Genomic DNA, 49570 nt, shown 5'->3' on the forward strand with positions numbered 1-49570 from the left:
ACGTGATCACGATCGATCCGGTCCGCCGAGAATTTGAACAAGACGTCGCTGCATTTTTGGCGACGCTAAAAGGAGCGAAAAATGACGAATAAAATCAAAACAGCTATCGTAGAAGTTTTAACGAATAGTCAAAAGAAAAGTTTATCAATGGAAGAGTTAGCTCAAGCCCTCGACATGCAAAAAAGTGGCGACTACAAAGCGCTCGTCCAGACAGTCGCGGTGATGGAGCGTGAAAAAATGGTGGCGTTCAATCAAAAAGGTAAGATCAAATTACCGCAAGACGCTTTAATGATTGAAGGAACTTTCCGCGGTAATGAGCGAGGCTTTGGTTTTGTAACCATTGACCCGGAAGAACCTGATGTGTATATCGCCAAAGAACATACGCATTATGCTATGAATGGTGACACCGTCGAAATTACGATCTTAAAAAATTCTGATCCATTTTCTGATAAAGGTGCGGAAGGAAAAGTTGTAGCAATCAAAAAACGTAACTTGGATCAAATCGTCGGCGAGTTCACGGCGTTTCCACCAGAAGAAGTCGCCGAGACGGATTTGTATGGCGTCGTGGTGCCAAAAGATAAAAAAGTTGGCCAGTTCAAAGTTTTCATTGCGGCAACCGGTGTGAAACCAGTCGATGGCAGTATTGTGATCGTGGAACTGACCCATTACCCTGAAAAAGATTACGCGAAAAGTTTAGAAGGGATCGTCAAACAAGTTGTCGGTCATAAAAATGATCCGGGAATGGATATCTTGTCAGTGATCGTAGCGCAAGGAATCCCGACGCAGTTTCCAGAAGCTGTTTTAAAAGCGGCCGACGCTGTACCAGATGAGATCAGTGAAAAAGAATTGATCGGTCGCCGCGATCTGCGAGATCAAGTGATCGTTACGATCGATGGAGCGGATGCTAAAGATTTAGACGATGCCGTGACAGTGGAAAAATTGCCTAATGGAAATTATTTTTTAGGTGTGCATATCGCAGATGTCTCGCATTATGTGACGGAAGATAGTCCATTAGATCGCGAAGCTTTTGAACGGGGAACGAGTGTGTACTTGACTGATCGGGTCGTACCGATGATCCCGCAACGTTTATCAAATGGTATTTGTTCACTGAATCCTCACGTTCCTCGGTTGACACTGAGCTGTGAAATGGAGATCGATCCAAGTGGTACGATCGTTTCCCATGAGATTTTTCCCAGCGTGATCCAAACGACAGAGCGCATGACTTATGCCGCTGTCAATGGGATCTTAGAAGCGGATGATCCTGAATTGATCGAACGTTATGAAGCTATTGTGCCAATGTTTACGTTAATGAAAGAGCTGCATCAAATTTTAGAAGCAAAACGGATTAAACGCGGTGCGATCAACTTTGAAGATCGCGAGGCAAAGATCTTAGTCAATGAGACAGGTAATCCATTGGGAATCGAATTACGGGAACGCGGCGTCGGTGAACGGTTGATCGAATCCTTCATGCTAGCCGCAAATGAAACGGTCGCTGAACATTTCAATCGGTTGAAGTTGCCATTTTTGTATCGGATCCATGAACAACCGAAAGAAGAAAAGATGCAACGCTTCTTTGATTTTGCCGCGGCGTTAGGGATCGTAGTTAAAGGAACGAAAGATTCGATCACACCGAAAACATTGCAGCAAGTGATCGCAACGGTGGAAGAAAAACCAGAAGCGCCGGTCATCAACACGATGTTGCTGCGAAGCATGCAACAAGCAAAATATTCAGCTGAAAATGAAGGGCATTACGGATTAGCCGCTGAGTATTATACGCACTTCACCTCACCAATCCGCCGTTACCCCGATTTGACGGTTCATCGTTTGATCCATACGTATGCGACAGATACGAGTGAAAAAACTAAAGCGAAGTGGGCGGAGAATTTACCGGAGATCGCGTTGCACAGTTCACAGATGGAACGCCGCGCCGTCGATGCTGAACGTGAAGTCGACAGTTTGAAAAAAGCGGAGTACATGGCAGACAAAGTGGGTGAAGAGTTTGACGGGATCATCAGCTCGATCACAAAATTTGGGATTTTTGTCGAATTGGAAAATACAGTGGAAGGTCTGATCCATTTGAATGATCTGAAACAAGATTATTTCCACTTTATTGAAAGTCAATTAGCTTTAGTTGGCGAGCGGACGAAATTAACTTTTAAGATCGGTCAAAAAGTCAAGATCAAAGTCACTAAAGCTGAACCAGAGACTCGTGAGATTGATTTTGAATTGCTATCGGCAGAAGAAGTACCCGCGCTGGAACTTCCCCACAAAAAACAGCGGTCAAAACAAAATCAAAAACGGACTTCCCGTAAGCCAAAAGGAAAAGATAACAAAGAAGGCAGTCAAGGTAAGAAAAAGAAAAAGGGCCGGGCGCCATTTTATAAAAAAGTCGCCAAAAAGAAAAAGGGCGGCAGAAAGAAGGGATAGCAGATGCCAAAAGGAAATGGCAGTCTCGTGGCGCAAAATAAAAAAGCGCGTCATGATTATACGATCACCGATACGATCGAAGCTGGGATCGTGTTAAAAGGTACCGAAATCAAATCGATTCGCAATCGGCGGATCAATTTGAAAGATGGCTTTGCACGGATTCGAAATGGCGAAGCCTACTTATACAATGTGCACATCAGTCCGTACGAGCAAGGAAATTTATTTAACCACGATCCATTGCGAACGCGAAAACTATTGCTGCATAAAAAACAGATCGCCAAATTAAATGGCGAATTGAAAAACGCCGGGACGACCATTGTGCCATTGAAAGTCTATTTAAAAGATGGCTTTGCAAAAGTTTTGTTAGGTGTCGCCAAAGGGAAAAAACAATATGATAAGCGGGAAGATTTGAAGCGCAAAGACATGGATCGTCAGATCAGTCGAACGTTGAAAAGCTTCTCACGTTAGGCAAATATTCTTTTTCGCATATTTTCGTTGAATTTCTTTACAACTGTTTAAAAGTTGAATAGGATTAATTATTATCTATAATGCTCTTCTTGGGCAAATTTCAGCCGGACACCATTTAATCGAGGCTTCAAAAGATCAAGAAAAATGATAATAACTATTCAAATTTTTTTAATGAAAATACTTTGAAATTTCCGATTGATGGTGGTAACATACGGTAGTGTTTTCGGTGTTCAGCTTGAACATACAATCGTTGACAAATGTCATTGGGAAAAGAGGTGAAATGGATTGGAAGAAAAGTCTTGGGTTTTCCACATTGGTCCGATTTGGTTTGATGGTACCGTGACCACGATGATCTTGGTGACTTGTTTGATTGTTTTCTTGCTGGTATTCTTTTTTACGCGTAATTTGAAATTGAAGCCGACCGGAAAGCAAAATGCGATTGAGTGGCTCGTTGATTTCACGACAAATATCGTCGGAGACAACATGCCCCGAAAAGAGGTTTCGAACTTTGGTCTATTGTCCTTCACCTTGTTCCTCTTTATCTTCGTGGCCAACCAGATCGGGCTGGTAACGAAAATCGTCTCGCCTCAAGATATCACGTATTGGAAGAGCCCGACTGCTGATCCGTTCGTGACGATGGGTCTGGCGTTAATGGTGCTGTTGCTCTCGAACTTATTGGGCTCAGAGCGTTTTGGTCTTGCCGGTTATATTAAAAATTCATTTTTAACGCCGCCGATGTTAGTACCAATCAAGATCATGGAAGAATTTACCAACGTCATCACATTAGGTTTGCGGCTTTACGGCAATATTTATGCCGGTGAAGTGTTGCTGACCTTAATTGCAAGTATGGTGACGAGTATGGGGTGGATCGCACTCCCATTTGCGGTTCCGCTAGAAATGATCTGGATCGCATTCTCATTATTTATCGGTAGTATCCAAGCATTTGTCTTTACAACTTTATCGATGGTTTATATGGGCCATAAATTAGAAGTTGAAGAATAAACTCAAACAGAAACTTTTAGGAGGAAAATAATTATGAACTTTATCGGTGCAGGAATCGCAATTCTAGGGGCAGCAATCGGTGCTGGCTATGGTAACGGACGTGTTATCTCACAAACAATCGAATCAATGGCTCGCCAACCTGAAATGGCTGGACAATTACGTTCAACGATGTTCATCGGGGTCGGTTTGATCGAAGCTGTGCCAATCCTAGGTGTCGTATTAGGTATGTTGATGGTCTTCAGATAAAACAGCAACGAGTAAGTCGTTGCTACTTTTTTGCACTACTGGTTTAAATAGTAGAAAAGTTATCACAGAAAGGAAGACCGAGTATGCCGAATCTAGTTATTGCCGCAGCTGTCAACACGACGCTCGGTAATCTTGTAGTTGTCACACTTTCATTTATCATCTTAGTGGCACTACTAAAAAAATTCGCTTGGGGTAGTGTGCAAGACATCCTGAAAAAGCGGGCAGATAAGATCGCCAATGATTTAGATTCTGCAGAACAATCGCGCATCAAGGCAGCTCAATTGGCAAAAGAGCGGGAATCGCAATTGGCGAATTCGCGCAGTGATGCCGCTGAGATCATTAAAAGTGCGAAAGAAAGTGGCGAATTACGACGTCAAAATATCTTACAAGATACAAAAGACGAAGTGAGTCGGATGAAAGACAAAGCGCAAGCGGAGATCTCTGACCAACGAGAAGCCGCAATGACTTCTGTCAAAGACGACGTCGCAGACCTTTCTTTACAAATCGCAACGAAGATCTTAAATAAAGAGCTGACCGATGATACCCATCAAGATTTGATCAATGATTACATTGATAAATTAGGGACGACCAAACATGAAGCTCGATAAATATACTGTGGGCAGACGTTACGGTAAAGCGCTGTTTGAATTGGCGATCGAAAAACAAGCGACCGAGTCTGTTTACAACGATCTAATGGTCATCCGCGAGGTGTTTACTGCCGTGCCGGATCTAGGAAATATTTTGTCTGACGTGCGGTTGCACGCTTCAGAAAAAGAGGCCATCACAAGTAAGCTTACGAGTCAGTTTGATGGCATCGTCAAAAATTTCTTGAACGTCGTGTTCGAGTATAATCGAAGCGATGATTTGCCTTTGATGATCGATGAATATGAACACCGTTATAATGAAGCAAATAAAATCGTGCTAGGTACTGTGAAGACAGCTGTCGCTATCGATCACAAAAAACAAGCGCAGATCGAAGCAAAAGTTGCCGAAGTATTCGGCTATCAAAAAGCTGAACTCACACCAGAAGTTGATCCAAGTATCGTTGGTGGTGTCATTGTTGAAGCCAATCATCAAGTGATTGACGGAAGCCTCGCCAGCCAGTTGAATGGCCTACGAGCAGCATTAAGTAAAAAGTAGAGAAGAAGAGGTGAAATGAATGGCCATCAAAGCAGAAGAAATCAGTGCGTTGATCAAAGAACAAATTGAAAATTACGATAACAAATTAGCAGTCGATGAAGTCGGCACCGTGACCTACGTTGGTGATGGGATCGCTCGGGCGCATGGATTAGACAACGCGATGAGTGGTGAGCTTTTAGAATTTTCAAATGGTTCTTTTGGGATGGCGCAAAACTTAGAAAGCAATGATGTCGGTATCATTGTTCTAGGTGAATTTGAGTCCATTCGTGAAGGAGATAAAGTTAAACGAACTGGGAAGATCATGGAAGTACCAGTTGGGGACAACATGATCGGTCGGGTCGTTAACCCATTAGGCCAACCAGTTGACGGATTAGGTGCGATCCAAACGGATAAAACGCGCCCCGTCGAAGCCCAAGCTCCTGGCGTTATGCAACGGAAATCGGTTTTTGAACCAATGCAAACCGGTCTTAAAGCGATCGATGCTTTAGTTCCAATTGGTCGTGGCCAACGGGAATTGATCATCGGTGACCGTAAGACTGGTAAAACATCGATTGCGATCGATACGATCATCAACCAAAAAGGTCAAGATATGATCTGTATTTATGTTGCGATCGGGCAAAAAGAATCGACCGTTCGTTCACAAGTGGAAACATTACGGAAATACGGTGCGATGGATTACACGATCGTCGTGACCGCGGGTGCTTCTCAACCAGCACCATTATTATATATCGCGCCTTATGCGGGAACTGCGATGGGTGAGGAATATATGTATAACGGCAAACACGTGTTGGTAGTTTTTGATGATCTATCAAAACAAGCCGTGGCTTACCGTGAACTTTCCTTGCTACTTCGTCGTCCGCCAGGTCGTGAAGCGTATCCCGGGGATGTGTTCTATTTGCATTCACGTCTATTAGAACGCGCTGCAAAACTTTCTGACGATCTAGGCGGCGGGTCACTGACCGCGTTGCCATTTGTCGAAACACAAGCCGGTGATATCTCAGCTTATATTCCAACCAACGTGATCTCGATTACGGATGGTCAGATCTTTTTAGAAAGTGATCTGTTTTATGCTGGGACGCGACCAGCCGTAGATGCCGGACTTTCAGTATCGCGGGTTGGTGGTTCTGCGCAAATCAAAGCGATGAAAAAAGTTGCTGGGACACTTCGGTTGGATCTTGCCAGCTATCGTGAATTGGAAGCTTTCACACAGTTTGGTTCTGATCTAGATGCTGCGACACAAGCTAAATTGAATCGTGGTCGTCGGACCGTGGAAGTCTTAAAACAAAAATTGCACCAACCATTACCAGTTGAAAAACAAGTTGTGATCTTGTATGCCTTGACCCATGGATTCTTAGATAGTATCCCAGTCAATCGCATCTTGGATTTTGAAGCCCAATTATTTGAAAACTTTGATACGAATCACGCTGATTTATTGCAAACGATCCGGGAAACGAAAGAGTTACCGGCTGAAGATAAAATAGATGGCGCGATCAAAGACTTCAAAGAAATCTATGAAGCAGCACAACAATCACAACAAAAAGCAGCCGAGTCAGAAAACGCATGATCGAGGTGAACTAAATCGTGGCATCTTTAAATGAAATCAAACAACGGATCGCATCGACCAAAAAGACTAGTCAAATCACCAAAGCAATGCAAATGGTATCTGCGGCGAAGCTGACGAAATCAGAAGCCCATTCGATGCAGTTCCAAGTTTATGCGCAAAAAGTGCGGGAAGTCTTGACGCACTTGACTGCTAGTGAACTTGCAGAATTGGCACAAGCTGATCAACCAGCTAATGGGATCAATTACCACAGCATGTTGCTCAATCGTCCAATCAAAAAAACTGGCTATATCGTCATCACGTCTGATGGCGGCTTAGTCGGCGGCTATAATAGTTCGATTTTGAAACAGACGATGTCGATGCTAAAAGAAGATCATGAGTCAGCCGATGAATATGTCTTACTTGCGATCGGTGCGACCGGCGCTGACTTTTTTAAAAATCGTGGAATGAAATTAGCTTATGAATTACGAAATCTATCAGACCAACCAAGTTTTGATGAAGTTCGTAAAATCGTTTCGATGACGACTAGCATGTATGAAAATGAAGTGTTCGATGAACTGTACGTTTGTTACAATCACCATGTCAACTCATTGTCCAGCCAGTTTCGTGTTGAAAAGATGTTGCCGATTTCGGACTTAGATCCAAGTGAAGCGCAAGAGTACACGGAGGAATATATTTTCGAACCATCAAAAGAAGCTATTTTGGATCAATTATTGCCACAATACGCCGAAAGTTTGATCTACGGTGCAATCGTGGATGCCAAAACGGCGGAACATGCTGCCGGAATGACAGCAATGAAGACAGCGACCGATAATGCTAGCAACATCATCAGTGATTTGACGATCTCTTATAACCGCGCGCGGCAAGCTGAGATCACTCAAGAGATCACTGAGATCGTTGGCGGAGCTGCCGCTTTAGAATAATTTTGAGATTGGAGGAAAAAACATGAGTTCAGGCAAGATTGTTCAAGTAATTGGTCCCGTTGTCGACGTGGAATTTTCTTTAGATCAATCATTACCAGACATCAACAATGCCTTAGTCGTTTACAAAAGCGATGAAGGAAAAAGTAAAGTCGTTTTAGAAGCCGCCTTGGAACTCGGTGACGGTGTCATTCGAACAATCGCGATGGAGTCTACCGATGGACTACAACGGGGAATGGAAGTCGTTGATACTGGAAAATCGATCTCAGTTCCCGTTGGTAAAGAAACGTTAGGACGGGTGTTCAACGTCTTAGGTGAAACGATCGATAAAGAAGCGCCGTTTCCAAAAGATGCGGAAACGAGCGGGATTCATAAAAAAGCGCCAGCCTTTGATGAATTGAGTACCAGTAATGAAATTTTAGAAACAGGGATCAAAGTCATCGACTTACTCGCACCTTATTTAAAAGGTGGGAAAGTCGGACTATTCGGTGGTGCCGGAGTTGGGAAAACCGTTTTGATCCAAGAATTGATTCACAACATTGCCCAAGAACACGGTGGGATTTCTGTTTTTACCGGAGTCGGTGAACGAACCCGTGAAGGAAATGACTTGTATTATGAAATGAAAGAATCTGGCGTTATCGAAAAAACTGCGATGGTGTTTGGTCAGATGAATGAGCCGCCAGGTGCCCGGATGCGGGTGGCCTTGACTGGTTTGACATTAGCCGAATATTTCCGGGATGAAGAAGGACAAGATGTCTTGCTCTTTATCGATAACATCTTCCGTTTCACTCAAGCCGGCTCAGAAGTATCTGCTTTGTTAGGTCGGATGCCATCAGCCGTTGGGTACCAACCAACTTTGGCGACTGAAATGGGGCAATTACAAGAACGGATCACGTCAACGAAAAAAGGTTCGATCACATCGATCCAAGCGATCTATGTACCAGCCGATGACTATACGGATCCGGCGCCAGCCACAGCTTTCGCCCATTTGGATGCAACGACTAACTTGGAACGTAAATTGACTGAGCAAGGGATCTATCCGGCGGTGGACCCATTAGCTTCAACTTCCAGTGCGTTAGCGCCTGAAATCGTAGGTGAAGAGCACTATGAAGTAGCGACTGAAGTCCAACACGTTCTTCAACGTTATCGTGAATTGCAAGATATCATTGCGATCTTAGGGATGGATGAATTATCAGATGATGAAAAAATCGTCGTTTCACGTGCACGTCGAATCCAATTCTTCTTATCTCAGAACTTTAATGTAGCCGAACAATTTACTGGTCAACCTGGCTCTTATGTACCGGTTGAAGAAACAGTCAAAGGCTTCAAAGATATTTTGGAAGGTAAGTACGATGACCTGCCGGAAGAAGCTTTCCGAAGTGTTGGGAAAATCGAAGACGTAGTAGAAAAAGCGAAAACTTTAGGCTACTAGGAAGAGGTGCCCGATGGAAAACGAAAATAAAGACAGTCATGCGATGATGGTCAATGTCGTTACGCCAGGTGGCTTAGTCTACGAACACCATGCAACTGTTGTCGTGGCAAAAACGATCGACGGTGAGATTGGGATTTTGCCCAAGCATGCGCCGATCATTGCCCCACTTGCGATCGATGAGGTGCGTGTCCGCCGAGCCGATGCTGATACGCATGTTGATTGGATCGCCGTTAACGGCGGGATCATGGAAGTTCGAGACAATGTTGTCAGTATCATCGCCGACAGTGCAGAACGTGAACGGGATATCGATGTGTCACGAGCTGAACGGGCGAAACAACGGGCGGAAGAAAAAATCCGCGAAGCCAAAGCGCAACATGATATCGATCAATTGCGTCGAGCAGAGATTTCATTGCACCGCGCTATGAACCGAATCAAGGTTTCAAAACATCGTTAAAAATGTGAAAAGTAGAAACGAAGCTCATTCGTTTCTGCTTTTTTTTTAATCAAATGAGAGTTTGATGATTCCTAATTAGACGCAATATTTTTGTGGTTCTTGAAGAAAAAAGCTAAAGATTGTGTTAATTATTTGTTATTTTTCTAAAAAAAGGTTAAAATGTTTAATATCAAAGTATTTATAAAACAATGAAGTTGACTTTGATAGTGTTTTTTTTAGCCGCTTCCCGAGGATTGTTCGTTCTCCTTTCTGAAAAATTGTGCTATAATTCGATTGTTGATTTTCTGGAAGGAGAAAAGCATGCAAGTTTATGGGATTGATGCGATCATTCGAATCGTATCACATTTGGCTTTTATTTATTTGGCGTTTTGGTCGCTGCGCTCATTGCGAGTAGAAAATATATTCAAAGCATTTCATGAGACGCAAGTTCGACTGGCTATCACGATGTTAGCGATCGTCATCGGCTTTACTTGTAGTACTTTTTTTCTCGAAATCATAATCTTATGCAAAAATATATTTTTTACCTTACAGTAAGACGCGGTACATAAAAAACGAAAAAAGAGACGAAAATGAATGGAATCGGTTAGAGATTTTTTTGGAGGGGACATAATGGAAGAAATCATTGTTCGTGGTGGGAACAAATTACAAGGGACAGTTGAGATCGAAGGCGCAAAAAATGCGGTTTTGCCTATCTTAGCTGCTGCTTTATTAGCAGAAGAAGGAACGACGGAATTGACAAATGTTCCGATTTTATCGGATGTCTATACGATGAATCAAGTGATTCGTGGTTTGAATACGACCGTCGGGTTTGATGAAAAAACTAAATCTGTGCATATCGATGCATCACAACCGTTAGCGATCGAAGCACCTTATGAGTATGTCAGCCAGATGCGGGCATCGATCGTTGTGATGGGACCACTTTTAGCACGGAATGGTCATGCGAAAGTTGCGATGCCAGGTGGTTGCGCGATCGGTAAACGTCCAATCGATCTTCACTTGAAAGGTTTCCAGGCGTTAGGGGCGACGATCAATCAAGCAAGTGGTTATATTGAAGCGTATGCGGATCAATTGATCGGCACGACGATCTATTTAGATTTCCCAAGTGTTGGTGCTACCCAAAATATTATGATGGCCGCAGTCAAAGCAAAAGGTACGACGGTGATCGAAAATGTTGCCCGTGAACCTGAGATCGTTGACTTAGCGAATTTCTTAAACAAGATGGGTGCACAAGTCTTTGGAGCTGGAACAGAAACGATGCGAATCGAAGGCGTGGAGCACTTGCATGCGGTTGAACACGCGATCGTGCAAGACCGGATCGAAGCGGGGACATTCATGATTGCTGCAGCGATGACTGAAGGAAACATCTTGATCGAAGATGCGATTTCAGAACACAACCGACCATTGATCTCTAAACTGATCGAGATGGGTGTTGAGATCCACGAAGAAGCAACTGGTTTACGCGTGATCGGACCAAAACACATCCGACCAACTGACGTGAAGACAATGCCTCATCCTGGTTTTCCAACTGATATGCAAGCGCAAATGACAGCGATCCAAACAGTCGCTGAAGGAACGAGCACGACAGTGGAAACAGTTTTTGAAAATCGATTCCAACATTTAGAAGAGATGCGTCGCATGAATGCTGATGTTACGATCGATAATAATGTGGCACTGATTAAAGGCCATACTAACTTGCAAGGCGCTGAAGTCTATGCGACAGATCTACGGGCTGCTGCAGCTTTAGTGTTGGCTGGTTTACGAGCAGACGGAATTACCCGCGTTCGGAATTTAAAATATTTAGACCGTGGTTATTATCAATTCCACACGAAGTTACAACAACTGGGAGCTGATGTGGATCGCGTTGACAGCGAGACAGGTAAATCAGTGGATGAAGCTGTTGTAACAGCTTAAGGAGTGTCAGTATGAGTACCAGCAGTGTCAGAGAACAAATTTTAAAATCTTTAATTCGACTCGTCATTATTTTACTCGTCGGGATCTTGTTGTTTGTAATCGGCAGCATGATCGGCTACGGTGCAATGGGTGGCGGTAATCCGTTTGAAGTGTTGATGCCGCATGTGTGGCGTCATATCATGGAGTTTGTTCGATAAAAAGTTGCGGCGAGTTTGCCGCAACTTTTTTGCTTAGAAGAGAAATTTTTTGTGTTGTTTGATTTTTAGAAAGAAGGATATTGGGTGAAAAAAATTTTGATCGCACCGGTACGTTTTTATCAGCGTTTTATCTCGCCGTTGTTTCCGCCTAGTTGTCGTTACTATCCGACGTGCTCAGCTTATATGATCACGGCGATCGAAGTTCACGGCGCATTGAAAGGGCTCTTGATGGGGATCGCTCGCATTTTGCGGTGTCAACCGTTTGCAAAAGGCGGTTTGGATTATGTCCCTCAGCACTTTTCATTGAAAAAAAATGTTGTCGATGAGACGCGACCTGATTACCAAGGAGGTAACGCATGATCAAATTGAAAACGACTGAAGCAATCCCGTGGGAACTTTTGCTGTTAGCTGATCCGGAAAGAAAAAAAGTTGCCGCTTACTTACCAACGAGCCAGCTGTTGCTGTTTGAAAAATCTGGTCAAACGGTAGGCGTATTAGTGTACCAAGAGCGAGAAACAGAAATTGAATTAATGAATCTCGCCGTGGCACCAGCTTTTCAACGACAAGGCATCGCAAGTCAGCTGATCGATCACTTTTTACAATTGTGTCGGAATTGTTCGCAAACATTGGTGGTGAAAACAGGCGAGATCCCACCTGGACCGCTAGCATTGTATCAGCAAAAAGGTTTTGTCGTGTGCGAGCGAGTAAAAAATTATTTTGTAGAACAGTACACTGAGCCGATCATGGAAGATGGGCAACGTCTGCGAGACCAACTAATCTTAAAACGAGCAGCTTCGAAATGAAGTTGCTCGTTTTTTTGCTGTGATAAAAGGGAGTTGCGCTTTTTAGCAAGACTTGCTTTTTATTGTTCAATAGATGATTCTTTTTTGAAAAAATGGAAAAGAGTTTCTGCGATAACAACTGCCTTTTTATCTTTTTGTTTTCAGTTGTTAAAATATTCAGAAAATTCTGTTGACAGTTTTTGATTTTTGTTTTATTATTCTTTACATCACTAAGAGAGAACGACTGGGAGGAATCAAAATGAAAAAACGAACATTTGCGGCCGTGGCTGCCGGTCTATTTTTATTTGCTGCGTGTGGCTCACCGACGGCAAAAGGCAATAATAGTGCCAGCAACAATGATAAGGACAGCAAAACGGTCAAGCTAGGCGTCAACATGGAACTTTCTGGAGCAGCTGCAGCTTATGGCGGTGCTGAAAAAGAAGGGATCGACTTAGCAGTTGACCAAATCAATCAAGACGGCGGCGTGTTAGGTAAAAAAATCCAAGTCGTTAGCAAAGATAATAAATCAGACAACAATGAAGCAGCGTCAGTTGCAGCCAACTTGACGACAAAAGATCAAGTCGCAGCGATCGTCGGACCGGCAACGTCGGGCGCGACTAAAGCGGTCTTGCCAAATATCACGAAAGCGCAAGTTCCAACTGTAACACCTTCTGGGACTGACGATGCGATCACGAAACAAAAAGGCAAAGTGCAGCCTTACATCTTCCGGTCTTGTTTCCAAGATAGTTTCCAAGGTGTCGTGTTGGCGAAATACGCTGAAGACAATATGAAAGCTTCGAAAGCTGTGATCTTAGGAGATAACTCGAGCGATTACGCGATCGGATTAGCAAAAGCGTTCAAGAAGACGTACAAAGGGGAAGTCGTTGATGAAGAAAACTTCACGGCTGGTGATAAAGATTTCCAAGCGACTTTAACGAAAATCAAAAACAAAGATTTCGATGTGTTGTTCATCCCAGGTTACTACACTGAAGCGGGCTTGATCATCAAGCAAGCACGTGAGATGGGAATCGACAAACCGATCATTGGTGCCGATGGTTTCGGTGATGAAAAATTAGTCGATACAGCTGGGGCTAGCAATGTTTCAAATGTCTTTTACACGGGTCACTTTTCAACGAAAGCTCCAGCCACAGACAAAGTTGAACCATTCATCAAAGCGTTTAAAGAAAAATACAATCAAGAACCTTCTTCATTCAACGCGCTAGGTTACGATGCTGTTTATATGATCAAACAAGCGATTGAAGATCAAAAATCAGCAAGTCCCGCAGCGATCACTAAAGGCTTGGCGAACTTGAAAGGTTTCGTCGGGGTAACAGGTGAGATGACGATGGATAAAAATCACAACCCAGAAAAATCAGCGGTTGTCCTTGGCTTGACCGATGGAAAAGAATCTTCTGCTGAAACAGTCAAACCTTAACAAAACCGTTTAAGCGGAAAAAAGAGGGATTGGAACATGACTATTGTCCCAATCTCTTTATTTTTGAAGAAAGATGAGAGAGTGTGATCGAGATGGAAATATTTATTCAACAACTAGTCAACGGGCTATTTCTCGGCAGTATTTATGCTTTGATGGCGCTCGGTTATACGATGGTGTACGGCATCATCAAATTGATCAACTTCGCCCATGGTGACATTTATATGATCGGGTCATTCATCGGCTACTTTTTATTAAATCAGTTTCACATCGGTTTTTTCCCGGCGATGCTCTTATCGATGGTCGGTAGTGCAATCTTGGGAATGCTGATCGAATTTTTAGCGTATCGGCCTTTACGAAATTCCACGCGGATCGCAGCGTTGATCACAGCGATCGGGGTTTCTTATTTACTGCAAAATACGATGATTTATTTCTTTAGTTCTAATACACGACCGTTTCCGCAAGTCATCAAATTAAAAACGTATCACTTAGGCTTTTTGAATATTTCAAATATCCAAATTTTGATTTTAGTCGTGTCATTAGCATTGATGATCTTATTGAATCTGATCGTGCAAAAAACGAAGATCGGAAAAGCGATGCGTGCCGTGAGTGTCGATACGGATGCCGCGCAACTGATGGGGATCAATGTCGATCGGACGATTTCGTTTACATTTGCGATGGGTTCGGCATTAGCCGCTGCTGGTGGGATGATGATCGGCTTGTATTATAACTCTATCGATCCGATGATGGGATACATTCCCGGGATGAAATCATTTATCGCAGCTGTTTTAGGTGGGATCGGTGTGATCCCAGGTGCTGCGATCGGTGGCTTTGTGATCGGCTTGATCGAAACGATCACGACTGCACTTGGCTTTTCGGATTTCAAAGATGCCGTCGTGTACGCCGTTTTGATCTTGATCTTATTGGTCAAACCAGCGGGGATCTTAGGCAAAAATATCAAAGAGAAAGTGTAGGTGGATCAAATGAAAAAGAATTTACGTTACAATTTGATTTGGCTTGCGCTGATCATTTTAGGTTATGCAGTTCTTTATGGTTTGTACTCAGCTGGTCTGGTCAATTTGTTTTTAGATAATATTTTAGTACAGATCGGGATCAATGTGATCTTAGCAGTTGGTTTGAACTTGATCATCGGGATCTCAGGCCAATTTTCATTGGGGCATGCGGGCTTTATGGCGATCGGTGCTTATGCGGCTGCGCTAGTTTCCATGAAGTTACCTACATACGGCGGCTTTTTTATCGGCATGGCGGTAGGCGTCGTCTTAGCCGGGGGCGTGGCCTTTGTCGTTGGGATGCCGACATTGCGGTTGAAAGGTGACTACTTGGCGATTGCGACATTAGGGGTAGCGGAGATCATTCGAATCTTGATCATCAACTTCAAAGGGATCACCAATGGACCATCAGGCTTGTTCGGGATTTTGCCGTTTGTGGATTGGCAAATGGTCTACGGCTTTTTGGCGATCACCACTTTGATCGTCGTTAACTACATCCATTCAGGAGCTGGGCGAGCAACCTTAGCGATTCGCGAAGATGAGATCGCCGCAGAATCAATGGGCGTCAATACGACGAAATATAAAGTCGTGGCCTTCACGTTAGGTGCGATCACAGCTAGCATTGCCGGTTCACTTTACGCGGGTTACTTGCAATCGATCGCACCTAAAGATTTTGCCTTTACGAAATCCGTCGACATTTTGATCATGGTGGTACTAGGCGGGATCGGTAGTGTGACGGGAAGTTTTATCGCGGCGATCTTATTAGGGATCTTAAATATGTATTTACAAGACTTTGGTGCGTTGCGGATGATCATCTATGCGTTAGCTTTGATCATCATCATGATCTTCAAACCAAGTGGCTTATTAGGAACCAAAGAATTTTCAGTGAAAAAAATCTGGCACAAATTTAGCAAAGGAGATGACCAAAATGCCTCTGTTGGAAATTAAAGCCTTAACGAAAAACTTCGGCGGCTTGGCGGCTGTCTCAAATGTCGATATGACGCTAGATCAAGATCAGTTAGTCGGATTGATCGGACCAAACGGCGCAGGGAAAACGACACTGTTTAACTTGATCACCGGTGTCTATGAACCTAGTGAAGGGGATGTGTTATTAGAAGCAGATGGCAAAGTGCAACGCTTGAATGGTGAGAAGCCGTATCACATCGCCGATCTTGGGTTGAGCCGAACTTTCCAAAATATTCGACTGTTCAAAGATCTCAGCGTGTTAGACAATGTGCTGATCGCGATGAACAGTAAAAATAAAGAAGGCTTTGTGGCGAGTGTCTTACGCTTGCCGAAATTTTATCAAAAAGAATCAGAGATGCGGGCAGAGGCGCGACGTTTGCTAGAAATTTTTGACCTGCAAGCTAAAGCCGAAAATTTAGCGCGTAATTTACCTTATGGGGAACAGCGGCGACTAGAGATTGTTCGAGCGCTGGCGACGAAACCTAAAATTTTATTTTTAGATGAGCCGGCAGCTGGGATGAATCCACAAGAAACTGCAGAGTTGACGGAATTGATCCGTAAGATCCAAAAAGAATTTCATATCACGATCTTATTGATCGAACACGATATGAGTTTAGTCATGGAAGTCTGTGAACGGATCTATGTGTTAGAGTACGGTCGGATCTTAGCTGAAGGGACTCCCGCTGAGATCAAATCTAATCCAGAAGTAATCAAAGCGTATCTAGGAGGTGACTTGTAATGTTAACGATCGAAAATCTATCCGTACATTACGGGATGATCCAAGCGGTACGCGATGTAAGTTTTAATGTTAACGAAGGCGAGATCGTGTCATTGATCGGAGCCAATGGTGCGGGGAAGACGACGATCTTGCGAACGATCTCCGGTTTGATCCATCCATCAGAAGGTAAGATCACGTTCGAAGGTCAACCGATCCAAAAAAAAGCGCCACGTAAAATCGTTGAAAACGGCTTGTCACAAGTTCCTGAAGGTCGACATGTATTTCCGGGGCTTTCAGTGCAAGAAAACCTTGAGATGGGCGCTTATTTACGTAAAGATAAAGATCTCTCAAAAGATTATGCGGCGATCTTTGAAAAATTCCCGATCTTAAAAGAACGCCGGAGCCAAGACGCGTCGACTTTATCTGGTGGGGAACAACAAATGCTTGCGATGGGGCGTGCCTTGATGTCAAAACCACGCTTGTTGTTACTAGATGAACCGTCAATGGGACTAGCACCGATCTTTATCAAAGAGATCTTCAACATCATCCAAGAAATCCAGCAACAAGGCACGACCGTCTTATTGATCGAACAAAATGCGAAAATGGCGTTGTCGATCGCTAACCGCGGGTATGTTTTGGAGACCGGCAAAGTTGTCTTAGAAGGTACCGGGGCAGAGCTTTTGGCTAGTGATGAAGTGAAGAAAGCGTATTTGGGAGGTTAAGTTATGAGTGTAAAAGAATTTATGTCCGAAAATCTGATCACGATCGAACCGGAAACAAAGATTTTCGACGCGGTGGATTTGATGAAAAAACATGATATCCATCGTTTGCCAGTTTTAAAGGGTGGCAAGTTAGTTGGGCTGATCACAGAAGGTACGATCCAAGCCGCGCTACCTTCAAAAGCCACTAGTTTGAGTGTGTACGAAGTCAATTATTTATTGAATAAAACGACGGTGGCTGACGTGATGATTCAAGATGTCAAAACGATCCCACCGACTGCCCAATTAGAAGACGCGATCTATTTGATGCGTAAAAATAAAATCGGGGTCTTGCCGATAGTCGCCGGCGACCAACTAGTCGGGATCATCACGAACAATGATATTTTCGATGCCTTTTTACAAATCTCCGGTTATCACGAAGGCGGTACCCGCATTCAAGTGAAGATCGCAAAAGATAAAACGGGTGTCTTAGCCGAACTTGCGGAACTGTTAGCCAAAAATGAATACAGCATTTTGACGGTGATCGTCGACCGAGCTCATGGTGAGACGATCATTGAGATTCAGATCCAATCGCAAGAGCCGGAAAAAATCCGCGCATTAGTCACAGGTGCGGGCTTTACTGTTGCCAGTGCGGAACTGACGAAACCATTTGAGTAATTAAAAAAGATCTTAGCCGCGTTTTGCGACTAAGATCTTTTTTAGTTTGTATTGGATCGGCTAGCTAATTTTGATCTGCAAAAAAACGTTGCGCAATCGTGACACTTTCAAGTGCATCGTGGGCATAAAAATCCGCACCGACAAATTCACGGTAATCTTCATTCAATACGGCACCGCCGACCATAAACGTGACGTTTAATTCAGCGGCTTTACAAGCGGCGATCGTTTTTTTCATGCTCTGGACAGTGGTCGTCATCAAAGCGCTCAAGCCGACTAATTTGATCTGCTGTTGTGTGATCGTGGCAACGACAGTTTCGATTGGCACGTCTTTTCCTAGATCCACTACATCAAAACCATAATTTTCCAGCAGCATCTTGACGATATTTTTGCCGATGTCATGAATGTCACCTTCCACCGTCGCTAGTAAAATTTTGTGACTCGTTGTTTTTGCGGCTGGCTGAGTCGCAAAATAATCTTTTAACACGTCTTGGGCTTGTTTGACGGCATTGGCTGATTGCATTAGCTGCGGTAAAAACAAACGGCCTTGATCAAATTCTTCGCCGACGAGATTTAAGGCGGGGATGAAAAATTGATCAACGATCTCTAGCGGTGTGTTTACTTCCAATAGCTCACGAGTCACCGGCGCAGTCTCATCTTTTCGCCCTTGGATGATCAACGTTTTTAAATCGGTTTCGTCAGACGGCGTCAGAACTTGTGCCGACGCTTTTTTTGTGATCGTGATTGCTTGGTTGTTGGCGATAAAGTTCGTTGCATCGTGATCTTGTCCATTGATCACGCGTAAGGCATGGATCGCATTTGACATGATCGGAGAAGCCGGGTTGATGATCGGTGCGTCTAAACCAGCGCCGACTGCTGCGGCTAAAAAGGTACTGTTTAACAACGCACGATTCGGTAACCCAAAGGAGACATTGCTGACGCCGGCTACGGTTAGTAAACCTAATCGTTTTTTGATCAGTTTCAACGTGTCTAAAGTAACTGCCACTTGGTCTTGCTGAGCCGAAGCCGTTAAGACGAGTGGATCGATCAAAACATCGGCTGGTGGAATTCCAAAGCTTTGTGCTGTTTGTAAAATTGTCGCTGCGACCTCACAACGTGTTTCAGCTGTTTCAGGAATGCCCGTCTCATCTAAAGCTAAGCCCAACACTAAAGCGCCGTATTTTTTGACGAGCGGGAAAATTTTTGCCATCGTCTCAGGTTTTCCGTTGACTGAATTGATCAAGGGCCGACCATTGTAGATCCTTGCGGCAGCTTCGATCGCTTCCGGGCTAGAGCTGTCGATCACAAGCGGTAATGAGGTGATGCTTTGCAATTCAGGAATGAGGTGCGTCAATAGTTGGGCTTCATTTAATTCTGGCAACCCGACATTGACATCTAATAGATCAGCACCGGCAGATTGTTGCGTGATCGCTTCATTTAACACATAAGCAAAATCATTTTGACGTAAGGCTGCTTGCAAACGTTTTTTACCGGTGGGATTGAGCCGTTCACCGATTACAGATAGTTGGTCGTTTAAAATGTGGGTCTGAGTACCGCTAGTGACCGCGGTGACTGTCTGAGGGTTAGTTTTTTTTATGGACGTAGTATCAAGTAAGTGGCGCAGTTCTTTGATAAATGCAGGAGTCGTCCCACAACAACCGCCGATGATGCGAACGCCTTTTTGCAACATTTTTGCGACATTGGCGGCGTATTCCGTTTCGGTGATGCGATAAACTGTCTGACCGTCTACGATTTCTGGTAAGCCAGCATTTGCTTGAACAATCACGGGAATTTGAGCGTAGTCGAGTAAAGTTTCGACATGCGGTAAGAGCTCTGCTGGACCGAGGGAACAATTCAAGCCGACTGCTGCGACGCCTAAACTTTGTAATGTCAAAACGGCGGTCAATGGATCAGTCCCTAAAAAAGTTCGACCATCTGCTTGGAACGTCATCGTGGCAAAAATCGGTAGTTGAGTATTTTCTTTTGCGGCTAAGATTGCGGCTTTTGTCTCCAATAAATCCGACATCGTTTCGATCAAAATCAAATCAGCACCGGCTTGTTCGGCAGCGATCATTTGGATTTTAAACAAGTCGTACGCTTCATCAAAGGTCAATGTGCCAAGCGGAGCTAATAGCTGACCGATCGGACCAATGTCACAAGCGACAAATTTTGGTTGAGCAGCGCGGGCAAGTTGGACGGCTTTTATGATGATTTCTTCGACGTCTTCTGGTTTGATTTTTTTTCCATTTGCTTGAAAAGTATTCGTCGTCACAACATCGCAACCTGCTGCAACGTATTCTGTGTGGATCTGTTGGACGATCTCAGGATGGGAAAGGTTGAAATATTCCGGTAACGCCCCAAGTGGCAGACCGTATTTTTGTAACATCGTTCCCATCGCTCCGTCAAATAATAATGGGTGGTTCTTTAAATGTTCAAGAATCGTCATCTTTTTCCTCCTACTCGATAAGGGCATGTGGTCAAATCGCAATCAACACAGTTCGGGCGTTGCCGACGAGGGCGCGCCATTTTTTCATCCGCAAATAAACCGGTGAAGGCCGTAATAGATTTGCGCGGGATCATCAATAAATTTTCGTTTAACGTGATGCCTAATTGTCTTTCCGCAGCGAGTGCGTGTAGCAATTGCGGTTGAACCGTCAAGGGCAAGTCACCATAACCAGGAGAAAAACGCCGGTTCAAGGTGAGGCCACCTGCTTGTTGTTCGATGTCACACTCCGCTAGATCCGCGATTTTTTCGATATATTCCGTACAACAAGCATCTAAGATCACCGCTCGGGTCAAGTCAGTTGCTTCGTAGCGTCTAATTTGGCGTTCGATGGCAATTCCTAAGGTGACACCCAAGAGGGCGATTTTTTGTGCGTGCTGTAAATGTTTATAAACGGAACGCCCTGGTAACACGACACCAGCTTGTGGCACGACGATCGTATCATTCGTGACTTCAAGTTCAAAAATTTGAAACGTGTACCGCGGTTGGCTGATTTGTTGCACCTCACAGCTTAGTTCTTCGATCAGCTGCCTCATCTCGGGGCGCAATGTTTGTTGGCGCTTATAGCCTAAATAGCGTAAGATCTCCGTTTGATTTAATTTCATCGTAACAACTCCATTGCGGCGCGCGCGATTTCAGGTCGATTCATCGTGTAGACATGAATGCCGTCCACGCCTTGTTTTTTCAAATCTTCCATTTGTGTCAACGCATATTCTAAGCCAGCTTGACGTAAAGATGGCGCGTCGTGTCCATAGCGGTGGATGAGCTTGATCAGTTCAGCGGGCAAGGACGAACCGCACATGAAAATCATTTTTGCGACTTGTTGCTGACTTAAAATCGGCATGATTCCAGCAGAAATCGGAATCGTGACGCCAGCTTGTTGGGCTTGTTCCATCAGTTGATAAAAGACGCGGTTATCAAAAAATAATTGCGAGATCAAAAATTCTGCGCCACTCGTTTGCTTGGCTAATAAATGCTGGCTATTTTCATGACAATCTAGTTGCGAGATGTGACCTTCTGGATAACAAGCAGCCCCCAAACATAAATCCGGTTGCGTTTGGTGCAAATAGCCAATCAAGTCTTTGGCATAATGAAAATCCGGTAAGTCCGCGTCAGTTAAGGGTAAGTCCCCTCGCAAAGCTAAAATATTTTCGATGTTGTGAGCTTTGATAGCTGCTACGATTTGATCGATCTCAGCTTGACTTTTTTTGACACAGGTCAGGTGATGGAGGGATTCGATCTGGTATTTTTCTTTTAATGTCGCGGCGATAGCTAAAGTTTGCTGGTCGGCAATACTTCCACCCGCGCCATATGTCACACTGATGAAATCCGGTTGATAGTCAGTCGTTTGTTCTAAGGTGGCATAAATTTTTTCAATGCTGTCCGTTTTTTTCGGGGGAAAGACTTCAAAGGAAATCACGCAATCTTTTTTTTGGTAAATCGATGATAACTTCATGAATACCTCCTTAAAGCTTTTTGTCGATTCTATCATAAACTAACAAGCTTTCAAGCTAAAGTTGTCTGAATTGACTGATTTTTTTGCTTTTACTAGGTCCTCTTTCAAAAATATGCTAAAATAAACGAGCGGAGGAGAAATCATGGCAAAAAAAAATAAAGATATTGAAGTTCAGATTAATGAAGTAAAAAAACAAGTAGCAGGTCAGACGGTGACAGTCAATCAACTTGTGATCGGTAAAAAAGTGATCGGGGAAGTCATCCCAACCACAAATCAATTCGAAGCGTGGTCAGATGGGGAAAAAATTTCGACGGTTAAAACCTTGGATGCTGGCGTTGAAGCCGTGATCCGAGCGTGGAATTTACACGACTAAAATTTTTTTACAAAAGTACTTGCAATTTATTTTGAAATTCTGTATTATAACTGATGTCGGGTTTTTAAATAATAAAAACTGCCAGACATCATCGTTTGGAGGAGTAGCGAAGTGGCTAAACGCGACGGACTGTAAATCCGTTCCTTCGGGTTCAGTGGTTCGAATCCACTCTCCTCCACCATTGGGGTATAGCCAAGCGGTAAGGCATCAGACTTTGACTCTGACATGCGTTGGTTCGAATCCAGCTACCCCAGTTTTTAAGTCAGACAGCGGTCTGGCTTTTTATTTTGCAATTAAAAAGTAACGTCGCAGCTCGGTTTTGTTTTTAGAGCGGTCGTGCTAGGATCGTAAAAGGCAATGGAGTGACTCGACCATAATTTTTACTGCGGCTTGCCTTATGACTTGCACTTTTTTTGATTTTTGGCTACCTTGGAGTAAAGGAGCTGAAGCTAGATGAAAAAAGTTGAACAAGTCAAGTCTGCGGTAACGGAAGCGGCTGAGCGGATTTATGATCTAGTCAAAGACAATCATTATGATGTCTCCGTCAATGTCATGAATAAAGATCGTAAAAAAGGGATGACAATCCAGCGCAACCGGCCAACGCGCCACACGATCAAATGGCGGGCCAAAAATCATTGATCACAGTGGAACTAGCCGAGGTGTGCTAGTTCTTTTTTATTTTGGCTCGAGAAATGAAAGTCTCATTTTTCCTTGATAGGATCTCCTAAAAAATAAAAAAAATTTTGTTAAACGTGGAAAACGTTTTCGGATTGTGTTATTTTAGAAGTAGCAATTTTTGTTCTAAAAAATAAAAAATGGAGGCGTATTATGAATTTAAAAGTGCCGTTAGTTGGTTTAGTCGCAGTGATGAGTCTCGGCTTAGCACCTCAAGTTTTAGCCGCTGAAGAGAGTCCCCAAGAAGTGACCGAAGCGACTGGAGGGACCGGGTTAGTTCATACTCATCAAGTACCGCTGGAAGAATTTTTATTCCAATCGCGCGCAGACAATCGTAGTGTGCAACAAAACTTTATCAATCAAGTGGCCCCGTCTGCCCAAAGTTTAGCTGGAGCAAATGATATGTATGCTTCAGTGATGATCGCCCAAGCAATCGTTGAAAGTGGCTGGGGCAAGAGTACGTTGTCAGCTGCACCAAACTATAATTTATTCGGGATCAAAGGAAGTTACAATGGTCAATCAGTTACGATGCCTACTCAAGAGTATATCAATGGTCAGTGGATCACAGTCAATGCAAAATTCCGGAAATATCCTTCTTATAAAGAATCGTTGCAAGACAATGTCAACATCATTCGCAATACTTCTTTTTCACCGGGTGTTTATTATTATGCCGGCGCGTGGAAAAGTAATACGAAATCTTATCGGGATGCGACGGCTTATTTGACGGGGCGATATGCGACCGCTCCGAATTATGCGACTGCGTTAAATAATATGATCGAAACGTATAATTTGACTCAATATGATAGCGGCGTGCAGACGGTTCCGATGCACCGCTTGTACAACAAAAATACCGGCGAACATTTTTACACCGGTAGCACAGCTGAAAAAAATGGTTTGATCAATATGGGTTGGACATTTGAAGGCACGGCTTGGCAAGCACCAACTTCTAGTTCAACGAAAGTCTACCGTTTGTATAATCCTTATACCGGAGATCATCACTATACGACAAGTAGTAAAGAACGCAACGGCTTGACTAGCATCGGTTGGAAATATGAAAGCGACTGCTGGTACTCTGGCGGAAATCGCGTCTTGTATCGTTTATACAATCCGAATGCGAAAACAGCTGGAGCTCACCATTACACGTTGAGCAGCAGCGAAAAAGATTCGCTAGTCCGCGCTGGTTGGCGGTACGAAGGGATCGGCTGGAACGGTTATTAAAAATCAGAAAAGCTGAACGAACGAGTTTGTGACGCTAGAATAAAATCAAAAAAATCCTATTTCACTCACGAGTTGAGCGAGCTAGGATTTTTTTTGTTTGGAAAGAATTTATTTTGGGTTGAAAAACTCAGTGGTCGATCTCGATTCCTAAGATCGTCAAGTGACCATTGCCTACTAGTTTGATGACGAGTTTGGCTAAATGATTGGCAGTCATCTCGGTGCCGGAAGTGATCCACCAATGAAGTGTGCCGACAAAGATCGAGGTCATGTATTCAATAATAAAATCCATCGGGACCTCGATCTCATTTTCAGTGATCTTCAAGCGATTGAAAATATGCGCATAACGTTCATCTAAAATATCAGCGATCTGTTTGCGCAACATTTCATTAGCAGAAGAATCCATGACAGTCAGAAAAAATTTACGATTTTGCTGGATGTTGTGATAAATATTTGTGAGGACCAACTCGATCTGTTTGACTTTCAAACGATTGCCTTGCACGATCTGTTCGGGGTCTAACACCGAGGCGAACGCATCAATCGCTTTGTGAAAAATAAAATCATATAAGTCTTGTTTATCTTTGAAGTGCGCGTAAAAAGTCGCTCGGTTGATCATGGCAGTGTCGGCGATCTCTTGGACGGTTACGTTATCATAGCCTTTTTGCTCAACTAAAGACACAAAAGCTTCTACGATCATTTTATGCGTTCGTTTTACTCGCAAATCCGTTTTTTTTTCCATTAACTTTTCCTTCCGATTCGCAACAAAAAGTTTTTGACTGTTGCTTATCTCACGTTTTGTTATGTTTTGCTTGTTGCAAAAAAAGAGTGAAGTTCCTAAAATATACGTGAGTAGTATAACAAACACTTTGTCAGATAATCAACACGTGTTGGAAAAAATAGAAGGTAGGGAAGAAAATGACTTTACGAGCGGGAATCGATGTTGGCTCTACGACCGTCAAATTAGTCGTTTTAGACGAACAAAACAAAAGTTTGTTCGCAAAATACGAGCGCCACTTTTCAGATGTGAAACAAGCCACAGAAAAAATTTTCCGAGAGGCCCAAGCGGTAATCGGCGATCAAACGATGACATTAAATATTACTGGCTCCGGCGGGATGGGGCTAGCCGATGTGTTAGGGATTCCTTTTGTGCAAGAGGTGATCGCGTGTACACGCACCGTTGAAGAGGTGATTCCCCAAACGGATGTCGTGATCGAATTGGGCGGTGAAGATGCAAAGATCACTTTTTTTGAAGGCGCGTTAGAACAACGCATGAACGGAAGTTGTGCTGGTGGGACCGGTGCGTTCATCGACCAAATGGCGGTCTTATTGAAAACCGATGCGAATGGGGTCAACGAATTAGCAAAAGGCTACCAGACGATTTATCCCATCGCTTCTCGGTGCGGTGTCTTTGCTAAAACGGATGTTCAACCGTTGATCAATGAAGGTGCTGCTAAAGAAGATATCGCAGCGAGTATTTTTCAAGCGGTGGTCAATCAAACGATCGCAGGTCTGGCGGCTGGTCGTAAAATCAAAGGGAACATCGCCTTTTTAGGTGGACCATTGTTTTTCATGTCGGAATTGCGGCAACGTTTTATTGAAACATTGGACATTGCGCCAGAAAATGTGATCTTCCCGGAAAATCCTCAACTGTTTGTGGCGATGGGGGCGGCATTTTATTCAGAAGGCGCCACAGAAAATAAATTAAGCGACATGTTAGAACGTTTGTTAACTGCTAAAGAAGGTCATTTGCAACCGACCGATACGTTGACACCTTTATTTAATAGTGAAGCCGAACTAGCGGATTTTAGAATGCGTCACAGTCAAGCACAAGTCAGTACTAAAGAATTGGCGCAACATGAAGGCGCGGCTTTTCTAGGGATTGACGCGGGATCGACGACAACGAAAGTCACGCTGATCGATTCAGACGGTAATTTGTTATTCTCATTTTATGGGAATAACCAAGGTCAACCGTTGGAGACGACGATGACCGTCTTAAAAGATTTGTACCACCAGTTGCCAGCAAATGTTTTTATCGCAAAAGCAGCTGTGACTGGTTACGGGGAACAATTGATCAAAAATGCGTTGAAAGTCGATATCGGAGAAGTTGAAACGATGGCGCACTACAAAGCGGCGGATCACTTTCAACCAGGAGTCGATTTTATTTTAGATATCGGCGGGCAAGATATGAAAGCCATGACGATTAAAGATGGCGCATTGTCTTCGATCCAGTTGAACGAAGCTTGTTCTTCTGGTTGCGGCTCGTTTATTGAAACGTTTGCGAAGTCATTGAATTATAAAGTAGAAGACTTTGCTCAAGCGGCACTCAAATCAAAAGCGCCAGTCGATCTAGGTTCGCGGTGTACGGTCTTCATGAACTCAAAGGTCAAACAAGTCCAAAAAGAAGGCGCCTCGGTGGGGGATATTTCGGCGGGACTGTCTTATTCGGTGATCAAAAATGCCATCTATAAAGTAATCAAAGTTCGTCGTCCAGAAGAACTAGGGGACAAGATCGTTTGTCAAGGCGGGACTTTTTATAATGAAGCCGTGTTGCGAGCCTTTGAACTAGTTACCGGCCGCGAAGTCGTTCGCCCTTCGATTGCTGGTTTGATGGGCGCGTTTGGAGCTGCGTTGATCGCGTTAGAAAATTATGAGATCGGCGAAGAGACGACGCTTTTATCATTGACGGAGTTAGATGAATTTACCGCCGATAAAGAATTCACCCATTGTGGTTTGTGCGAAAACAATTGTATGTTGACGGTCACCGTTTTTTCTGACGGACGTCAATTTATTACCGGAAATCGGTGTGAACGCGGTGCTCGGATCAAAGTCAAAAAAGAAGATCGCAAAGTCAATCTCGTCGATTATAAATATAAGCGCCTCTTTAAATATCGTCCGCTACGGAAAAAAGAAGTGACACGCGGTGAAATTGGTATCCCGCGGGTGCTGAACATGTATGAAAATTATCCGTTGTGGCATACGTTTTTCACTGAGCTAGGTTTTCGAGTAGTCTTGTCGCCGCGCTCCAATAAAGAATTATACGAGCAAGGGATGGAGACGATCCCGAGTGACACAGCTTGTTATCCCGCTAAAATCGCTCATGGTCATATCCAAGCTCTGATCGACAAAGGTGTGCCGCGGATCTTTTATCCCGGTGTGGTCTTTGAACGAGAAGAAACCAAAAATGCGGATAATCATTTTAACTGTCCCATCGTTCAAAGTTATCCCGATGTGATCCGTAATAATGTGGATGACATTCGTGATGGCAAGGTCGATTATCGTAATCCTTATTTGAATTTAGCTAATGAAGCCTCAGTAGCCGAAGTCTTGGCGCGTACTTTTGCTGACCTGGGGATCTCAAAAACGGAAGTTGAGACTGCGCTCCATCATGCATACACGGAGTTGGAAAATTTCAAACATGATATCCAACAAAAAGGGGAAGAGACCCTTGCGATGCTGCAGCAAAAAGGGGAGCGAGGAATCGTTTTGTCTGGACGGCCGTATCATTTAGATCCTGAGATCAATCATGGGATCGCTGAAGTCATCACACAAGAAGGTTTCCACGTGTTAACGGAAGATTCGGTCTCGCATTTAGGAGATGTCGGACACTTACGCGTCGTCAATCAGTGGGTCTACCATTCTCGGTTGTATGCGGCCGCGCGCGTTGTCGCCAAAAGCAAACAGCTGGAACTCGTTCAATTGAATTCATTTGGTTGTGGATTAGATGCGGTGACAACGGATCAAGTAGAAGAGATCATGGATCAATACGGAAAAATCTACACCGTTTTAAAAATTGATGAAGGTTCCAACTTAGGCGCGATCCGGATTCGGTTGCGTTCGCTAAAAGCAGCCGTCAAAGAGCGGGATAAATCTCATTACGAACCGACACTTAAATTTGAAGAACCAGAAAAAATCGTCTTCACGAAAGAGATGAAAAAAAATCACACGCTGCTCTTGCCGATGTTGAGCCCGATCCATCAAAGTGGATTGTTCGATGTCGCGTTAGAAGCTTCAGGTTATAATGTTGTGTGTCTGCCCGCGATGGATCGCGAAGCAGTGAATGTCGGCTTGAAATATGTGAACAATGATGCCTGCTATCCAGCGATCATTTCGATCGGTCAATTAGTCGAAGCATTGGAAAGCGGCAAATATGATTTAGATAATGTCAGTGTTATGATGAGTCAAACGGGCGGTGGTTGTCGAGCGACCAATTATATCCCGCTCTTGCGTAAAGCGTTAAACGATGCCGGCTTTTCGCAAGTACCGGTAGTCTCCGTCTCGTTAGGCAACAAAGGCGTAGAATCTAACCCGGGCTTCAAGTTCACTTTGCCGATGTTGAAACGAATCATCGTCGCAGTCTTGTATGGGGATCTGTTCGAACGAGTCGTGTATCGGACGCGGCCGTATGAAATCACTAAAGGTACGATCGATGCGTTACATGAAAAGTGGCTGCAAAAAGTCGAAGGGAATGTTCGGAGCGGCTCATTGACTCAGTTCAACCGTAATATGAAAAAAATCATCAACGAATTTGATACAGTACCGCTTCAAGCGATCACCAAGCCTAAAGTCGGGGTCGTCGGTGAGATCTTAGTGAAATATTCTCCAACGGCTAACAACGATATCGTTCGATTGTTAGAAGCAGAAGGGGCCGAGGCAGTAGTACCAGATCTGATCGGCTTTATGAATTATTCACTGTATAACCAAATTTGGAAATACGATAATTTGGGAATGCCAAAGAAAAATAAAACGCTCGCTGAACTAGCGATCAAGTTGATTGAAGTCGTGGAAAAACCGATGGACAAAGCATTGCGAGCTTCAAAACGTTTTACTGGTGTCCACTCGATCTATCAGTTGGCAGAAGATGCCAGCAAAGTTTTATCGATTGGGAATCACACAGGGGAAGGTTGGTTTTTGACTGGCGAAATGATCGATCTATTGAAAAGTGGCGTCAACAATATCGTCTGCATGCAGCCGTTTGGTTGTCTGCCGAATCATGTCGTCGGTAAAGGGGTGATCAAAGAGTTGCGGCACCAATTTCCAAAAGCCAATATCGCGGCGATCGATTATGATCCCGGAGTTTCGATCGTAAACCAGCTGAACCGGATTCGTTTGATGATGGCGACGGCCAACAAAATGGTCACAGAAGAAACGGTTCAAGCAGATCAAACGAGATAGACGAAGAAACGATTTATTTTATTAAAATAAGGACTAGGAAGCTTTCTATCAGAAAGTCTCCTAGTCCTTTTGACGTGTGTCTGTTGATTTTTTGTGCGAGCAGCGGTTAAAAAAGGAGTTCGCGTAACCTTTCTAGTTGTGCGCGAGGTATATACCAGTTATAATAAATGCAAGAAATCAAGAGAAGAGGAAAAAAGATGGCCAATCAAGTGCCGGTCTATATTCAGATCCATGACCAATTAAAAAAAGAAATCGAAAAAGGAATCTGGAAAGTCGGTGATCGACTGCCTTCAGAGCGCGAGTTGTCGGTTAAATTTGGTGTCAGTCGGATGACATTGCGCCAAGCGATCCAAACGTTGGCAGATGAAGGGATCTTAGAGCGAAAAGTCGGTTCCGGGACATATGTCGCTAGCGAGAAAGTACAAGAAAAAATGAGCGGCACAACAAGCTTCACCGATATTATGGAAGCCCAAAATCGAGTGCCTTCTAGTAAGACGATTTCATTTTTTCATTCGCCTGCTAGTTCTAGTGAAAGTGAAAACCTTAAACTAGCGGCCGGTGAACAAGTGTTGCGGATGGAACGGATTCGTTACGCCGATGGAATTCCGATCTGTTTTGAAGTGGCTAGTATTCCAGAAAAAATCGTTGCCGGCTTCAGCAAAGAAGAAATCACCGAATCGTTTTATCATACATTGAAACAAAAAGGAATGACCCTTGGACAAGCGAACCAAACAGTGTCGGCGATCTTAGCTTCTGAACAGATCGCGGAGTATTTAGATATCAAACGGGGCGATCCGATTTTACGGTTGCGCCAAATCTCTTGCCTGGAAGATGGCCAGCCTTTTGAATATGTTCGCACGCAATATGTCGGCAGTCGGTTTGAATTTTATTTAGAAAAATAGCAACGAAAAAAGCCCCTTATTCAGGAGCTTCGATCACATGTTCAACGTAACGCGTGTCGCCTTTTTTAAACGTGACTTGGCCGTTTAACAGATCCGTGACCTGGGCTTTAAAGGTCTCGCTTTGGTTTTTATCGATCATACAAATAGCTGTGACTTGATCGGTGTACTGCGTGTCTTGTAGCGCGATCTGACTTGTTTCAATGAACTGCTCTAATTTGCCCCATAGCGGATAGGCTAGAGTGACGGCGATGGCTTGTTGTAAGCGGCCCTCGACGATCCCAGTCTTTTTGACACCGTCCGCTACCGCTCCTGCGTAAGCCCGAATCAAACCGCCAGCGCCTAATTTGATGCCGCCAAAGTAGCGGGTGACGACTGCACAAACGTTGATCAGTTCATTTTTCTTCAAGACTTCTAACATCGGGACACCAGCAGTTCCACTGGGCTCGCCATCGTCACTCGTTCGTTGGATTTCTTGGCGTTCTCCCAGCGTAAAAGCGCTGCAGTTGTGAGTGGCTTTCCAGTGTTCTTTTTTGATCGCTTGGATAAAAGCTTTCGCCTCATCTTCTGTTTCGACGCGTTTTAAATGGCAGATGAAGCGGGACTTTTTGATCTCCGTTTCATGTAGGCTATCTGCTTTGATCGTTCGGTAGGTTGGTAACATATTCTCACCTCCTGTTCAGTATAGAAGAAATCAGCCCCAAGTTTCAACTGCTAGCTGCTAGCTAACTCAAATAAAGCAATCACGATCCAGTGATGAGGTATTAAGAAAGGGGAAGACATGGTGAGACGACAGAAAAAATATGATGGGATCACGCATTATTTAAAAACCAACGGCGGCTCGCAAGTCACGCTGACGTTCACGCAATACGATGAATTATTGTTTCCTCACAGTGGCTTACCTCAGACGGCTCGCAAAGATCCTGACTGGTGGGCAAATGATTATCGACATCCTGAAAAAGGTGCGTATGGTTGGTTGAATGCCGGATATGAAGTCGTCCAAGTCAATTTGGAAAAAGAATATGTCGTCTTCAATCAATTGGTCAAATCCAGTTTGTTCAAAGTCTGATGCAAGTCAGGCTTTTTTTCGTACCTTTACTAGAGGTGAAAAAAATGAGCTATGAAGGGCAGCAGTTATTACAAAGTGAATGGGAACATTTTTATCCCCAAGTGGATTTAACAGGAGCTACTAAGATTCCAGCGATGACTGTTGAAAAAACGACCGTCGTGTGTAATCGGTGTTTGAGTCGGTTCAACCAAACGGAAGTCCAAGTGCCGGCCGGCTTTTTTTATTGTCCAGCCTGTTTGTTTTTAGCACGGGTGACAAGTCAGGCTTTTTTTATCGTTTTGACTCAGTTGAAAAACTTCCGCCACCGCCGTTTCAGTGGTCGGGACGTTTGACCTTTCCTCAACAAGCGGTCGCAGAGGCTTTAGTAAATGAGTCGCAAGCGACTTTAGTCTGGGCGGTGACTGGAGCGGGGAAAACTGAGATGCTTTATCCTTTACTCGTCGCACGCTTAGCTCACGGAGAGAAAATTTTACTTACCGCACCGCGGATCGATGTTTGCAATGAATTGTATCTGCGGCTGATAAATGTTTTTCCTGAAAAGGTGATCAGTTTATATCATGGTAAAAAACGCATCGAAGGGACCGGTCAACTCGTAATCGCGACTGTCCCTCAGACATTGCGCTTCAAAGAACATTTCGCGTTGGTGATTGTTGATGAAGTCGATGCATTTCCTTATGTCAATGATCCGCTCTTACAACGCGCCGTCAAACAAGCGAAAACTAAAACGGGGCGGCTTGTGTATCTCAGTGCAACGCCAGACAAAAAAATGTTGCAAGAGCTCGTCGTCTTACGTTTGCCAGCTCGTTTTCATCGGCGGAAATTACCCGTGCCACAAATCGTACAGCCACTCTTTTTAAAACGCCAGTTGCAACGGGGACGCTTGCCCAAAAAAGTTATCCAGCTTGTTCAGGAATGTTTGACTGAAAATGATGTTTTATTGTTCTGTCCCAGTATTGAATTGCTCCAAGCGCTAGGAAAACAGCTGACACTTTATTTTCCAGAAACGAAAGCTACGACCGTCCACGCTCGTGATGAAGAGCGGATCGAAAAAATCGAAGGCTTACGAGCGCAGAAATTTAATTTGTTGCTGACGACTACAATCTTAGAGCGAGGTGTGACTTTTGAACGGGTGAGCGTAATCGTCTTAGATTGTTCTCACCCCAACTATTCGAAAGCTAGTCTCGTTCAGATCGCAGGTCGAGCGGATCGAAAAAGTTTTCAGCATGCGAAAGTTTATTTTGTGACGGCTGAAATGACTCGCGAAATCAAAAACGCGATCCGTGAGATCAAGGATAATAATCAACTAGCTAGAAAGCGAGGCTTGTTAGATGAGATGTAGTTTGTGTCACCAAGAGCTCAGTATCAACCTTTCAGTGATCGAATTGTTTTTTCCGCCGATCAAATGTTGCCGCACTTGTCGGCAGAAATTTACGCGGATCAAACGGACGCAAGCGTGTCTCGGTTGCGGTCGTGCCCAAGCCCAAACGAAATTGTGTTCCGATTGTCAAAACTGGAAAACACTGTATCCACAATTACTAGCGAACCGAGCGCTTTATTTATACGATGCTGCGTTAAAAGATTGGATGCAGCAATATAAATTTTACGGCGACTATCAGTTACGCTTTACCTTTGCTGCGGAATTGAAACAAGCGCTCGCAGATTATCAGGGGTATCTCATCTGCCCGATTTCGCTAGCAGACGAACGTTTTGCTACGCGAGGCTTTAATCAAGTCACGGAAATGTTAAGGGCAGCCCGTGTTTCTTATAGCGAATTATTGGAACGAAAAACAATTGCTCAACCGCAATCAAAAAAGAACCGTCACGAGCGGCTGTTGTTGCCGCAGCCATTTTCGTTAGCTGTACCATCGGAAAAAATTAAAAATAAAAAAGTTTTATTAGTCGATGATGTCTATACGACCGGACGAACGTTATTTCACGCAGCAGAAATATTTTGGGAAAATGATGCAGAAGTGGTACAAAGCTTGACCTTAGCGCGTTGATGGAAGATTTTTTCGTATTTTGGTGATAGCGATTTACTTTGCAAAATGATTAGAGTTAGCTATAATAGAATTAAGAAGAAGAGAGAAGAGTGGTCCTTCCTCTTATCTTCAGTTGGTAGACGAAAGGGGCAATTTGTATGTTTAGATATAATGTTCGAGGAGAAAATATCGAAGTCACTGATGCGATCCGCGATTATGTCGAGAAAAAAGTGGGGAAATTGGAACGTTATTTTACCGACGTACCTGAAGCGACTGCACACGTTAATTTAAAAGTGTATACTGAAAAAACAGCGAAAGTCGAAGTGACGATTCCACTTCCTTACTTAGTGTTACGGGCAGAAGAGACTTCACCAGATTTGTATGCAAGTATTGATTTGGTCGTTGACAAATTAGAGCGTCAAATCCGTAAATTCAAAACTAAAATCCACCGTAAATCTCGTGAAACCGGGTTAGATAAGATCAGCCCTAACACGTACATTGAAGATGAAGGTGCCGAAGAAGAAGCACCAGAAATGGATATTGTTCGGACAAAACGCCTTTCATTGAAACCAATGGATAGTGAAGAAGCGGTCTTACAAATGAACATGTTGGGCCATAATTTCTTCATCTTTGAAGATGCTGAAACCAATGGTACAAGTATTGTTTACCGTCGTAAAGATGGCAAATACGGTTTGATCGAAACAGATTAATAAAGGTAAGGGCGGACTGAAGTGTTTAGTTTAGTCACCGTGTTTATCTACTAGGAAGTCGGACATTTCAGATGTTCGGCTTTTTTTAACTTATTTTCTTGAGAGCTGACTGAGTTCATTTAGTTTATCTTATAAATTCAGTTGAAGGTTAAAGGTAAGGTGCGGTTCGTTTTTTATTGAGCGAGAAACTTATGTCAGTTAAAAGGATTTTTTTTCGAGTAGTAGATTTTTTTTGTGTTAGAAATCGAATAATTGTCTTTACTTTAAGTAAAAATAATTCTTTTATCTGTAGCAGGCGTTTCTTTTCAAGCTGACAAATGATAGAATAAACTGGTGGGTTTGTATACCAAGAGTACTTGTTGAAGGAGAAATATTATCGCATGGCTAACTTTCTACGGAAGATAATTGAAAATGATAAAAAAGAATTAAAACGATTAAGTAAGATCGCGGATAAAGTTGAGTCACACGCTGACGAGATGGCCGCATTAAGTGATGAGGCATTACGTGCCAAAACAGATGAGTTTCGTGGACGTTATCAAAAAGGTGAGACCTTAGACGCTTTGTTACCAGAAGCTTTCGCAGTTGTTCGGGAAGCGGCTAAACGAGTGTTAGGACTTTACCCTTACCACGTTCAGTTAATGGGTGGGATCGTCTTACATGATGGGAACATTCCAGAGATGAAGACTGGTGAAGGGAAGACGTTGACTGCGACGATGCCAGTTTATTTGAACGCGTTGAGCGGTGAAGGGGTCCACGTAGTTACGGTCAATGAATACCTTTCGACTCGTGACTCCACTGAGATGGGCGAATTGTACAATTTCTTAGGAATGACGGTTGGGTTGAACATCAATTCAAAATCACCAGATGAAAAACGAGAAGCGTACAACTGTGACATCACCTATAGTACGAACAATGAATTAGGGTTTGATTATTTGCGGGACAACATGGTCGTTTATCGCAATCAAATGGTGCAACGGCCGTTGAATTATGCGATCGTCGATGAGGTCGATTCGATCTTGATCGATGAAGCGCGGACACCGCTGATCATTTCAGGTGCAGCAGAAAGTTCGACTGCACTTTATAATCGGACGGATAATTTTGTCAAACGTCTAAAAGAAGAGGACGACTATAAGATCGATATCCAATCTAAGACGATCGGCTTAACTGAACAAGGGATCGAAAAAGCTGAAGAAAACTTTGGTTTAGATAATTTATATGATATTGAAAACACGGCCCTGACCCATCATATGGACCAAGCGTTACGGGCGAATTACATCATGTTGCGTGATATCGATTACGTTGTTCAAGAAGGAAAAGTCTTGATCGTTGACCAATTTACGGGTCGGATCATGGATGGTCGTCGTTATTCAGATGGGTTGCATCAAGCGATCGAAGCCAAAGAAGGCGTTGAGATCGAAGACGAAACGAAAACGATGGCGACTATCACGTTCCAGAACTATTTCCGGATGTACAAAAAACTTTCTGGGATGACCGGGACAGCGAAGACGGAAGAAGAAGAATTCCGCGAGATTTATAACATCGAAGTTATCCAGATCCCAACGAATAAACCAATCATTCGGGAAGACCATCCCGATTTGTTATACCCAACTTTGGAAAGCAAATTCCATGCAGTTGTTGCAGATATTAAAGCGCGCCATGAAAAAGGTCAACCGATCTTAGTCGGGACAGTTGCCGTTGAAACGTCTGAATTATTGTCGAATCTATTAGATAAAGAAAAGATTCCGCATGAAGTGTTGAATGCGAAAAATCACTTTAAAGAAGCAGAGATCATCATGAATGCTGGGCAAAAAGGCGCCGTTACGATCGCGACCAATATGGCCGGTCGGGGGACGGATATCAAGCTTGGTTTAGACGTTCGTGAATTAGGCGGACTAGCCGTGATCGGGACTGAGCGTCACGAATCACGCCGAATCGACAATCAGTTGCGGGGCCGTTCAGGTCGACAAGGTGATCCTGGGGTTTCTCAATTTTATCTTTCATTAGAAGATGACTTAATGAAACGTTTCGGTTCTGAAAAGATCAAAGCGTTCTTAGATCGAATGAAAGTCGAAGATGAAGATGCCGTGATCCAAAGTCGGATGTTGACCAAACAAGTTGAATCCGCGCAAAAACGGGTCGAAGGAAATAACTACGACACTCGGAAAAACGTCTTGCAGTATGATGACGTGATGCGCGAGCAGCGAGAAGTTATTTACAAACAGCGTCAAGACGTGATCATGGAAGAAAAAGATCTGTCACCACAGTTGATGAATATGGTGAAACGCACGATCTCACGGGTCGTCGATGGCCATACCCAATTAGAAAAAGCGGATTGGAATTTAGACGGGATCGTCGATTTTGCGGGGACGACTTTAGTCAATGAAAATTCCATCAGCAAAAAAGATCTGGAAGATAAAACGCCTGAAGAAATGAAAGATTATCTTTACAATCGCGCAAAAGAAGTCTTTGATCAAAAAGCGGAGCAGCTTCACAGTCCAGATCAATTATTGGAATTTGAAAAAGTCGTGATCTTACGCGTTGTTGATACGAAATGGACCGATCACATCGATGCGATGGATCAGTTACGTCAATCAGTTGGGTTGCGAGCTTATGGACAAAACAATCCGTTAGTGGAATACCAAACTGAAGGTTATAAGATGTTTGAGGATATGGTCGGTTCGATCGAATATGAAGTGACTCGTCTCTTCATGAAAGCTGAGATCCGCCAAAATGTTCAACGAGAACAAGTTGGCACGCAACAAGAAGAACATCCGGTCGAAGAAGATCAACCGGCGTCACCACAAACGATGACGACGGAACAAGCGATCGAATACAACAAGCATGTCAAACGCCCGGAAGATAAGATCTTAACGGCTGAGATGGTCAAAGGTGTTGGCCGAAATGATCCTTGCCCATGCGGCAGCGGTAAGAAGTTTAAAAACTGCCACGGCAAAAATTTATAGACTAAAAAAGCTGTGACGCAATTTGGTCACAGCTTTTTTAGCTAATGAAAGATAATCTTGAAAAGTGCCCGCTAGTTTTAGCAGCGTCATTTTTCAGAAATTCAAGAAATGAGGGAATGAGCTTGGAAAATGCTGAGATTCGCAATTTATTAGATGAGATGCAAGCGCAAGTCGCTAGTTTTAGGAGGTCTCTTTGACTTAGATCAGTTGGAAGAAGAGATCGCTGAAGCGGAACATCAAATGTCAGAACCAAATTTTTGGGATGATTCAGAAAAAGCGCAAGCCTTGATCAATCAAACGAATCAAGCCAAAGCAACTTATGATTCATTCAACGCCATCGCAAATGAAGTCGATGAATTGAATGTGATGATGGAGATGCAACAAGAAGAATTTGATCCGGAATTACAAACGGAATTAGAAAAGCGGCTGTTGGCGTTGAAAGATCGAGTCGCAAGTTATGAATTAGCACTTTTGTTAGATGGACCGTATGACCAAAACAATGCGATCTTAGAGATCCATCCGGGAGCGGGCGGGACCGAGTCTCAAGATTGGGGTTCGATGTTGTTGCGAATGTATACGCGCTGGGGTGAGCAACATGGTTTTTCCGTTGAGACACTTGATTACCAAGCCGGTGACGAAGCGGGGATCAAAAGTGTGACGCTTTTGATCAAAGGCCACAACGCATTTGGTTATTTACGTTCAGAAAAAGGTGTCCATCGGTTAGTCCGGATCTCGCCATTTGATTCTGCCAATCGTCGCCACACTTCATTTTGTTCAGTCGATGTGATGCCAGAACTCGATGAGACGATTGAAGTAGACATCAACCCGGACGATTTAAAAGTCGATGTCTATCGGGCTAGCGGGGCAGGCGGCCAGCACATCAATAAAACGTCTTCAGCGGTCCGGATCACGCACTTGCCGACTGGGATCGTCGTAGCCAGTCAAGCGCAACGTTCGCAATTTCAAAACCGCGAGACTGCGATGAGTATGTTAAAAGCGAAACTCTATCAGCGAGAATTAGAGAAAAAAGAACAAGAAGCGGCTAGCTTGCGAGGCGAACAAATGGATATCAGCTGGGGGTCCCAAATTCGTTCTTATGTGTTCCATCCGTATTCAATGGTAAAAGATCACCGAACGAATTATGAGACCGGAAATGTCCAAGCAGTGATGGATGGTGACCTTGACCCATTTATCGATGCGTATTTGAAGTGGCACTTAAGTCAGCAGACAGAACATTGACATTTGAAATCAAATTGTAAAATCTAGCAAGACAGCTGAAATATTGCCATGCTATAATAACAAAGTCAAAAAAGGAGTTGAATAAAAAAACATGATAGAGATGCAGAATGTGGTGAAAAAATATTCGAACGGTACCACGGCTGTCCGCGATCTTTCTGTCACCATCGCTGCAGGGGAATTTGTGTATGTCGTCGGACCATCGGGAAGTGGCAAGTCGACGTTTGTCAAATTGATGTACCGGGAAGAAAAAGCCACGGCAGGAAAAAAACTTGAAGTGGCCAAGCATGATTTGTTAAAAATAAAAAATCGTGATGTTCCGTATTTACGTCGGGATGTCGGCGTGGTCTTCCAAGATTTTAAATTATTGCCGAAAAAGACTGTTTATGAAAATGTCGCGTATGCGATGGAAGTCATTGGGAAAAAGCCGCGGGAGATCCAAAAGCGGGTAATGGAAGTGTTAGATCTTGTGGGATTGAAGCACAAAGTCCGCGTCTTTCCTGATCAATTATCCGGTGGTGAAGAACAGCGGGTCTCGATTGCTCGCGCGATCGTCAACACGCCTAAAGTATTGATCGCTGATGAACCGACAGGAAATCTCGATCCGGATACTTCAATGGAGATCATGAAATTATTAGACCGAATCAACGGTCAAGGAACGACCGTGGTGATGGCGACCCACAACAAAACGATCGTGGATTCAATTCGTCATCGGGTGCTTGAAATCGATAACGGGCTGATCGTTCGAGATGAAGCGGAAGGAGAGTATGAGCTCGATGATTAGAATTTTCTTCCGACATCTATTAGATAGTTTCAAAAGTATGAAACGTAACGGTTGGATGACGCTGGCGTCCATCAGTGCAGTTACGATCACGTTGACTTTGGTGGGGATCTTTTTAGCTGTAATCATGAATGCTACAAAATTTGCTCAAGACGTGGAGAACAATGTCGATGTCAGCGTTTTTGTCGATATCGGGACCAATCAAGCGGACCGAGCAAAATTAGAGACGGAGCTGCAACAGTTACCGCACGTCAAAAAAGTTCGCTACTCTAGTAAGCAAGCACAATTGAAAAAATTGCAAGCAGCGATGGGGGATGCATGGGAGTTATTTGAAGGCGACAACAATCCCCTCTATGATGTGTATATCGTCAGTGCCAAAGATCCTAGTGAGATCAAAAGTGTCTCTAAAAGCGCGAGTCAGCTGAACAATGTTTTTCGCGCGGATTATGGTGGCAAGTCTAGTGATCGAATCTTTAAAGTGGCCAATGTCGTCAAAACTTGGGGCTTAGGCGCTGCCGCACTGTTAGTTTTTGTGGCGATCTTTTTGATCTCCAATACGATTCGGATCACGATTTTTTCGCGCCAACAAGAAATCCAGATCATGCGGTTAGTCGGAGCTAAAAATGGTTATATCCGCTGGCCGTTTTTCTTAGAAGGTGGTTGGATCGGCTTGATCGGTTCGATCATTCCGATTTTGATCTTGACGTATGGTTATGGCAAGATTTTCCAACTAGCCACACCGTATTTAGTTCAATCAAACTTAGCGATGTTAAAACCGAATGATCTGATTTGGAAATTGGACTTGATGATGGCTGTAGGTGGTTATTTGATCGGAGCATTAGGATCGATCATTTCGATGCGGCGCTTCTTGAAAATTTAAAAATAGCAAGATAAGCAAATGGAAATAAGCGTGAACGATTTCGTTGTCGATCCAATAACGAATCGTTTGCGTTTTTTTAGTTGTTTGTGGCGCACGTTTTTTTCTATTTACTTTCTTTTTGGTCTCCGTTATTCTTTGAATGAAGGGGTTGGAAGTATGGCGTTTATTCAAGAGCATTTAGGGACTTTGATCGTGATTATCAATACGATCTTGTCACTGGTGATCGTCTTTCGCGAACGAAAAGACACGGTCCACACGTGGGCTTGGCTATTAGTGTTGACTTTTTTGCCGATCGTAGGCTTTGTGATGTACATTTTTTTGGGCAAAGGGATCACGAAAGAACGGATTTTTGATTTAAAGATGCAAAGCAAATTAGGGTTGAACATTGAGATCGAAGAACAACAACGAGCACTGCAGCGCGGACTTTATCCGCGGCCGCAGACCGGACAAGTCGAGCCGAAACAATTGATCTATATGCTGACGGTTTTTGAAAGTTCGTTGTACACGAGTAATAACGCGCTGACCTTATTTACGGATGGGGGTAAAAAATTTGCTGCTTTGTTAGCGGATATCGCAAACGCTCAAGATCATATCCATTTAGAATATTATATTTATCGCAGTGATGCACTCGGCAAAAAAGTACGGGCGGCATTGGTGGCTGCGGCTAAACGTGGCGTCAAAGTCCGCGTTTTGTTAGATGCGTGGGGCTCAACACAAGTCAACCGCCGCTTTTTTGAACCGCTGATCGCACAAGGCGGTTCGGTGGAATTTTTCTTTCCGCTGTTCGTTCCATATTTGAATCCGCGGATGAATTATCGGAATCACCGCAAGATCGTCGTGATCGATGGTGTGATCGGTTACACGGGCGGTTTTAATGTCGGTGACGAATATTTAGGCGGTGTTGATAAATTTGGTTATTGGCGCGATAATCATTTGCGGATCGAAGGCGATGCAGTCTATTCGTTGCAAAATCGTTTTTTGATGGATTGGAACTCGCAACATAAAAATGAAGTGACTTACCAGCAACGTTATTTTCCAGCTAATGAAAATCCTGGTAAGCGCGCTGTGCAGATCGTGTGTAGCGGACCAGATGATAGTCATGAGCAGATCAAATTGACGTATTTGAAAATGATCAATTTAGCGAAAAAAGAGATCTTGATCCAAACACCGTACTATATTCCCGATGTGTCGATCCACGAAGCCTTGAAGTCTGCTTTACTTTCGGGCGTCAAAGTTCGCTTGCAAATTCCCAATAAACCAGATCACCTGTTAGTCTACTGGGCGACGTATTCTTTTTCAGCTGAACTATTGGAATATGGCGGCATCATTGAAACGTATGAAGCGGGTTTTATCCATGCGAAGACGATGGTGATCGATGGCGGGATCGCGTCTGTCGGTTCGGCTAATATCGACATGCGCTCTTTTCAATTGGATTTTGAAGTCAATACGATCATTTATGACCGTGAGTTTGCGGAACAAATCCGGGCGGCTTTTTTGGAAGATTCGAAACAATCACAGTTGTTGACGCCGGAACTTTATCGCCAGCGAGGCTGGGTGATCAAGTTCAAAGAAGGAATTGCCCGTTTGATTTCACCGCTGTTATAAAAATTTTTACTTTTTTCACTGAGGACTTAATGTTAAAATAAGTTAGCTTTCTGACAAGCACTGAATAAAAGATACTGTGGTACTAGGTTGCCACTAACTGAATCAGATTAAAATGAAACGAGGAAAACGTGCATGAAAAAATGGTTGCTGCCACTTTTAGGTCTAATTTTGTTATTATCTGGCTGTTCAAAGTGGATCGATCGCGGCGAGTCGGTGACGGCCGTGGGATCGTCTGCTTTACAGCCGTTAGTTGAAACGGTCGCAGAAGAATACCAAGGCAAACACCCTGGCAAATTTATCAATGTCCAAGGCGGTGGGAGCGGGACCGGTTTAAGCCAAGTCCAATCAGGGGCTGTTGATATCGGGAACTCTGATTTGTTCGCGGAAGAAAAAAGTGGGATCAAGGCAGAGAAATTAGTCGACCACAAAGTCGCGGTCGTTGGGATTACACCAATCGTCAATAAAAAAGTCGGCGTCAAAGATATCTCACTAGAAAATTTGCGTAAGATCTTTTTAGGCGAGATCAAAAACTGGAAAGAGTTAGGCGGACGCGACCAAGCAATCGTTGTATTGAACCGCGCTGCAGCAAGCGGAACGCGCGCGACTTTTGAAAAATGGGTGATGGATGGCAAAGACGCAATCCGAGCACAAGAACAAGATTCTTCTGGCATGGTGCGTCAAATCGTCACCGATACACCGGGTGCGATCTCTTACACAGCCTTTTCATACGTGACCAAAGACGTGCAGACATTAAAAATCGATGGCGTAGCACCGACTGATGAAAATGTTGCCACTAACACGTGGAAAATTTGGGCGTATGAACATATGTATACTAAAGGCCGACCAAATGAATTAACGAAAGAATTTTTGGATTATATGTTAACGACGGAAGTCCAAGAAAAAATCGTGACTAAACTTGGGTACATCCCCGTTTCTGCGATGAAAGTCGAGCGTGACTGGGAAGGGAATTTAATTAAATAGAATTTTTCCTGTGATCAGTCACAGATTCGGCCGACACATGAACTGATGGAGCAAGGAAAAATTTTCATGAAGAGCGGGCGACCGTTCTTTTTTTATTGAATTTTTAGGGAAACGCCGCACACGCTAACTGGTGGAACGAACCGTAAACGTTCTATTTACACAATCTTTACAAAAGTCATTGAATCGTTACGGGAGGTTAAAATTAAATTGATGTTCAGGCGGTAAAATGAGTCTGGTAGATTAGGAAAACGAGGGGGAGCAAGACCTTGATGAAAACGGAAGATGTAAAGAAAGCTTTAACTACGAAATCAAAACGTGCCCGGATCGAACAACGAGGCAAATTTATCAGTTTCATTTGTATTGCATTGATCGTGTTTGTGGTCGCGGCTATTTTTTATTTTGTCGCCAGCAAAGGATTAGCGACTTTTTTTGTGGATAAAATCAATGTGATGGACTTTTTATTCGGAACGGTTTGGAATCCAAGTGCCACCGGTCCAGATGGCAAACCATTAGTCGGCGCGCTGCCGATGATCTTAGGTTCATTTATCGTCACTTTTTTGTCAGCGATCGTTGCAACACCGTTTGCCATCGGGGCAGCTGTCTTTATGACGGAGATCTCTCCTAATCGCGGACAACGTTTCTTACAGCCGGTGATCGAATTATTAGTTGGGATTCCATCAGTCGTTTACGGGTTTATCGGACTATCAGTGATCGTGCCGATGATCCGCTCGATTTTTGGCGGAACTGGTTTTGGGATCTTAGCGGGAACGTTCGTCTTGTTCGTCATGATTTTACCGACTGTGACGACGATGACTGTCGATGCGTTGAAATCCGTGCCGCGGCATTATCGCGAAGCTTCATTGGCACTAGGTGGGACGCGTTGGCAAACGATTTATAAAGTCGTTTTACGAGCAGCTGTTCCGGGAATTTTGACTGCGGTCGTCTTTGGGATGGCACGCGCGTTCGGGGAAGCGTTGGCGATCCAAATGGTGATCGGGAATGCGGCGCTAATGCCGACGAGTTTAACGACGCCATCCTCGACTTTGACTTCGATCTTAACGATGGGGATCGGGAACACGATCATGGGGACGGTCGAAAATAATGTCTTATGGTCACTGGCCTTGATCTTACTTTTGATGTCTCTAGTCTTTAACATCGTGATCCGTTATATCGGGAAAAAAGGAGAGATGAAATAATGAAAAATGCAAAAAAAGCCGACAAGATCGCAACAGGCGTCTTATACGGCGTTTCAGGTTTGATCGTGTGTATCTTGGCTTTCTTGCTCTTATACATTTTGATTCGCGGCCTGCCGCATGTCTCATGGGAATTTTTGACGCAACCGTCTAAAGCGTATCAAAAAGGCGGCGGGATCGGTATCCAATTATTCAACTCACTGTATCTTTTATTGATTACGATGCTGATCAGTTTTCCCATCTCACTTGGTGCAGGAATTTATTTATCAGAATACGCGACAGACAATTGGGTGACGGGGATCATTCGGACTTCGATCGAGATCTTGAGTTCATTGCCATCAGTAGTCGTCGGGTTGTTTGGTTTCTTAGTTTTTGTGATTCAATTTGGTTATGGTTTTTCGATCTTATCTGGGGCGCTGGCGTTGACATTATTCAACTTGCCGCTTTTGACACGAAATATCGAAGAGTCATTGCGGGCGATCCATTACACGCAACGAGAAGCAGGTCTTGCTTTAGGTTTATCACGTTGGGAAACGGTGACAAAAATCGTCGTGCCCGATGCGTCACCGGGAATTTTGACCGGGATCATTTTAAGTTCGGGTCGGATCTTTGGGGAAGCCGCAGCTTTGATCTATACGGCGGGGCAAAGTGCGCCAGCGTTAGATTTTTCTAATTGGAATCCGTTGAGTGTCTCAAGTCCGATCAGTATTTTTCGCCAAGCTGAAACGTTAGCGGTCCACATTTGGAAGATCAATACAGAAGGCACGATGCCAGATGGTGTCAGTGTCTCAGCTGGTGCCTCTGCGGTCTTGATCTTAGCGGTGTTGTTGTTTAACTTCGGCGCGCGGGCGATCGGCAAACGGCTCCACAAAAAATTGACTTCAGCCTAAGGAGAGTAGCATGAAAGAATACGATGTAGCAGACCAACATATCATCACGATGCCAGGTGAGATCGCTCTCCACACCGAAGACTTGCACGTCTTTTACGGTGATAATGAAGCGATCAAAGGTGTCGATCTGGAATTTGAAAAAAATAAAATCACCGCCTTGATCGGGCCTTCCGGTTGCGGGAAGTCAACGTACTTACGCTCATTGAACCGGATGAATGATGGCATCTCAAGCGCGCGTGTGACCGGTAAGATCATGTACAAAGGCGTGGACATCAATGCTAAAAATATTGACGTTTATGAGATGCGCAAACGAATCGGCATGGTCTTTCAACGGCCGAATCCGTTCAGTAAATCAATTCGGGAAAATATCACTTTTGCGTTAAAGCAACACGGTGAACACGATAAAAAAGTTTTAGACGAAATCGTTGAAACGAGTTTGAAACAAGCTGCACTGTGGGATCAAGTTAAAGATAATCTAGATAAAAGTGCCTTAGCTTTATCTGGTGGTCAGCAACAGCGTTTATGTATCGCGCGGGCAATCGCCATGAAGCCTGATATTTTATTATTAGATGAGCCAGCCAGCGCGCTTGACCCGATCTCAACGGGGACTGTGGAAGAAACGCTTGTGCAATTAAAAGAAGATTACACGATCGTCATCGTGACCCACAACATGCAACAAGCGGCTCGGATCTCGGATTACACCGCCTTTTTCTATTTAGGTTATGCTATCGAGTACGATGAAACGCGGAAGATCTTTACGCGTCCGAAGATCCAATCCACCGAAGATTACGTTTCGGGCCACTTTGGTTAAGAGATGGAGGAAAAACATGGCCGATAAAATCATCACCTCAAAAGATTTACATTTATATTATGGAAAAAAAGAAGCGTTGAAAGGGATCAACTTAGAATTTGAAAAAGGGGAGATTACCGCGATGATCGGTCCTTCCGGTTGTGGGAAATCGACTTTTTTACGCTGTTTGAATCGCATGAATGATCTGATTCCGGATGTCACGATCACCGGTAGCGTCATGTATAAAGATCGTGATATTTATAGTCCGCGCACGGATACGGTGGAATTGCGCAAAGAAATCGGGATGGTCTTTCAGCAACCGAATCCATTTCCGTTTTCGATTTACGAAAATATCATTTATGGGTTAAAATTGAAAGGTGAGAAAGATAAAGCGAAATTAGATCAAGTCGTCGAAGAAAGTTTGAAAGCTGCTTCCGTCTGGAATGATGTCAAAGATAAATTGCATCAAAGTGCGTTGTCATTATCTGGTGGTCAGCAACAACGAGTCTGCATCGCGCGGGTGTTAGCGGTCAATCCTGAGATCATTTTAATGGATGAACCGACCAGTGCATTAGATCCGGTGTCGACAGGGAAGATCGAAAACATGTTGTTGGAGTTAAAAGAGGATTATACGATCATCATCGTGACCCATAACATGTCACAAGCTTCGCGGATCTCTGATAAGACAGCTTTCTTTTTACAAGGGGAATTGATTGAATTTGATAACACGAAAAAAATCTTTTTAGACCCAGCAAGACAAGAAACTGAAGATTATATCTCAGGAAAATTTGGTTAGGAGGTTCCGCATGTTACGGACACAATTTGAAGAAGAGTTGTTAAATCTACACAATCAATTTTATGAAATGGGCATGATGGTCTCCAGCGCGGTCCACAAATCCGTCCGCTCATACATTGACCACGATAAAGTATTAGCTCAAGAAGTGATCGATCACGATGTCGAGATCAATGATATGGAAGTCAAGCTTGAAAAGAAAAGCTTTGAGATGATCGCGCTGCAACAACCGGTCACGACCGATCTGCGGACGATCATCACGATCATGAAAGCCAGCTCGGATTTGGAACGGATGGGGGATCACGCGGTTTCTGTCGCAAAATCCACGATTCGCCTAAAAGGTCTGCCCCGGATCTCAGAAGTTGAAAAAGTGATCTCTGATATGTCAGATTACGTGAAAAAAATGGTGGATAACGTGCTGGTGGCCTACGTTAAAACCGATGAAAAAGATGCGCGCATGATCGCGTTGATGGATGAAGAAGTCAACGATTATTTCCAACAGATTTACGATATGACGACAAATACGATGGAACACGAGCCTGATACGATCATCAGCGGGACTGATTACTTGCACGTTGCTAGTTATTTGGAACGCATTGGCGATTATGTGACGAATATCTGTGAATGGATCGTCTATCTAGCTACCGGTAAGATCACCGAATTAAACAGCAATCGTAATGAAAAATTTTAAGCGTAGCTGGATGTGAAACGAGCCGCTAATACTAAATTCAAAAAGCCGATTGGAATGCTAAACGCAGCTTTCCAATCGGTTTTTTTGCCTGGAGGAGGTAAGCCGGCGAGAAATTTCTTTCCTCTAAGACAGCGCGGACAGCGCGAATTTGCTTGTAATCACAGTCCGTCATTCGTCCTAAAAAAGATACTCCTTTAGTCCTATGACAAAATCATAAAAACATTGCATAATAGTAAATGTAAACAGGAACGATACTCATTGCTAAGGAGGCAATTTCTATGAATGAACGACAACGAATTTTAGAATTAGTGAAAAAAGGTATCCTATCGACCGAAGAAGGTTTGGATCTGTTAGAAAGTATGGCTCAAGCAAAAGATGAAGCCCAATTGAAAAAAGCCGCGGACAAAGTGGATTCATATCATAAAGAACAAGACAAAGCTGCTCATTTAGTTGATGAATGGGAAAATAAAGCAGCTGATGATGAAACAAAGTCTGATCAGCCAACTAAAGAAGATGAGCTAGCCGATTTGGAAAATTATTTTGCGGATTTAGCTTCTGAAGCGAATAAAATCTCCGTTCACATTGACGCGACGAATTTAGCGAAAAAAGAATTGGAAGCTAGTCTAGCGGAAAAAAAGGAAAACTTGATGGAATTGGATACGAAGGAAGAATTGGGAACTTTATCCGAAGAAGACGAAGCGATCCGTTCCAGTGTTGAAGCTGAGATCAAAAGTTTAGAACAACAGATCTTAGAACAAGCTGAAGAAGTGGCAGAACAAGAAGCAAAATTAGCGCAGATCAAACAAGATCAAAAACAAAAACCCGGGCAACGAAATTATTTCGATTTGCCAGATGATTTGAAAGATCAAGCGACTGAAACATTTACTCAAGTCGGAGAAAAGTTGGGCGAAGCAGGTCTGCAACTAGGCCGACTAGCGAAAAAAACTTTCAAGAGTGTGTCTGAAACCGTTGAAAACAATGTGGACTGGAAAGATATCAATTTGAAAGTCCCCGGTGTTGCGACGACGAAATTTGAACATCAATTCGTCTACACCGATGTTGCACCAACCTTGATCGATGTGAAGCTAGCTAACGGAAAAGTCACGTTTAATCTTTGGGATGAAGACAAGATCCAAGTCGATGCCAAGGTCAAATTGTATGGCAAGATGAATGAAGAAACACCATTTGATTCTTTAATGGCACGCAGCCAGATTGAAGTCAATGATGATCATATCTCATTCCAATTGCCAAACAAACGGGTCAACGCTGATTTAACTTTCAACTTACCACGGCGGACGTATGATCACGTGGCGGTCAAATTATTGAATGGCCACTTGGATGTCAATAATTTAGAAGCGAAAGATGTCTACGCGAAAACGACTAACGGCAATATTTGGTTGAAACAAATCAACGCGACGATGGTGGAGATCGAAGGCGTCAACGGCAATATCGCTATCGATAATGGCAAGATTTTAGATTCGATTATTGAAACGGTGAATGGTACAATTACGTTGAAAGCCGACATTGAAAATTATGGGATCTCGCTGATCAACGGAGATATCAAGATCACTGCTGGCCACGCGGATGTGAAAAAGATCAAAGCAAGCTCAGTCAACGGAAACGTCAAAGTCGCACTACCGACTGAGATCGGGTTAGAAGCGATCGCCAAAACAAACTTTGGTAGCATCAACCAACGCATGAATGATTATGAAGTTGTTCGCGAAAAAACGGACAAGACAAATCGTTTATTACAATTCAGACGGACAGCTGATGAGATGATCCAAGTCGATGTCTCCACGACTAGCGGCAGTATTTTCTTGAAAGATTTTGACAAATAATGAATAATAGAAAGGGAAGATCTAGAATGGGAAAAAAATTAACGAAGTCAAGTACGAACGTGGTTTTGACCGGGACTTTGGCGGGGATCGCTGAATATTTCGGGATCGACCCAACGATCGTTCGCGTGATCTATGTCTTCTTGAGTTTCTTCTTTATCGGGGCGCCAGTTTTGTTATATATTTTACTTGCGATCGTAATTCCGCGGGGACCACGGAACGCCGACCGTTACGGACACAACAATCCGTATTACGGCCGTAACAATAATTGGAACGAACCAAAAAGAGAACGCAAAAAAGCAGATAAAATCGATGATGATGACTGGAGCGATTTCTAATGACTTACTTACAGCGCTTAATAGCTAACACACTGATCTTTATTTCAATGTCGGTGCTCTTGCCTACGCATGTGATCGTGGCAAGTCTTTGGATGGCTGTGGTGGCAAGTTTTGTCTTATCCATTTTGAATATGTTAGTCAAACCGGTGTTGACACTTTTGTCACTGCCGCTAAACTTATTGACGTTTGGATTATTCAGCTTTGTCATCAGCGCTGGAATGTTGCAGCTGACCTCATGGATCGTCGGCAGTCAGAATTTTGGCTTTTCTAGTTTTTCGGTTTCCATCATGGTGGCAATCGTGATGGCGATCGTCAACATGATCGTTTCAGAGCATAATATCGATAAATATACGGACGGCTGATAGTCGTTCGTATTTTTTTTTTGTATGATTTGAAAACCACCTGCTATGCGGGTGGTTCCAAAAAGCTTTTAGCGTGGTATCAAAAAAGCCTCCCAAAATGATAAGATAATGCTGGTTGACCGACCGCATCACTATCAGATTA

General features: G+C 43.6%; 50 protein-coding genes, 2 tRNA genes and 2 pseudogenes (1 of these 54 only partly in view). 49 read left to right on the plus strand and 5 right to left on the minus strand.

The genetic code is table 11. From position 1 onward, the window contains the following. From GVJ38_RS04605 to GVJ38_RS04710, 22 genes are all read left to right on the plus strand, one after another. A protein-coding gene (locus GVJ38_RS04605; protein ID WP_159722053.1) for an alpha/beta hydrolase crosses the window boundary here: on the plus strand, positions 1-92 show its final stretch. 661 nt of this gene lie to the left of the window's left edge; only the last 92 of its 753 coding nucleotides appear in the window; its start codon lies off the left edge, out of view; the stop codon is at positions 90-92. Then, positions 82-2427: a ribonuclease R gene (gene rnr, locus GVJ38_RS04610; RefSeq protein ID WP_159722006.1), complete on the plus strand. Its 2346-nt coding sequence runs from the start codon at positions 82-84 to the stop codon at positions 2425-2427. The genes GVJ38_RS04605 and rnr overlap by 11 nt, the downstream gene beginning before the upstream one ends. A gap of 3 nt (positions 2428-2430) precedes the next feature. Beyond that, the gene (smpB, locus tag GVJ38_RS04615) at positions 2431-2895 is read left to right on the plus strand and encodes an SsrA-binding protein SmpB (RefSeq protein ID WP_159722007.1); all 465 of its coding nucleotides are present in this window, start codon (positions 2431-2433) and stop codon (positions 2893-2895) included. Positions 2896-3180: 285 nt separating this feature from the next. Beyond that, the gene (atpB, locus tag GVJ38_RS04620) at positions 3181-3897 is read left to right on the plus strand and encodes a F0F1 ATP synthase subunit A (protein ID WP_159722008.1); all 717 of its coding nucleotides are present in this window, start codon (positions 3181-3183) and stop codon (positions 3895-3897) included. A 33-nt stretch (positions 3898-3930) separates the two neighbouring features. Beyond that, positions 3931-4143 (plus strand): ATP synthase F0 subunit C, encoded by a 213-nt coding sequence (gene atpE, locus GVJ38_RS04625; protein WP_159722009.1) that lies wholly within the window; start codon positions 3931-3933, stop codon positions 4141-4143. Between the two features lie 83 nt (positions 4144-4226). After that, positions 4227-4751, plus strand: coding sequence for a F0F1 ATP synthase subunit B (atpF, locus tag GVJ38_RS04630; RefSeq protein ID WP_159722010.1), 525 nt, complete (start codon positions 4227-4229; stop codon positions 4749-4751). Beyond that, a complete protein-coding gene (gene atpH, locus GVJ38_RS04635; RefSeq protein WP_159722011.1) occupies positions 4738-5283 on the plus strand; it encodes an ATP synthase F1 subunit delta in 546 nt (181 codons plus the stop codon). Before atpF ends, atpH begins: the two co-directional genes overlap by 14 nt. A 19-nt stretch (positions 5284-5302) precedes the next feature. Beyond that, positions 5303-6847, plus strand: coding sequence for a F0F1 ATP synthase subunit alpha (gene atpA / locus GVJ38_RS04640; protein ID WP_159722012.1), 1545 nt, complete (start codon positions 5303-5305; stop codon positions 6845-6847). A gap of 14 nt (positions 6848-6861) precedes the next feature. Then, positions 6862-7767 (plus strand): F0F1 ATP synthase subunit gamma, encoded by a 906-nt coding sequence (locus GVJ38_RS04645; RefSeq protein WP_159722054.1) that lies wholly within the window; start codon positions 6862-6864, stop codon positions 7765-7767. A 22-nt stretch (positions 7768-7789) separates the two neighbouring features. After that, positions 7790-9196 carry a F0F1 ATP synthase subunit beta gene (atpD, locus tag GVJ38_RS04650; RefSeq protein ID WP_159722013.1) on the plus strand — a complete coding sequence of 469 codons (1407 nt, stop codon included), beginning with the start codon at positions 7790-7792 and terminating at the stop codon, positions 9194-9196. A 43-nt stretch (positions 9197-9239) separates the two neighbouring features. After that, positions 9240-9650 carry a F0F1 ATP synthase subunit epsilon gene (locus tag GVJ38_RS04655; RefSeq protein ID WP_442896016.1) on the plus strand — a complete coding sequence of 137 codons (411 nt, stop codon included), beginning with the start codon at positions 9240-9242 and terminating at the stop codon, positions 9648-9650. A gap of 300 nt (positions 9651-9950) precedes the next feature. Then, complete coding sequence (locus GVJ38_RS04660) at positions 9951-10184, plus strand: DUF1146 family protein (protein ID WP_159722015.1); 234 nt, start codon at positions 9951-9953, stop codon at positions 10182-10184. 75 nt (positions 10185-10259) lie between these two features. Further along, positions 10260-11561 carry a UDP-N-acetylglucosamine 1-carboxyvinyltransferase gene (gene murA / locus GVJ38_RS04665; protein WP_159722016.1) on the plus strand — a complete coding sequence of 434 codons (1302 nt, stop codon included), beginning with the start codon at positions 10260-10262 and terminating at the stop codon, positions 11559-11561. An 11-nt stretch (positions 11562-11572) separates the two neighbouring features. Further along, a complete protein-coding gene (locus GVJ38_RS04670; protein ID WP_159722017.1) occupies positions 11573-11758 on the plus strand; it encodes a DNA-directed RNA polymerase subunit beta in 186 nt (61 codons plus the stop codon). Positions 11759-11842: 84 nt separating this feature from the next. Continuing rightward, positions 11843-12118 carry a membrane protein insertion efficiency factor YidD gene (yidD, locus tag GVJ38_RS04675; RefSeq protein WP_159722018.1) on the plus strand — a complete coding sequence of 92 codons (276 nt, stop codon included), beginning with the start codon at positions 11843-11845 and terminating at the stop codon, positions 12116-12118. Beyond that, positions 12115-12561: a GNAT family N-acetyltransferase gene (locus GVJ38_RS04680; protein WP_159722019.1), complete on the plus strand. Its 447-nt coding sequence runs from the start codon at positions 12115-12117 to the stop codon at positions 12559-12561. The genes yidD and GVJ38_RS04680 overlap by 4 nt, the downstream gene beginning before the upstream one ends. Before the next feature lie 238 nt (positions 12562-12799). Next, positions 12800-13975, plus strand: a complete 1176-nt coding sequence (locus GVJ38_RS04685; RefSeq protein WP_159722020.1) for an ABC transporter substrate-binding protein — start codon at positions 12800-12802, stop codon at positions 13973-13975. Between the two features lie 92 nt (positions 13976-14067). Continuing rightward, on the plus strand, positions 14068-14946 hold the full coding sequence (locus tag GVJ38_RS04690) for a branched-chain amino acid ABC transporter permease (protein WP_159722021.1): 879 nt from the start codon (positions 14068-14070) through the stop codon (positions 14944-14946). A gap of 9 nt (positions 14947-14955) precedes the next feature. Continuing rightward, positions 14956-15930 (plus strand): branched-chain amino acid ABC transporter permease, encoded by a 975-nt coding sequence (locus GVJ38_RS04695; RefSeq protein ID WP_159722022.1) that lies wholly within the window; start codon positions 14956-14958, stop codon positions 15928-15930. Next, positions 15911-16687, plus strand: coding sequence for an ABC transporter ATP-binding protein (locus tag GVJ38_RS04700; RefSeq protein WP_159722023.1), 777 nt, complete (start codon positions 15911-15913; stop codon positions 16685-16687). Before GVJ38_RS04695 ends, GVJ38_RS04700 begins: the two co-directional genes overlap by 20 nt. Then, positions 16687-17388, plus strand: a complete 702-nt coding sequence (locus tag GVJ38_RS04705) for an ABC transporter ATP-binding protein (protein ID WP_159722024.1) — start codon at positions 16687-16689, stop codon at positions 17386-17388. The genes GVJ38_RS04700 and GVJ38_RS04705 overlap by 1 nt, the downstream gene beginning before the upstream one ends. 3 nt (positions 17389-17391) lie before the next feature. Beyond that, complete coding sequence (locus GVJ38_RS04710) at positions 17392-18042, plus strand: CBS and ACT domain-containing protein (protein WP_159722025.1); 651 nt, start codon at positions 17392-17394, stop codon at positions 18040-18042. A 64-nt stretch (positions 18043-18106) separates the two neighbouring features. Here GVJ38_RS04710 and GVJ38_RS04715 read toward each other — a convergent pair whose 3' ends face one another. From GVJ38_RS04715 to GVJ38_RS04725, 3 genes are read right to left on the minus strand one after another with little or no spacing between them, the layout of a single operon-like run. Next, positions 18107-20485, minus strand: a complete 2379-nt coding sequence (locus GVJ38_RS04715; protein WP_159722026.1) for a homocysteine S-methyltransferase family protein — start codon at positions 20483-20485, stop codon at positions 18107-18109. Beyond that, on the minus strand, positions 20482-21147 hold the full coding sequence (locus tag GVJ38_RS04720) for a vitamin B12 dependent-methionine synthase activation domain-containing protein (RefSeq protein ID WP_159722027.1): 666 nt from the start codon (positions 21145-21147) through the stop codon (positions 20482-20484). Before GVJ38_RS04720 ends, GVJ38_RS04715 begins: the two co-directional genes overlap by 4 nt. Continuing rightward, positions 21144-21998 carry a methylenetetrahydrofolate reductase gene (locus GVJ38_RS04725; RefSeq protein ID WP_159722028.1) on the minus strand — a complete coding sequence of 285 codons (855 nt, stop codon included), beginning with the start codon at positions 21996-21998 and terminating at the stop codon, positions 21144-21146. The genes GVJ38_RS04720 and GVJ38_RS04725 overlap by 4 nt, the downstream gene beginning before the upstream one ends. 142 nt (positions 21999-22140) lie before the next feature. Here GVJ38_RS04725 and GVJ38_RS04730 point away from each other — a divergent pair, with 142 nt between their 5' ends. The 5 genes from GVJ38_RS04730 (at position 22141) to GVJ38_RS04750 (ending at position 24264) form a co-directional block, all read left to right on the plus strand. After that, positions 22141-22371: a DUF2969 domain-containing protein gene (locus tag GVJ38_RS04730; RefSeq protein WP_159722029.1), complete on the plus strand. Its 231-nt coding sequence runs from the start codon at positions 22141-22143 to the stop codon at positions 22369-22371. Between the two features lie 97 nt (positions 22372-22468). Next, positions 22469-22552: transfer RNA gene (locus GVJ38_RS04735), tRNA-Tyr, on the plus strand. 1 nt (position 22553) lies between these two features. Continuing rightward, a tRNA-Gln gene (locus tag GVJ38_RS04740) sits at positions 22554-22625 on the plus strand. A 199-nt stretch (positions 22626-22824) separates the two neighbouring features. Next, positions 22825-23010, plus strand: coding sequence for a hypothetical protein (locus GVJ38_RS04745; protein WP_159722030.1), 186 nt, complete (start codon positions 22825-22827; stop codon positions 23008-23010). Between the two features lie 189 nt (positions 23011-23199). Then, positions 23200-24264, plus strand: coding sequence for a glycoside hydrolase family 73 protein (locus tag GVJ38_RS04750; RefSeq protein ID WP_159722031.1), 1065 nt, complete (start codon positions 23200-23202; stop codon positions 24262-24264). A 127-nt stretch (positions 24265-24391) separates the two neighbouring features. Here the strand turns inward: GVJ38_RS04750 and GVJ38_RS04755 are convergent, their stop codons facing one another. Then, positions 24392-25000 (minus strand): TetR/AcrR family transcriptional regulator, encoded by a 609-nt coding sequence (locus GVJ38_RS04755; RefSeq protein ID WP_159722032.1) that lies wholly within the window; start codon positions 24998-25000, stop codon positions 24392-24394. A 176-nt stretch (positions 25001-25176) separates the two neighbouring features. Here GVJ38_RS04755 and GVJ38_RS04760 point away from each other — a divergent pair, with 176 nt between their 5' ends. Then, positions 25177-29433 (plus strand): 2-hydroxyacyl-CoA dehydratase, encoded by a 4257-nt coding sequence (locus tag GVJ38_RS04760; protein WP_159722033.1) that lies wholly within the window; start codon positions 25177-25179, stop codon positions 29431-29433. Positions 29434-29630: 197 nt separating this feature from the next. Further along, entirely contained in the window at positions 29631-30335 is a 705-nt protein-coding gene (locus GVJ38_RS04765; RefSeq protein WP_159722034.1) for a GntR family transcriptional regulator, read from the plus strand. Between the two features lie 16 nt (positions 30336-30351). On the opposite strand, the gene GVJ38_RS04770 is transcribed toward GVJ38_RS04765, so the two are convergent. Beyond that, positions 30352-30996 carry a YigZ family protein gene (locus GVJ38_RS04770; protein ID WP_159722035.1) on the minus strand — a complete coding sequence of 215 codons (645 nt, stop codon included), beginning with the start codon at positions 30994-30996 and terminating at the stop codon, positions 30352-30354. Between the two features lie 117 nt (positions 30997-31113). Here GVJ38_RS04770 and GVJ38_RS04775 point away from each other — a divergent pair, with 117 nt between their 5' ends. The 20 genes and pseudogenes from GVJ38_RS04775 to GVJ38_RS04860 all read left to right on the plus strand — a co-directional run bounded on the left by GVJ38_RS04775 (position 31114) and on the right by GVJ38_RS04860 (position 49428). Next, positions 31114-31401, plus strand: a complete 288-nt coding sequence (locus tag GVJ38_RS04775; protein WP_159722036.1) for a DUF7662 domain-containing protein — start codon at positions 31114-31116, stop codon at positions 31399-31401. A gap of 44 nt (positions 31402-31445) precedes the next feature. Further along, positions 31446-31733 carry a hypothetical protein gene (locus GVJ38_RS14270; RefSeq protein WP_235032809.1) on the plus strand — a complete coding sequence of 96 codons (288 nt, stop codon included), beginning with the start codon at positions 31446-31448 and terminating at the stop codon, positions 31731-31733. After that, complete coding sequence (locus GVJ38_RS04780) at positions 31730-32740, plus strand: DEAD/DEAH box helicase (RefSeq protein ID WP_235032811.1); 1011 nt, start codon at positions 31730-31732, stop codon at positions 32738-32740. The genes GVJ38_RS14270 and GVJ38_RS04780 overlap by 4 nt, the downstream gene beginning before the upstream one ends. Continuing rightward, the gene (locus GVJ38_RS04785; RefSeq protein WP_159722037.1) at positions 32730-33401 is read left to right on the plus strand and encodes a ComF family protein; all 672 of its coding nucleotides are present in this window, start codon (positions 32730-32732) and stop codon (positions 33399-33401) included. The genes GVJ38_RS04780 and GVJ38_RS04785 overlap by 11 nt, the downstream gene beginning before the upstream one ends. A gap of 137 nt (positions 33402-33538) precedes the next feature. Then, positions 33539-34090, plus strand: coding sequence for a ribosome hibernation-promoting factor, HPF/YfiA family (gene hpf / locus GVJ38_RS04790; protein ID WP_159722038.1), 552 nt, complete (start codon positions 33539-33541; stop codon positions 34088-34090). Positions 34091-34470: 380 nt separating this feature from the next. Next, positions 34471-36844 (plus strand): annotated as a pseudogene (gene secA / locus GVJ38_RS04795) (preprotein translocase subunit SecA); the annotation flags it as partial. 137 nt (positions 36845-36981) lie between these two features. After that, positions 36982-37053: pseudogene (locus tag GVJ38_RS14455) on the plus strand (SEC-C metal-binding domain-containing protein); the annotation flags it as partial. A gap of 122 nt (positions 37054-37175) precedes the next feature. Further along, positions 37176-38292, plus strand: a protein-coding gene (gene prfB, locus GVJ38_RS04800; RefSeq protein WP_159722040.1) for a peptide chain release factor 2 whose coding sequence is annotated in 2 segments (ribosomal slippage) — positions 37176-37247 and positions 37249-38292 — 1116 coding nt in all. Because the reading frame shifts where the segments join, the coding sequence is not laid out codon by codon here. A gap of 91 nt (positions 38293-38383) precedes the next feature. Further along, positions 38384-39073 (plus strand): cell division ATP-binding protein FtsE, encoded by a 690-nt coding sequence (ftsE, locus tag GVJ38_RS04805; protein ID WP_159722041.1) that lies wholly within the window; start codon positions 38384-38386, stop codon positions 39071-39073. Beyond that, positions 39066-39950 carry a permease-like cell division protein FtsX gene (gene ftsX / locus GVJ38_RS04810; protein ID WP_159722042.1) on the plus strand — a complete coding sequence of 295 codons (885 nt, stop codon included), beginning with the start codon at positions 39066-39068 and terminating at the stop codon, positions 39948-39950. The genes ftsE and ftsX overlap by 8 nt, the downstream gene beginning before the upstream one ends. Before the next feature lie 156 nt (positions 39951-40106). Next, on the plus strand, positions 40107-41555 hold the full coding sequence (gene cls / locus GVJ38_RS04815; protein WP_159722043.1) for a cardiolipin synthase: 1449 nt from the start codon (positions 40107-40109) through the stop codon (positions 41553-41555). 132 nt (positions 41556-41687) lie between these two features. Beyond that, positions 41688-42536, plus strand: coding sequence for a phosphate ABC transporter substrate-binding protein PstS (locus tag GVJ38_RS04820; RefSeq protein WP_159722044.1), 849 nt, complete (start codon positions 41688-41690; stop codon positions 42534-42536). A gap of 269 nt (positions 42537-42805) precedes the next feature. Next, a complete protein-coding gene (pstC, locus tag GVJ38_RS04825; RefSeq protein ID WP_159722045.1) occupies positions 42806-43732 on the plus strand; it encodes a phosphate ABC transporter permease subunit PstC in 927 nt (308 codons plus the stop codon). Beyond that, entirely contained in the window at positions 43732-44619 is an 888-nt protein-coding gene (gene pstA / locus GVJ38_RS04830; RefSeq protein ID WP_159722046.1) for a phosphate ABC transporter permease PstA, read from the plus strand. Before pstC ends, pstA begins: the two co-directional genes overlap by 1 nt. A 10-nt stretch (positions 44620-44629) precedes the next feature. Beyond that, entirely contained in the window at positions 44630-45430 is an 801-nt protein-coding gene (gene pstB, locus GVJ38_RS04835; RefSeq protein ID WP_159722047.1) for a phosphate ABC transporter ATP-binding protein PstB, read from the plus strand. 16 nt (positions 45431-45446) lie between these two features. Then, positions 45447-46205, plus strand: a complete 759-nt coding sequence (pstB, locus tag GVJ38_RS04840) for a phosphate ABC transporter ATP-binding protein PstB (protein ID WP_159722048.1) — start codon at positions 45447-45449, stop codon at positions 46203-46205. A gap of 10 nt (positions 46206-46215) precedes the next feature. Beyond that, positions 46216-46893 (plus strand): phosphate signaling complex protein PhoU, encoded by a 678-nt coding sequence (gene phoU, locus GVJ38_RS04845; RefSeq protein WP_159722049.1) that lies wholly within the window; start codon positions 46216-46218, stop codon positions 46891-46893. A 278-nt stretch (positions 46894-47171) separates the two neighbouring features. After that, on the plus strand, positions 47172-48731 hold the full coding sequence (liaX, locus tag GVJ38_RS04850; RefSeq protein WP_159722050.1) for a daptomycin-sensing surface protein LiaX: 1560 nt from the start codon (positions 47172-47174) through the stop codon (positions 48729-48731). A gap of 26 nt (positions 48732-48757) precedes the next feature. Then, positions 48758-49066, plus strand: coding sequence for a PspC domain-containing protein (locus GVJ38_RS04855; RefSeq protein ID WP_159722051.1), 309 nt, complete (start codon positions 48758-48760; stop codon positions 49064-49066). Continuing rightward, positions 49066-49428 (plus strand): phage holin family protein, encoded by a 363-nt coding sequence (locus tag GVJ38_RS04860; RefSeq protein ID WP_159722052.1) that lies wholly within the window; start codon positions 49066-49068, stop codon positions 49426-49428. The genes GVJ38_RS04855 and GVJ38_RS04860 overlap by 1 nt, the downstream gene beginning before the upstream one ends. Positions 49429-49570: the final 142 nt, after the last annotated feature.

The sequence above is a fragment of the Enterococcus sp. CSURQ0835 genome (genome assembly GCF_902706605.1).
Classification (GTDB): Bacteria; Bacillota; Bacilli; order Lactobacillales; family Enterococcaceae; genus Enterococcus_A.

What these genes read in the sequence shown, in the direction of transcription:
- rnr (WP_159722006.1), top strand. Translation starts at nt 82, where the DNA reads ATGACGAATAAAATCAAAACAGCTATCGTAGAAGTTTTAACGAATAGT.
- smpB (WP_159722007.1), top strand. Translation starts at nt 2,431, where the DNA reads ATGCCAAAAGGAAATGGCAGTCTCGTGGCGCAAAATAAAAAAGCGCGT.
- atpE (WP_159722009.1), top strand. Translation starts at nt 3,931, where the DNA reads ATGAACTTTATCGGTGCAGGAATCGCAATTCTAGGGGCAGCAATCGGT.
- atpF (WP_159722010.1), top strand. Translation starts at nt 4,227, where the DNA reads ATGCCGAATCTAGTTATTGCCGCAGCTGTCAACACGACGCTCGGTAAT.
- atpH (WP_159722011.1), top strand. Translation starts at nt 4,738, where the DNA reads ATGAAGCTCGATAAATATACTGTGGGCAGACGTTACGGTAAAGCGCTG.
- atpA (WP_159722012.1), top strand. Translation starts at nt 5,303, where the DNA reads ATGGCCATCAAAGCAGAAGAAATCAGTGCGTTGATCAAAGAACAAATT.
- atpD (WP_159722013.1), top strand. Translation starts at nt 7,790, where the DNA reads ATGAGTTCAGGCAAGATTGTTCAAGTAATTGGTCCCGTTGTCGACGTG.
- GVJ38_RS04655 (WP_442896016.1), top strand. Translation starts at nt 9,240, where the DNA reads ATGATGGTCAATGTCGTTACGCCAGGTGGCTTAGTCTACGAACACCAT.
- GVJ38_RS04660 (WP_159722015.1), top strand. Translation starts at nt 9,951, where the DNA reads ATGCAAGTTTATGGGATTGATGCGATCATTCGAATCGTATCACATTTG.
- murA (WP_159722016.1), top strand. Translation starts at nt 10,260, where the DNA reads ATGGAAGAAATCATTGTTCGTGGTGGGAACAAATTACAAGGGACAGTT.
- GVJ38_RS04670 (WP_159722017.1), top strand. Translation starts at nt 11,573, where the DNA reads ATGAGTACCAGCAGTGTCAGAGAACAAATTTTAAAATCTTTAATTCGA.
- GVJ38_RS04680 (WP_159722019.1), top strand. Translation starts at nt 12,115, where the DNA reads ATGATCAAATTGAAAACGACTGAAGCAATCCCGTGGGAACTTTTGCTG.
- GVJ38_RS04685 (WP_159722020.1), top strand. Translation starts at nt 12,800, where the DNA reads ATGAAAAAACGAACATTTGCGGCCGTGGCTGCCGGTCTATTTTTATTT.
- GVJ38_RS04690 (WP_159722021.1), top strand. Translation starts at nt 14,068, where the DNA reads ATGGAAATATTTATTCAACAACTAGTCAACGGGCTATTTCTCGGCAGT.
- GVJ38_RS04695 (WP_159722022.1), top strand. Translation starts at nt 14,956, where the DNA reads ATGAAAAAGAATTTACGTTACAATTTGATTTGGCTTGCGCTGATCATT.
- GVJ38_RS04700 (WP_159722023.1), top strand. Translation starts at nt 15,911, where the DNA reads ATGCCTCTGTTGGAAATTAAAGCCTTAACGAAAAACTTCGGCGGCTTG.
- GVJ38_RS04705 (WP_159722024.1), top strand. Translation starts at nt 16,687, where the DNA reads ATGTTAACGATCGAAAATCTATCCGTACATTACGGGATGATCCAAGCG.
- GVJ38_RS04710 (WP_159722025.1), top strand. Translation starts at nt 17,392, where the DNA reads ATGAGTGTAAAAGAATTTATGTCCGAAAATCTGATCACGATCGAACCG.
- GVJ38_RS04715 (WP_159722026.1), bottom strand. Translation starts at nt 20,485, where the DNA reads ATGACGATTCTTGAACATTTAAAGAACCACCCATTATTATTTGACGGA.
- GVJ38_RS04720 (WP_159722027.1), bottom strand. Translation starts at nt 21,147, where the DNA reads ATGAAATTAAATCAAACGGAGATCTTACGCTATTTAGGCTATAAGCGC.
- GVJ38_RS04725 (WP_159722028.1), bottom strand. Translation starts at nt 21,998, where the DNA reads ATGAAGTTATCATCGATTTACCAAAAAAAAGATTGCGTGATTTCCTTT.
- GVJ38_RS04730 (WP_159722029.1), top strand. Translation starts at nt 22,141, where the DNA reads ATGGCAAAAAAAAATAAAGATATTGAAGTTCAGATTAATGAAGTAAAA.
- GVJ38_RS04745 (WP_159722030.1), top strand. Translation starts at nt 22,825, where the DNA reads ATGAAAAAAGTTGAACAAGTCAAGTCTGCGGTAACGGAAGCGGCTGAG.
- GVJ38_RS04750 (WP_159722031.1), top strand. Translation starts at nt 23,200, where the DNA reads ATGAATTTAAAAGTGCCGTTAGTTGGTTTAGTCGCAGTGATGAGTCTC.
- GVJ38_RS04755 (WP_159722032.1), bottom strand. Translation starts at nt 25,000, where the DNA reads ATGGAAAAAAAAACGGATTTGCGAGTAAAACGAACGCATAAAATGATC.
- GVJ38_RS04760 (WP_159722033.1), top strand. Translation starts at nt 25,177, where the DNA reads ATGACTTTACGAGCGGGAATCGATGTTGGCTCTACGACCGTCAAATTA.
- GVJ38_RS04765 (WP_159722034.1), top strand. Translation starts at nt 29,631, where the DNA reads ATGGCCAATCAAGTGCCGGTCTATATTCAGATCCATGACCAATTAAAA.
- GVJ38_RS04770 (WP_159722035.1), bottom strand. Translation starts at nt 30,996, where the DNA reads ATGTTACCAACCTACCGAACGATCAAAGCAGATAGCCTACATGAAACG.
- GVJ38_RS04775 (WP_159722036.1), top strand. Translation starts at nt 31,114, where the DNA reads ATGGTGAGACGACAGAAAAAATATGATGGGATCACGCATTATTTAAAA.
- GVJ38_RS14270 (WP_235032809.1), top strand. Translation starts at nt 31,446, where the DNA reads ATGAGCTATGAAGGGCAGCAGTTATTACAAAGTGAATGGGAACATTTT.
- GVJ38_RS04785 (WP_159722037.1), top strand. Translation starts at nt 32,730, where the DNA reads ATGAGATGTAGTTTGTGTCACCAAGAGCTCAGTATCAACCTTTCAGTG.
- hpf (WP_159722038.1), top strand. Translation starts at nt 33,539, where the DNA reads ATGTTTAGATATAATGTTCGAGGAGAAAATATCGAAGTCACTGATGCG.
- ftsE (WP_159722041.1), top strand. Translation starts at nt 38,384, where the DNA reads ATGATAGAGATGCAGAATGTGGTGAAAAAATATTCGAACGGTACCACG.
- ftsX (WP_159722042.1), top strand. Translation starts at nt 39,066, where the DNA reads ATGATTAGAATTTTCTTCCGACATCTATTAGATAGTTTCAAAAGTATG.
- cls (WP_159722043.1), top strand. Translation starts at nt 40,107, where the DNA reads ATGGCGTTTATTCAAGAGCATTTAGGGACTTTGATCGTGATTATCAAT.
- GVJ38_RS04820 (WP_159722044.1), top strand. Translation starts at nt 41,688, where the DNA reads ATGAAAAAATGGTTGCTGCCACTTTTAGGTCTAATTTTGTTATTATCT.
- pstC (WP_159722045.1), top strand. Translation starts at nt 42,806, where the DNA reads ATGAAAACGGAAGATGTAAAGAAAGCTTTAACTACGAAATCAAAACGT.
- pstA (WP_159722046.1), top strand. Translation starts at nt 43,732, where the DNA reads ATGAAAAATGCAAAAAAAGCCGACAAGATCGCAACAGGCGTCTTATAC.
- pstB (WP_159722047.1), top strand. Translation starts at nt 44,630, where the DNA reads ATGAAAGAATACGATGTAGCAGACCAACATATCATCACGATGCCAGGT.
- pstB (WP_159722048.1), top strand. Translation starts at nt 45,447, where the DNA reads ATGGCCGATAAAATCATCACCTCAAAAGATTTACATTTATATTATGGA.
- phoU (WP_159722049.1), top strand. Translation starts at nt 46,216, where the DNA reads ATGTTACGGACACAATTTGAAGAAGAGTTGTTAAATCTACACAATCAA.
- liaX (WP_159722050.1), top strand. Translation starts at nt 47,172, where the DNA reads ATGAATGAACGACAACGAATTTTAGAATTAGTGAAAAAAGGTATCCTA.
- GVJ38_RS04855 (WP_159722051.1), top strand. Translation starts at nt 48,758, where the DNA reads ATGGGAAAAAAATTAACGAAGTCAAGTACGAACGTGGTTTTGACCGGG.
- GVJ38_RS04860 (WP_159722052.1), top strand. Translation starts at nt 49,066, where the DNA reads ATGACTTACTTACAGCGCTTAATAGCTAACACACTGATCTTTATTTCA.